This window comes from Methylosinus trichosporium OB3b, from assembly GCF_002752655.1.
Taxonomy (GTDB): domain Bacteria; phylum Pseudomonadota; class Alphaproteobacteria; order Rhizobiales; family Beijerinckiaceae; genus Methylosinus; species Methylosinus trichosporium.
Genome location: NZ_CP023737.1, coordinates 2,511,940 through 2,567,212, shown reverse-complemented (window position 1 = coordinate 2,567,212; position 55,273 = coordinate 2,511,940). Strand labels below are relative to the sequence as shown.

The following is a 55,273-nucleotide window of genomic DNA, read 5'->3' as shown; positions in this document are numbered from 1 at the left end:
GCAGTTGACGGAAAAACCGGCGGGCGGCCGGGAGGCGTCCGCGTCGATCCGGCGCATCGCGGCCGCGAGCGGCGTTCCGTCGAGCGCCACACCCGTCCGTCGGATGACGAAGCTGATGACATAGGGCAGGCCGGTTGCGGCCATGGCGTCGGCGACGCCTTGCGCCTCCTCCACATTCGGCGCCGTCGCCAGATGCAGAAAATCGACGCCGGCGCCGACGAGCGCATCGATCTGCGGCTGATGGAACGCCCGCGCGGCGCGTCGGTCGAGACTATCGTCGGGCTTGTAGGCGTCGCCGGAGGGGCCGATCAGACCGCCGACGAAGATCGAAGGGCCCTCGCCGAAGGATGCGCGAAGCTCGGTCAGAAAGCCGGCGTTGTCCTCGTTCACGGGGCGGCCTCGAAACTGCGAGGCTTCGACGGCTTTGTGGGAGCACCGCCAAGTGTCGGTGAAGGTCAGGATCGGCAGGCCGGCGTCGCGCGCCGATTTGATATAATCGTAATGAATTTCGGTGAGACGCGCGCGGCCCGCCGCTTCGTAGATCAAGCCGCCATGGAGAATTTGCGGGTCGAGGACGAGACGAGGGTCGCGCCGGACGCGTTCGAGAACGGCTCCTTCGGCGATCGCATGCGCGCCGGAGTCGAGGAAGTGGAGAAAGTCCATGCCGTCCTGCCGAGATGGGCGAGTCGGACGCTGATCCGAGCCCACTCGCTCTTCGAGAGTCTTACTCGTCCTCGCCGAACCGGTTCCCGACCAGCGTCGTCAGCGCCTCGATGGCCTCATGCGCCTGCGGGCCGGAGGCGGTCACGGTGATGGTCGCGCCCTTGGCGGCGCCGAGCGTCAGTATGCCCATGATCGAGCTGCCGCCGACCGTGTCCCCGCATTTGGAGACCGTGATCTCGGCCTCGTAGCGCTCGCAGCACTGGACGAATTTGGCGGTCGCGCGGGCGTGCAGCCCCTTGCGGTTGCAGATCACGAGATCCCGGACGATGCGCGCGGCGTCGGAAGCGTCGGCGGATACACTCTCGATGGTCATTTGGCGTTGAGCACTCGGCTGGCGATGTAGACGTATTTACGCCCGGCGTCCTGCGCCTGCAACACCGCCTGCTCAAGCGGCGCCGTGTCGCGCACCGAGGCGAGCTTGATCAACATGGGCAGATTGACCCCGGCCAGCACCTCGACCTTGCCGCCGTTCATCACCGAAATGGCGAGATTGGAGGGGGTGCCGCCGAACATGTCGGTCAAGACGACGACGCCGTCGCCGCTGTCCGCCTCGGCGATGGCGTCGATGATCTCGCGGCGCCGACGCTCCATATCGTCCTCGGGGCCGATGGAGATCGACACGAGCTGTTTTTGCGGACCGACCACATGCTCCAGCGCCGCGCGAAACTCCGTGGCGAGGTGCCCATGGGTCACCAGGACCATTCCGATCATTCGCAGCTACCGCTCATGAACCGTCTCGCGAGAGAACGAGAACGTCGAAACCTGAAGGGGCCGGCAAGGATCGGCAAGGATCGGCATGACGGCTCCCGACATTAGTAACGCGAATGTCGTCCCGACGTTCGCGGCGCCTCGAAGGGCATTTTGTGCGATGCGGCGAAATTGGCAAGCGAAAACCTCCGTCCGATGCTAAAATGCTACAAGATCATGAATAAATGAAAATATCCTGCGCCCCGCCGCGCTTTCGCCGGCGTCCGCCGCGAGCCGCGGGAGGGCGACGCCGCATAATTTCGCGAAGGCGCGCTCGGGTTCGGGCAGGCGCGGGAGCCTGTCCTCGCCCCGCCCGCGCAGGTCGATCACACATCGGATTACTCCGCAGGGCTCATGCGCGACCGGCAGAATGCCGAGGCCGCGCGCCTCGATCGCGCCGGCTATGGCGGGGTGGGGCCGCGCCAGAAGGCGGCCGTTGCAGTTCTCGATCTCGACGCGATCGTCGCCGATGAGGCGCGCGAACAGGCCCGCCCCCTGCGCGAGAGCGATCAGCTCGCGGGTCATGTCGCTCTTGCCGCTGCCGGAGGGGCCGCGCAGCAGCACCCCCGCGGTCCCGACCAGCAGAGCATTGGCGTGGATCATCCTCCGGCTCTCCTCGGCGCCCTCGGCGCGGGAAGGGAGAGCGAGCCCGGTCATTTCGCCGCCGGCAGCCAGATGACGAAGCGCGCGCCGACGGTCTCGTCGCCGGGCCGCGCCGAATCGGTCCCCTCCGGCTCCGCCTTGGTGCGGTTCATCGCCCGGATGCGGCCGTTGTGCGCCTCGACGATCTGGCGCGAGATCGACAGGCCGAGGCCGGAGTTCTGGCCGAAGCCCTGCTCGGGCCGGTCGGTGTAAAAGCGCTCGAAGATGCGCTCGAAGGCGTCGGCCGGAATGCCCGGCCCGTCGTCGTCGACGATGATCTCATAACCGTCGAGCATCTGCCCGCCCGGCCCGATCGCCTGCTCGCCGCGCAACGTCACGCGGACGCCGTTTCCGGGCGCGGAGAAGGAGCGGGCGTTGTCGATCAGATTGTCGAACACCTGGGCGAGCCGCGAATCATGGCCGAGCACGCGCCAGCGCCGGCGCGCGTCGGCGAGGGGGCGGATGTCGAGCGTGACCTCGACGCCGTCGCCGCGGTCGATCTCGCGCGCCATGCCGACCACGGTCTTCAGCACGGCGGAAATATCCACGCTCGCCATATCGGCGCGTGCGAGCTCGGCGTCGAGGCGCGAGGCGTCGGAAATATCGGTGATGAGCCGATCGAGCCGGCCGACGTCATGCTTGATGATGGTCAAGAGCCGCGCGCGCGCGTTGTCGTCGCGCGCGATCGGCAGAGTCTCCACCGCGCTGCGCAGAGAGGTCAGCGGATTCTTGAGCTCATGCGCCACATCGGCGGCGAAATGCTCGATCGCCTCGATGCGATTGTAGAGCGCCGTGGTCATGTCGCGCAGCGCGCCGGACAAATGGCCGATCTCGTCCTGGCGCTGCGAGAAGTCTGGAATCTCCTGCCGGGATTTGACGCCGCGGCGCACGCGCTCGGCGGCCTCGGCGAGACGACGCATCGGCTCGGCGATGGCGCCGGCGAACAGCAGCGACAGCAGCAGCATGACGCCGGCGGAGACGAGGAAGATGCGGATGATGCCCCAGCGCTCCTGCGCGAGAATGGCGTCGATGTCGCCGCCCATCGTCGACAGCAGCAGCGCGCCGCGCACCGAGCGGAAGCGCTGCACTGGCACGGCGACGGAGATGATGGTCTCGCCCTTGAGGTTGGCGCGCACCACCGACAGCGCGCCGCCGGCGAGCGCGCTCGCCACTTCCGGATAGGCTTTGCCATTGCCGGCGCCGATGTCCTCATAGAGCGGCAGCTCGGGGCGGCGCGTCCAGCGCCGCAGGGCGTCGAGCGATTGCTCGAACCAATTCGGCTGTGCGCCGCCGGTGGGGCCGAGGTCGAAGCGCAGAATATTGGAGCGGCCGCTCACCGAGCGCGAATCGAGCAGGAGATAGCCGTCGCGATCATAGATGCGCGCGCGTGTGCGCGTCGGCGACACGAGGCGGCGCAGCAGCGGCCCGATGCGCTCGGGATTGAGCGAGAACTCCAGCGACGGCTGGCTGCCTTCCTCGACGCTGTAGCTCTCGCCCGGCGCGAGACGCAGCAGCTTCTCCGGATCGATGGTGATGGCGTCGGTGTCGACCGTGGCCGAGGCCGCGATCGCCGCGGCGATGATCTCGCCCTGCGTCTGCAGGCTCTGCACACGCGCGTCGATCAGGCCTTCGCGGAACTGATTGAGATAGAGAAAGCCGGCGAGCAGCGCCACGAGGCCGCCCAGATTGAGCACGACGATGCGGCGCGTCAGCGACGAGGACAGGCGCGATTGCGCGGCGCGCGTCAGGCGCAGCAGCTTGATCCAGGCGGCGCGTCCGACGCGATGGCGGCGCCCCGAGCCTTCGGCGGCCACATTCTCGTTGTCGGCGGCAATGGTCATGGATGGCCGAATCGCTGTCATGCTTCCTTGAATCTATAGCCCACGCCGTAGAGAGTCTCGATCATCTCGAACTCCGAATCGGCGACCTTGAATTTTTTGCGCAGGCGCTTGATGTGGCTGTCGATGGTGCGGTCGTCGACATAGACCTGATCGTCATAGGCCGCGTCCATCAGCGCGTTGCGGCTCTTCACCACGCCCGGCCGCTGCGCCAGCGCCTGCAGGATCAGGAACTCCGTGACCGTCAGCACGACCGGATCGCCGCGCCAGGTGCAGGTGTGACGCTCGGGATCCATCACCAGTGCGCCGCGCTCCAGCACCTTGGCTTCCGATTCCTTCTGCGCCGCCGCCTCCTTCGGATTGGCGCGGCGCAGGATCGCCTTCACGCGCTCGACCAGGAGTCGCTGCGAGAAAGGCTTATGAATGAAATCGTCGGCGCCCATCTTGAGGCCGAACAATTCGTCGATCTCCTCGTCCTTGGAGGTGAGGAAGATCACCGGCAGATCGGATTTCTGGCGCAAGCGGCGCAGCAGCTCCATGCCGTCCATGCGCGGCATCTTGATGTCGAAGATGGCGAGATCCGGCGGATTGGCGCGCAGCCCGTCGAGCGCAGCGGCGCCGTCGGTATAGGTCTGCACGCGATAGCCTTCGCCCTCCAAGGCGATCGAGACGGAAGTGAGAATATTGCGATCGTCGTCGACGAGAGCGATGGTCGGCATAATCAACCTTTGCTGTCTGCGCCCGCTCGAAGTCTTCGGGCTCGGTGATGCTTTCGCGACGCCACCGCGACATTTTCGGCGCGTCTCTACCGTCACTGTCCGGCGACCGCCGCATCTGGCCGGCGCCCTCGGGCCGCCACGTTCGCGAATATCGGCGGCCGAAATGTGGCTCGGCTCGTCCGCCATGCGCGCGGCCGCCCCAAAGACGGCTGCTTCACCGTTCGCTCGCCGTTATATACATGTTCGCGTCACAAATCACCAAGTTGCGAAATTGCGGCGAAAGCTGCGCTTAGAGCCGAAAGCGAAGCTGTCCGACAGCGTGCGGGGTCGACCAACATCGTGGCGACGTTTCGTCGAACGGACGCAATTCCTTTTTAGCTTGTCGACGCTTCGCGAATCAATTCCCGGCGCTTTGACGCCGACGCGTTGCGTTACGTGGCGTCTGCGATTTCATCACCGTTTTTTGGGCAGACTCCGGTCCCGGGCTCCATCTCCATCGAGCGCGGCTCGCAGCCTCGGCTGCGCGCTTCCGGGAACGCCGCGAGAAGAGGATTGCGAGAATGAAATTGCTCCGCGGCGGCGCGGCGACGCCGTCCGTGATCGCCTCGATCATCATCGCGACATTCGCGCCGACGCCGACGTTCGCTGCGCCGGCGCTGGCCGAGCGAGACGAGCTGCGCGCTGAAATTCACGCGCTCACCGACAGGCTCCGCAAGTTGGAGAGCAAGCTGGACTCGGTGCAGAAGACGTCCGCCGCCGACAAGAAAAAGGAAAAGCAGGAAAAGCAGAAGGCGAAGGAGGAGAAGGAGGCCGCCGAAAAGATCGGGCCCGCCGGAATTCGCTTCAGGGGCCTCACGATCACGCCCGGCGGCTTCCTCGCGTTGGAGAGCGTCTGGCGCAACCGCTGGATCGGCGCCGATGTGAACACGCCCTGGCAGAATATCCCGTTTCCGTTCTCCGCTACATCGCGCACGCCCGAGTTCCGTTTCAGCGCACGGCAGAGCCGCCTCGCATTGGGCGTCGCCGGCGATATCGATGACGCCACCCATATCAAGGGATATGTCGAGACCGACTTTCTCGGCGCGGCGCAGACCGCCAACCATAATGAGAGCAACTCCTACAACCTGCGCCTGAGGCAGCTCTTCACCAAGATCGATTGGGACGCTTATGGCGCGCATTTCCTCGCCGGCCAGGCATGGTCTCTGGTCACCTTGAACACGAAAGGCATGACGCCGGAGACGGTGGCTTTGCCGCCGACGATCGATTCGCAATATATTCCAGGCTTCGTCTGGGCGCGGCAGCCGCTGATGCGCTTCGTCGCGGATTTCGACAAGAAGCTCTGGCTGGGCTTCTCCGCCGAAGGATCGGCGACGACCTTCGCGAATTGGGGAGTCTTGTCGCCCGGTGTGCCGGGCACGACGGCGCTGCCCCTCATAACGACGCCGCTTCTGCTGGGGGAAGCCGCGAACGGCGGTCTCTACAACGTTCTCAACGCCTATTCCTTCAATCGCTTTCCCGATCTCATCACGAAAGTCGCCGGCGATATCGATCTCGGCGATCGCACGGTGCATGTCGAAGGCTTCGGAATGCTGCGCGAGTTCGCGGATCGCGCCTATTGGGGCAATCATCGCGTGTGGGGCGGCGGCGCCGGCGGCGGCGTGGTCGTTCCGATCGTGCCCAAGCTCATCGATTTCCAATTCTCCGGCATGATCGGCCGCGGCGTCGGCCGCTATGGCGCGGGCCAGATCGCCGACGCCACCTGGTCGGTCACCGGCGCGCCGCTGCCGATCTCCGAACGCATGCTGCTCGCCGGCGTGACGGCGCATCTGACGCCTCGCACCGACGTCTATGTGTTCGCCGGCGGTGAATTCGCAGGCAAGCAGCCGCAGATTGCGAAATATGGCAATACATTGGTGATCGGGGGCTATGGCAATCCCTTCTACAATAATCTCGGCTGCAATCTCGAGAACGAGGCGCTGTCGACCTTGCCCTTCCTGCCTGTCGGAACCGCGGCGAACGCGCCCGTCGGCGGATTGTTCGGCTGCTCGGGACAGACCAAGGACATTCGGCAGATCACCGGCGGCGTGTGGCATACCTTCTACGAAGGCGACTTCGGCAGGGTGAAAGCCGGCGTGCAATATTCCTACACGATCCGCGACGCTTTTCCCGGAATCGGCGGCGCGCCGCGAGGAACCGAGAACACGTTCTACACGAGCTTTCGCTACTATCCCTTCGAAGGTACGGCCGCGCCGAGCGCGCCGCTCGCGGCTAGATTCTGAACGGCGCGTTCCGACGTTCACTCGCTCCAATCGAAGGAGCGCGCCACCGCCTTGCGCCATTTGGCGAGGCGGCGGTCGCGCTCCTCGCGCGGCATCAGCGGGCGCCAGCGCGGGCCGGCGCGCCACATTGCGGCGACTTCTTCCGTATCCTTCCACACGCCGGTTGCGAGGCCGGCCGCATATGCGGCGCCGAGCGCGGTGGTCTCGATGCAATGCGGCCGCACCACCGGCGCGCCCAGCATGTCGGCCTGGAACTGCATCAGCAATGCATTCGCGGACATGCCGCCGTCGACGCGCAGCTCCGCGAGAGCGACGCCGCTGTCGGCCTCCATGGCCTCCAGAATGTCGAAGGTCTGAAAGGCCGCGGCCTCCAGCGCGGCGCGCGCGATATGGGCCTTGGTGGAAAAGCGCGTGAGCCCGGCGATCAGCCCGCGCGCGTCCGCGCGCCAATAGGGCGCATAGAGTCCCGAGAAGGCCGGCACGAAATAGACATCGCCATTGTCGGGAACGCTGCGCGCGAGCGTCTCGATGTCGCGGCTCGATGAGATGATCCCGAGATTGTCGCGCAGCCATTGCGTGAGCGCGCCGGCGATGGCGACCGAGCCTTCGAGCGCGTAAACAGGCTTCGCCTCGCCGAGCTTATAGGCGAGCGTCGACAGCAGGCCCTTGGTCGAGGCGCGCGGCGTCTCGCCGACATTCATCAGCAGAAAGCAGCCGGTGCCATAAGTGTTCTTGGCGTCGCCCGGCGCGAAGCAGGCCTCGCCGATCAGCGCCGCATGTTGATCGCCGAGCGCGGCGGCGAGCGGAACCCCCGCGAGCGCGCCGCGACAGGCGCCGTAGATTTCGCTCGATGACCGAATCTCGGGAAGCAAGGCGCGCGGAATGGCGAACAGTCGCAACAGCTCCTCGTCCCATTGCAGCGTTTCGAGATTCATCAGCTGCGTGCGCGCGGCGTTGGTCGCATCGGTGAAATGGAGCCCGGTGAGATTGAAGGCGATCCACGAGTCCATCGTGCCGAACAAAATCTCGCCCGCCTCCGCGCGCTCGCGCGCGCCGGGAAGAGCTTCGAGCAGCCACACGAGCTTCAGGCTGGAGAAATAAGTGGAGAGCGGAAGGCCGGTCTTCGCGCGCAAGCGATCCTTGCCGCCCTCGGCCGAATAACGCGCGACGAGCGCTTCGGTGCGCGCATCCATCCAGACGATGGCGTTGGCGAGCGGCGCGCCGCTGCGGCGATCCCACAGCAGCGTCGTCTCGCGCTGATTGGTGAGGCCGACGCAGGAAAGATCGCTCGGCGCGAGACGCGCTTTTGCGAGCGCGCCCTCGATGGTCGCCTGCGCATTGCGCCAGATCTCCGCCGCATCATGCTCGACCCAGCCGGGCTGCGGGCAGATTTGGGCGTGCTCGCGCTGATCGAGCGCGACGATCTCGCCACGCCGATCGAAAATGATGAAGCGCGTGCTGGTCGTTCCCTGATCGATCGCGCCGACATAGCCGCTCATCTCGAGCCTCCCTGCCCGGTCGGCGCGCAGGATGGCAGCTCCGAGGCCTTGCGTCATCCCGAGAAGAAGCGAGCCTGAAGGCTCGCGGTCCAAGGGGCGGACCTGGACCGCGAGCCTTCGGGCTCGCTCTTCACTCGGGCCAGTTCACCCCGCGAATTCGGCCAGAGCGGCGGCGAGGATGCGCGTCTGCGTCCAGTCGAGCAGAATATCGGCGCAGCCGGCGGCCCGCAGCGTCACGCCGTCGTCGCGCACCTCGGCTTCGAATTCGTGATCGCTGGCGATCGGGCTCATGAAAATCTGCCGTTCGGCGCTCGCGCCCTCGGCGACGGCGGTCAGCGCGCGGGAGAGGATGCCCGCCTCCTGCCGGGTCAGCCGGCGCGGCGGATGATCGCCGGCGCTGATGGTCGCCAAAGCGCCAAAAGCACGGTGCTCGGTGGCGGCGACTTCGACGATTTGCGACATTTTCCGTCCTCTTTGTCTCGAGCCGTTCCCCGAGCGATACGGGTGAGTCTAGCAACATATTGAAAATTAGGTATTATCATATTTTATTGCGGCGCAGCGAAGCAGGCATGATCCTTGAATCCCCTTCGGCCATGTCAGGGAGTCGGAACATGGCGCATTCGCTGCGGCCGGCAATCAAGAATCATACCCGGGCCTCGAGCGGTCGCGGGGGAGGACGGCCGTGAGCTTCGATCGCGACGCAATTCCGGAAGATATCCGCGGCTATCACCGCCGCACCAAGCACGCGCCCAATCGCTATGCGATGGGGCCGGGCTTTCTGGACTGGGCATCGCAGCCCAATCCGTTCCGCCGTTTCGCCGGGGCGCGGCTCATCCCTCTGCCGCTGCTCGACCATAAGGAGACGGCGGCCTTCCCGGGTCCTGCAGCCGCCGCGGCGCCCGTCGATGCGGCGGCGCTCGGCCTCTTCCTCGAGCTCGCTTTCGGCCTCAGCGCCTGGAAGAGCTATGAGAACTCGACCTGGGCGCTGCGCAACAATCCCTCCTCCGGCAATCTCCACCCGACAGAATGCTATGTGCTGCTCGACTCCTTGGCGGAAGTGAGCGAGACGGCGGGTGTCTATCATTACGCCCCGGCCGAGCATGCGCTCGAGGAGCGCGCCGCCTATGGCGCGGCGCGCGTGTTGCCGCGCGGCGGCTTTCTGCTGGCGCTCTCCTCCATCGCCTGGCGCGAGGCCTGGAAATATGGCGAACGCGCCTATCGCTATTGCCAGCTCGACGCCGGCCATGCGATCGGCGCCGTGGCGCAGGCGGCCTTCGCGCTCGGCTGGCGGGCGAGTGCGCTCACCGAGCCGTCGGACGCCGAGATCGCGGCTCTCATCGGCCTCGATCGCGAGGACGCCGCGCATCGGCGCGAGCCGGAGCATCCCGATCTCGTGATGTGGATCTCGACCGAGGCCGCGCCCGCGGCGCCGGCGCTCGATCTCTTTGCGCTCATCGACGCGCCGCGCGCCTTTCACGGACAGGCGAACCGGCTGAGCGAGGATCATGACGGCTGGCCGGTGATCGATCTCGCCGGGCAGTTCTGCCGCAAGCCGCGGCAGGCGGGCAAGCCGGTTCCGGCGCGCGCGCAATCGCCGGCGCCGGCGATCGAGGGCGTCTCCATCGGCCGCGCGGTGCGCAAACGGCGCAGCGCGCAGCGCATGGATGGCGAGACGTCGATGCCGGCGGAGATTTTCGCCGCAATGCTCGCGGCGACGCTGCCGAGCGAGACCAATCTTCTCTCCGCCTTCCCCTGGCCGACCTCGCTGACGCTCATTGTGTTCGTGCATCGCGTCGATGGCGTCGAGCCGGGCATCTACGCGCTGCAACGCGACAGCGATATCGCGGCGCGGCTGCGCGCCGCCTGCCGCAAGGAATTCGAATGGTCGCTCGTCGACCTCGCCGGCCTGCCGCTCTATCGGCTCTATTCCGGCGCGGCGGAGAAGGCGGCGACCAAGCTGGCCTGCCTGCAGCCGATCTCCGGCAAAGGCTGCTTCAGCCTCGCGATGATCGCCGATTTCGACCAGGCGCTCGGCGAGGACGGGCCCTTCGCCTATCGGCGCCTGCATTTCGAGGCCGGCCTCATCGGCCAGGCCTTCTATCTCTGGGCGACGGCCAGCGGCTTCGCGGGCACCGGCATCGGCTGCTTCTTCGACGACGAGGTGCATGAGCTCCTCGGGCTCTCGCCCGAAGAGACCACGTTCCAGGACGTCTATCACTTCACGGTCGGCGGAGCGATCGACGACGCCCGCATTCTGACGCTTCCCCCCTATCCGGACGAGAGACGAGATCGGCGATGAACATTCAGATCGAACGTCAATATGTCGAAGCGCTGATGCAGCGCTATCCGGCCCATGCCGGCCTCGCGGAACAATTGCGCTTCAGCGACCGCGTCGAGATCGACTTCTCGCATCTTTCCGACGAGGAATTGACCTTCCTCGAGGGGCTCTATCGCGAGGCCGGTCCCGACATGCGCGCCCGCGCCGCGCAGCTCGCGACCTTGCGCGAGGCGCTGAAGGCCGGCGGTCGGCGCTTCGAGGCCTCGGAGCTCGAGCAGGTGCTGCCGGCGATGGTGAAATATCTCACCGCGGGCGCGATACGCGGCTGGCTGTTCACGGCGAGCGTGGCGTCGAAGCCGCTGCCCTATGTCATCACCCGCTTCGATTACGTGCCGTCCTCGAACGACGAAGCCGGCAAGGTGATGATCGAGCTGAAGTCCAACGCCAAGGGCGTGCTGACCACCACCGCCATCCGCATCCTGGCGGGCGACGCCAATGGGCGCACGATCAACGAGATTCTGGCGGCGAAGGGCTATATTCGCGAGACGCCGGAGCTGATCGAGGCCTTCGACTCGGCGACGGAGACCTATTTCGATTGGCGCGGGCGCTATGGCCAGCAGTTCACCGGCCGCGGCACCGGCTTCCATGCCGAGGACCCCAACTCCTCGCATCGCGACACCGACTGGTCGCGCAAGGATGTCGTGGTGCTGTCGACCAGCGGCGGCGACGCGCGTCTCGTCAATGACGAGGCCATTCTGACGGCGCGCAGCCTGACGCTCGATTCGCCCGGCGACGTGCTCGGCCATTTCATCCGCAAGGCGTCGAAGAGCAATAAATATTCGGTCGAGGACGAGCTCGCGGAATTGCAGCAGCAGATTCCCGAAGGGCTGTTCAAACGCATTCCGGTGCATCCCTATATTCTGATGTTCCATCTCGATCTGCACCATCATGTGTGGGTGCATGTCGACGAGATGAAGCTCTATGAATATAAGCCCGCGCTGAAGCAGAAGCTGGTGCTGCCGGCCGAGCAGACCGACCTTATCGACATTCTGACCGCCGAGATGGACGTGCTGATGGACGACATCGTCGCCGGCAAGTCGGGCGGCACCACCGTGCTCTGCGCCGGCCCGCCCGGCGTCGGCAAGACGCTCACCGCCGAGGTCTATTCGGAGATCATCCAGCGCCCGCTCTATCGCGTGCATTCGGGCCAGCTCGGCCTCAATGTCGCGACGATGGAAACCGCGCTGAAGGAGATTCTGACCCGCGCGCAGCGCTGGGGCGCGGTGATGCTGATCGACGAGGCCGATGTCTACATCAAGCGCCGCGACGACAATATCGCCATGAACGCCGTCGTCGGCGTGTTCCTGCGCGTGCTCGAATATTTCAACGGGCTGCTGTTCCTCACCACCAACCGCGTCGACGATATCGACGAGGCGATCGTCTCCCGCTGCATCGCGCTCATCAAATACAATCCGCCGGACGATGACGCCAAGCGCCGCATCTGGAAGGTGATGGCCGAGCAGTTCGCGCTCGCCGTCGACGACGCGCTGATCGACGATCTCGTCGCGGTGTTCCCCCAGGCGACCGGCCGCGACATCAAGGGCCTCGCCAAGCTGACGTCGAAATTCTGTCACCAGAAGCAGGTCCCTCCGGACCTCGGCGTGTTCCAGCGCTGCGCCATCTTCCGCGGGCTGGACGTGATGCGCGTGGAGGAGCTGAAGACGGCGGCGGAGTGACGTGGGCCGCCGGCGAGGGGTCGCTCGCAGCTTCGGCGACCGCCGCCGGCTCCCGAAGGCTTGACGGACGGCTCGTTCCGCCCCACCAAGGGCGCGAGCCCAATGGGGAGCCCGACGATGACCGCGAACGAGACCGCCCTTCCCGAGCCCGTGACCGCCGAGCCGGCGCCGCGCCACAGGACGCGCGCCGTCGTGATCGGCCAGGGCGCCGCTTCCGTCACCGTCGGCGGCGGCGCGCCCATCGTCGTCCAATCCATGACCAACACCGACACGGCCGATGTCGAATCGACCGTGGCCCAGGTGGAGGCGCTGGTCCGCGCCGGCTCGGAGCTGGTGCGCATCACCGTCGACCGCGACGAGGCCGCCGCCGCCGTGCCGCATATCCGCGACCGGCTGGCGCAGAAGGGAATCGAGGTCCCGCTCGTCGGCGATTTTCACTACATCGGCCACAAGCTGCTCGCCGATCATCCGGCCTGCGGCGAGGCGCTCGCCAAATATCGCATCAATCCCGGCAATGTGGGCTTCAAGGAGAAGAAGGACCGGCAGTTCGGCGCCATCGTCGAGCTGGCGATCCAGCATGGCAAGGCAGTGCGCATCGGCGCCAATTGGGGCTCGCTCGATCAGGAACTGCTGACCCATTTGATGGATATCAACGCCAAATCCGCGGCGCCGCTCGACATGCGCGCGGTGACGCGCGAGGCGCTGGCCCGCTCGGCGCTGCTCTCGGCCGAGCGCGCCGAGGAGATCGGCCTGTCGCGTGACAGAATCGTCATCTCCGCCAAGGTCTCGGCGGTGCAGGATCTCATTGCCGTCTATCGCATGCTCGCCGCACGCAGCGATTATGCGCTGCATCTCGGCCTCACCGAGGCCGGCATGGGGTCGAAGGGCGTCGTCGCCTCGGCGGCGGCGCTCGGCGTGCTGCTGCAGGACGGCGTCGGCGACACGATCCGCGTGTCGCTCACGCCCGAGCCTGGCGGCGACCGCGCCAATGAGGTCCGCGTCGCGCAAGAGATTCTTCAAACGATGGGCTTCCGCACCTTCGTGCCTCTGGTCGCGGCCTGCCCCGGCTGCGGGCGCACCACCTCGACCGTGTTTCAGGAGCTGGCGCGTGACATTCAATCGCATATCCGCGATCGCATGGCCGTTTGGCGGGCGCAATATCCGGGCGTCGAGACGCTCAATGTCGCGGTGATGGGCTGCATCGTCAACGGGCCGGGCGAATCGAAGCACGCCGACATCGGCATTTCGCTGCCCGGCACCGGCGAGGCGCCGACGGCTCCGGTGTTCATCGACGGCAAGAAGGCGATGACGCTGCGCGGCGAGGGCATCGCCGAGGAATTCACCCGCATCGTCGATGATTATGTGACCCGCCGCTTCGGCGGCGCGGCGGAGGGCGAAGCCGCGGAGTGAGGCGGGCAGTGCGAGCGTTGTCGAAAAGGGCGCTCCCTTCTCCCGCAGGGCGCACGGCTGTCCGGGGAATGAGTCGATAAGTCGCGGGCGCATGCCTGGTACTTCCGAAGGTTTCGGGGTATTTTCCGGTTGTCGAGACTGGAAAATAAAGGACCAGACATGCGCTTCCAGAATAGCGTTTTTGTCGACTTGCTCAAGCCGATCGATCGTCGCGCGTTCGGCCAAATCGTCGCGCGCCACAAGGGCGACGCCTACGACAAATCCTTCAAGAGCTGGGATCATCTCGTCGTCCTGATCGCCGCTCAGCTCGGCGGCGAAACGAGCCTGCGCAGCCTCGAGGCCGCCTTCAACGCCAACAGCGGCTCCCATTATCACCTCGGCGTCCGCAGGATCGCCCGCTCCACCCTCGCCGAAGCCAACGCACGCCGGCCCGTCGGCGTCTTCGCCGATCTTTTCGCGCGCCTCTCCTGCGAACTCGACCGCAGAACGCGCCGCGACGGCGCCGAGCTGCTGCGCCTCATCGATTCGACGCCTATCCCGTTGAGCAAATTCCACGACTTCGCCCGCTCGAACGGCCGCATCCACGGCATGAAGATGCACGTCGTCTACGATCCCGGGGTCGACCGCCCCTTCTGCGTCGAGGTCACGCCCGCCAATGTCAACGATGTCGAGATCGGCAAGAAGACGCCGATCGAGGCCGGCGCGACCTATGTCTTCGACAAGGGCTATTATGATTTCAAATGGTGGAGGGACATTCACGAGGCCCGAGCCTTGTTCGTCACGCGCCCCAAGAGCAACACCCGCCTCACCGACCTCGCGGATCGGGAGATGCCGCAGACGCGCGGCGAAGGCTACACCGTGCTCAGGGATTGCGAGGTCGAGCTCGCCAGCAAGGGCGACTCGAAACTGCCCATGCCGCTGCGTCGCCTTCATATTCAACGCGATGCGCTGAAGGACGGCAAGCCGCAGCTGATCGTCGTGATCACCAACGACATGACGCGTTCGGCGGTCGAGATCGCCGCGCTCTACAAGGCGCGCTGGGCCATAGAGCTGCTGTTCCGCTGGATCAAGCAGCATCTCAACATCCGCAAGTTTCTCGGCGAAAACGAGAACGCCGTGCGGCTGCAGCTGATCGCGGCGATGATCGCTTTCGTGCTGCTGCGCATCGCCGCCCACCGCCACGATATCGAACTCGCGCATCTGCGGTTCTCGGAGCTCGCCGGCAGGTTTCTGTTCGAGCGGCGACCGATCGACAGACTCGAACGGCCGCCGCCCAAATATCAGGCCGCGCGGCGGCGCATATCGCCGAGGCAGCTGGAGCTCGCCTATGCCTGATTTTCCCCGGACAGCCGTGCGCAGGGCGGGAGAAGGTGGCCCGGCCATAGGGCGTCCGTCAGGACGCCCGTCGCAAGCGACGGGCTACGGCCGGGTCGGATGAGGGCTCTCGCCGATCAACCGTTTCGAACTCGCGGCGCAGCGCTGCACGACTCGGAAAACTGCAGGGGCCCTCATCCGACCCTCGCTGACGCGAGGGCCACCTTCTCCCACAAGTGGGAGAAGGATTGCGCGTCGAGAGTCGGCCCTTATCGGCCGATCGCGATCTCCACCGCCCCCACGCCCTCGATGTCTCCGGCGACATGATCGCCCGGCACGATCGGCCCGACGCCGGCCGGGGTGCCAGTGAAGATCAGATCGCCCGGCTCCAGCCTCACGAATTGCGAGAGAATGGCGATGATCTCGGCGACGCTCCAGATCATCTCGGAAAGATCGGCGTCCTGACGCACCGTCCCATTGACCGCGAGGCGGATGCGTCCAGCGCGCGGATGGCCGATGCGCGCGGCGGGCGCGATGGCGCCGAGCGGCGCCGAATGGTCGAAGCCCTTCGAGAGGTCCCAGGGCCGCCCGGCCTTGCGCGCCTCCGATTGCAGATCGCGGCGCGTGAGATCGATCCCCGCCGCATAGCCGAGCACATGATCGAGCGCCGCCTCTTTCGCTATGTCGGCGCCGCCCTGCGCGAGCGCCGCGACCAGCTCTATCTCATGATGAAGATCGGCCGTGCGCGGCGGATAGGGCAGGGTCGCGCCGCTGGCGACGACCGCATCGGCGGGTTTTGTGAAGAAGCAGGGCTCCTCGCGCGAAGGATCCTTGCCCATCTCGCGCGCATGGGCGGCGTAGTTCTGGCCGACGCAGAAGATGCGCCGCACCGGGAAGCGCCGCGTCTCGCCGGCGATGGCGATCGATGGCTGAGCTTGCGGCGGAAAGACGAATTCACTCATTGCGCGCCTCACAAATAGCCGAGCCACCAGTCGCGCCGGCGCCGTTTCACGCCGGCGAACCAGACGCAGGCCGGATAGAGCGCCGTCATGATCGCGATCCAGGCGACATAGGCGCCGGCGAGGCCGACGCCGAAATTTTCAGGGGGAGCGCCGGAGCCGGATTCGAGCCCCCGCAGATCGACGCCTTTGATCGTCTCGACGACGAAAGCGGCGATCAGGATCACATAGAGATGCAGGACATAGGCGAAGAAGGGCACGCGGCCGAAGGTCATCAGCACGCGCGCCGCCGCCCCTTTGAGCTTCTCGAGCGTCGGCAGCAACAGCAGGCCGACGCCGAGCGTGACCAGAACATAGAGCAGCGACGGCGGATATTTGCTGACGTCGAGAAAGGAGAGCGTCGTGCGCATGGCGTCCGGATAGCTCGTCCATAAACGCGCGTCGCCATAGACGTTCGATGCGCGCAGCAGAGCGTAGAGCGCGAGCGCTGAAACGCCGAGAGCGGTCAGCGCACGGGCGCGGCGCTCGGGCGACCACAGAAATACGGGGCCGAGGCCATAGCCGACGAAGATGACGCCAATCCAGGGGAGGATCGGATAATAGACTTGGCCGCTGAGGCCGAAGGGCAGCGGGCCCTTTTCATGCAGAATGGTCCATAGCGGCGCGAGAGCGCCGAGATCGCGCGCATGCACGCCGTCGAGCAGGTTATGCCCGGCGAGAATGACGGCTCCGGTCGAAAGAGCGGCGCCGCTGGGCAGGAACACGAAAGCGGCGAGCGCGATCATGCCGCAGCCGATCGCCCACAGCGTGCCGAGCTCGATGGCGCCGGAGCCGAGCGTCCATACAGGGCTGATGAGAAAAGCGTCGACGAGGATCAGCCACAGCCCGCGCGTCCACAAGAGACGCGACAGAGCGCGCGGATCATCGAGCGCGAGTCCGTGCAGAAAGGCCGAGACGCCGGCGAGGAAGGTGAAGATCGGCGCGCAGAAATGGGTGACGAAGCGTGTGAGGAACAGCGCCGGATAGGTGCGGTCGAGATCGGTCGGATCGAAACGCAGCGCGTCGCCGTCGAAGAAATCGCGCACATGGTCGAGCGCCATCAGCACGATGACGAGCCCGCGCAGACGGTCGATCGACGGCAGGCGCGCGCCCGCCGCCAGCGCGGCCGCCGGCTCCCGGACGGCGGCGCGCGTCTCGGTTTCGGTCATGACGCGGCTCGCAGCACATTCGTCGTGAATGCGTCGCGGATTGCTTCTTCGTTCAGCTTGCGGCCGATGAAGACGAGACGCGAGACGCGCGGCTCGTCCTCGCGCCATTCGCGCTGCAGATCGCCGTCGAGAATCATATGCACGCCCTGGAAGACGAAGCGGCGTGGTTCGTTCTCGAAAGCGACGATGCCCTTGCAGCGTAGAATATCGGCGCCCTCGGCCTGCACGAAATCGTTGAGCCAGGGCACGAAGAGATTGGGATCGACCTCGCCCTCGTGACGGATCGACACCGAATGCATGTCCTCGTCGTGATAATGCTTCAGCCCATGGCTCTCGCCATGGTGCGCGTGGTCATGGTCATGATGGTCATGGCCGCAGTCCGGCCCGCAGTCGTGATCATGCTCATGATCACCACGACCATGATGTTCATGGTCGTGGTGATCGTGATCCTCGGCCTCGAGGAAACGCGGCTCGATGTCGAGAATGCGCTCGAGATCGAAGGCGTTGCGCCCCAGCACCGCATCGAGCGGAACCGCGGCCTTCACCGTCCGATGCAGCGTCGCATAAGGATTGATCGCGCGGATGCGCGCTTCGACCTCGGCGAGCTCGTCCGGCGTGACGAGATCGGTCTTGTTCAGCACGATCACATCGGCGAAGGCGATCTGATTCTTCGCCTCGGGCGCGTCGGCGAGGCGCTGCAACAGGAACTTCGCGTCGGCGAGCGTCACCACGGCGTCGAGCCGCGCCGCCTCCTTCACATCGGCGTCGACGAAGAAGGTCTGCGCCACCGGCGCGGGATCGGCGACGCCGGTGGTCTCGACGATGATCGCGTCGAATTTTCCGCGCCGCTTCATCAAGCCTTCGATGATGCGGATGAGATCGCCGCGCACGGTGCAGCAGATGCAGCCGTTGTTCATCTCGAAGATTTCCTCGTCGGCGCCGACGACGAGGTCATTGTCGATGCCGATCTCGCCGAATTCATTGACGATGACGGCGTAGCGGCGGCCGTGCTGCTCGGTGAGGATGCGGTTGAGCAGCGTCGTCTTGCCGGCGCCGAGATAGCCGGTGAGGACGGTGACGGGAATTTTATCGGTCAAAGACTTTCTCCTCTGCCTTCGTTCACGCGAGCGCGCAAGACGTCACGGCGAAGGATCGCTCGCTCCGGATCGCTTCTGCTCGGCCCGCTCACGTGCTCGCACGAACGATCGCAGCACGGCGTTGATGCGGGTTTGATAGCCGGGGCCGCGCGCCTTGAACCATTCCAGAACGTCGCTGTCGAGACGGATATGCACGCCCTGCTTACGCTTGGGAAGGCCGATCTCGACCGAGCTTTCCCAGCCGTCGGGCAGAGGACCTTCTTCCTCCTGCGCCAGTCGATCGGCTTCGCTCTGCGACATGGCGCGCACGCGCTCCCAATCAGTGTGGGTTTCGCCGCGCGCCCGCATCGCCCGAACCTCTTCAGCCGTAACGCGCGTGATGCGCTCGCTTTTCTTCATTTCGGGCTCTCCTGAGCGACGAGCGCCACATAGAGATCGGCCAACATGCCGACTGTGACGAAGCGCTCCTCGTCGTTGCGTGACGACCGAAATGTGATCACTGGGCGACCGTCGAACAAATCTGCGCCATCGGCGAGGTCGAAGCCGTGCTTCAGCAAATTCGCCGCGCGTTTGCCTTCGTCCCATTCGAATAGCATGGCTCGGTTATGTCAACACTTGTGGACACGCATCGGCGGAGCTGAGACGGAGCACTCTCCTATTCCGCCGGCGCGCCGCGCTTCTTCATCGCATCGCGCATCTTCATCAGGTCCTGCATGTTCATCTGGCCGCCGCCGAGCTTGCCCGAAAAGCCCGGCATGACGATGTCGCCGGCCTTTTGGCCCGGCTTGCATGGGCCGAGCCATTTCGCGTCCATCACCATATCGGCGGAGCCGACGCCATGCATCGGCGGCGCATAGGAAATATGCATCTCCGAGCGATAGGCCGAATCGAAGCTGCCGGTGAATTTGCCGTCCATCGTCGCCACGCTGTGCTCGAGCTTGCAGACGGAGTGGACGCGAAAAGCGTCGCCTTCGCGCGTGAAACCCGCCTTCTCGCACTTCTGCTCATGCTCCGAGGCGCGCTCGCGCATCAGATCGTCGGTCTTCTCGTCGATGCAGGTCTCGATCACGCCCATCGGCGACGGCTTGCCGCTGATGGTCTGCTCGATCCGCCAGAGCCCGGATTTGCGCCGTGGCGGCTCGTCGGCCGCCAGAGCGGCGGAGCCGGGGATGGACAAAGCGAGAAAAAGGAAGCCGAGATGAAATCTCATGCCGAAGCTCCGAGGACGCGGCGCGCGCCTTCGTCACTATAATCGAATTTCGCCCAAAAAGGGCCGCCGCCTCAGGAGGCGAGCGCCGTGGTCAGCTGCTTCACATTGTAGCGCATCATCTCGATATAGCCCGGGGCGGGACCGCCCCTCGCCGAGAGCGCGTCGGAATAGAGCGTGCCGCCGATCTTGGCGCCCGTCTCGGCGGCGATGCGCTGCGCGAGGCGGGGGTCGATGATATTCTCGAGGAAGATGGCCGCGACCTTATGGGCGCGGGCGGCGTCGATGATGCGGGCGACGTCGCGGGCGCTCGGCTCCGCCTCGGTCGAGACGCCCTCCGGCGCGATGAACTCGAGCCCGTAGCGGGCCGCGAAATAGCCGAAGGCGTCATGGGTGGAGACCACGCGCCGCCGGCTTTTCGGGATCGCCTCGATCGCAGCCTTGATCTCGGCGTCGAGCGCGCCCAGCCGCTCGAGATAGGCCTCGGCGTTGGCGCGGAACACTTCGGCGGCCTCGGGATCGGCGTCGACCAGCGCGTCGCGGATGTTGGCGACATAGATCTTGGCGTTGGCGACGCTCTGCCAGGCGTGCGGGTCGAGCCCTTCGATATCCTTGCGCGGCGTCACGCCGCGGCTCGCGGTGGCGACCGTGGCCTTGGTCCTGGAGGCGGCGATGAGCCGGTCGATCCAACCCTCGAAGCCGAGCCCGTTGACGAAGACGATTCGCGCGCCGGCGAGCCGTTTGCCGTCCTTCGGCGTCGGCTGATAGACATGGGCGTCGCTGTCGGGGCCGACGATGGTCGCAAGATCGAGCCTGCGTCCGCCGACCTCGGCGACGAGATCGCCGAGAATGGAGAAGCTGGCCACGGCCGGCAGATGCGGCGGCGTCTCCGCGCGGACTCGAGGGGCGACGAGCGCGAGCGCTCCGGCGACGAGCAGCCGGCGCCGGCTCGGCGAAACGAGCGACGTCTCACGATTCCTTCGCATCGATCATCCCTCCAAATGGCGGCGCGGCCGGCGCAGGCGCATGACGCCGCCGGTCCGGCCGAAAATCAGCGACAGGAAATAGGCGCTTCCGGCCATGAGAATAATGACCGGCCCGGCCGGCAGGCCGGTGCGAAACGACAAGACGAGTCCAAGATAGGAAGAGCCCGCGCCGATGGCCGCCGCGAGCGCCAGAGCCGCGCCGAGGTCCTGCGTCCACAGCCGCGCCGAGGCCGCCGGCAGCATGATGACGCCGACCGCCATCAGCGTGCCGAGCGCATGGAAGCCGGCGACGAGATTGAGCACCACCAGCGCCAGAAAGGCGAAGGGAATGGCCTCGCCCAGCGGACCGACGCGGCGCGCGAACAGCGGGTCGAGCGTGTCGAGCGCCAGCGCCCGGTAGAAGAGGGCGAGCGCCGCCAGAGTGAAGCTGGCGATGGCGGCGAGGAAGAGCAAGGTTTGGTCGTCTAGAGCGAGCGCCGAGCCGAACAGCACATGCAGAAGATCGACATTGGAGCCCTTGAGCGAGACGAGGGCGACGCCGAGCGCCAGCGAGACGAGATAAAACGCCGCGAGCGAGGCGTCCTCGCGCAGAGCGGTGAAGCGCGCCGCGGCGCTCGAGGCCATGGCGACGGCGAGGCCGGCGGCGAGCCCGCCGATGGTCATGGCCGGCAGCGAGAGACCAAAGGCGAGATAGCCGAGCGCCGCGCCGGGCAGAATGGCGTGGGAGAGGGCGTCGCCGGCGAGCGACATGCGGCGCAGGATCAGGAAGACGCCGAGCGGGCTTCCCGAGATCGCGAGAGCGATCGCCCCGACCAGCGCGCGGCGCATGAACTCATAATCGGCGAAGGGCGCGATGAACAGCTCATGCAGCATGATCGGTCTCGTCGCGCCGGCATTCCTGCGCCTCGCGGTCGAACGCCTCGATCATACGGCTCGCCTCGGCGAGGCGCTCCTCGGACAGGGCCTCGCGCGTCGGTCCCCAGAAGATCGGCTCGCGGGCCAGCAGCAGCGTCTGCGGAAACACTCGACGCGCGAGCTCGAGCTCATGCAGCACGGCGACGACGCTGCGCCGCTCCTCGCGCCAGCGGGCGATGATCTTCACCAGATCGTCGATGGTCGACGCGTCTATGGCGCCGAAGGGTTCGTCGAGCAGGACGACGGGTCGGTCCTCGACGATGAGCCGCGCGAATAGCGCCCGCTGCGTCTGCCCGCCCGAAAGCGCCCCGATCTGGCGATCCTCGAAACCCTCGAGGCCGACGGCGGCGATGGCGGCGATGGCGCGCTCCTCCTCGCGGCGATCGACGCCGCCGAAGAAGCCGATGCGCCGCGTCGCGCCCGAGGCGACGAAGTCGAACACATCGATCGGGAAGGAGAGATCGATCTCCGCCGCCTGCGGCAGGTAGGAGATATCCCGCAGCGTGAGGCCTTCGCGCAGGATGCGTCCGCCAATCGGCTTCAGCAATCCGGCGAGGCCCTTGAGCAACGTGGATTTGCCGGCGCCATTGGGACCGCAGACCGCGAGCGCCCCCGCCGGGCCGATGGCTCCGCTCAGATGATGCACGGCCGGTCGGCGCTCATAGCCGAGCGTCACATTGTCGAGCCGGACCACGCCCGCGCTCATGCGCCGCTCCGCGAGAGAGCCCAATAGACGGCGAGCCAGAGCAGAGCGATGAGTCCGGCGGCGCCGGCCAGCCGCTCGGCGGCCGAGAGGCGCAGAAGCGAGAAGCGCCCGGGATGACGATGCGATTGCGCATCGGCCCGGGCGGTCTTTTCGAGAAGCGCCGAAGGCGAACGTGTCATGTCGTCACGTTATATTATTACGCCGGCCGGCGGCAAGCGCCGATCTACGTCAGCGCGCCGGCTTCGGCACGAGGATGACGCGGAAGTCGTTCACATTGGTGCGTGTCGGGCCGGTGACGACGAGATCGCCGAGCTTCTCGAAGGCGGTATAGGCGTCGTTGTTGGCGAATAGCGCCTTGAGGTCGACGCCTTGCGCCGCCGCGCGGGCGAAGCTGTCGGCGGTCATGATCGCGCCGGCATTGTCCTCGCTGCCGTCGATGCCGTCGGTGTCGCAGGCGATGGCGGAGACGCCGCCGAAGCCCTCGAGCGCCAGCGTCAGCGCCAGCAGAAACTCGGCGTCGCGTCCGCCTCTGCCCTTGCCGCGCACGGTGACCGTGGTCTCGCCGCCGGAGATGATGGCGACGGGCGGCGCGAGCGGCTGCGCATGGCGGGCGATCTGCCGCGTTATGCCGGCATGGACCAGCGCGACGTCGCGCGACTCGCCCTCGAGATCGCCGAGGATCAGCGGCGTGAAGCCGGCCTTGCTCGCCACGGCGGCGGCGGCGTCCAGCGAGCCCTGCGGCGTGGCGATGAGAATGTTCTCGACGCGGTCGAAGATCGCGTCGCCGGGCTTGGGCGTCTCACAGGCGTCCGAAGAAAGATAGGCGAGCACGGCGGCGGGCGCGTCGATCTTATATTTGGCGATGACGGCGAGCGCGTCCTGGCGCGTTGTCGGGTCCGGCACGGTGGGGCCGGAGGCGATGACGGAAAGATCGTCGTTGGGCACGTCGGAGATCAGCAGCGCGACGACCTTGGCCGGCGCCGCGGCGCGAGCGAGGCGGCCGCCCTTGATCGCCGAGAGATGCTTACGCACGCAATTCATCTCGGAAATGGTCGCGCCGCTCTTCAGCAGCGCCTTGTTGACCGCCTGCTTTTCTTCGAGCGACACGCCATCCGCCGGCAGAGCCATCAGCGCCGAGCCGCCGCCGGAAATCAGCGCGAGCACGAGATCGTCTTCCGTGAGGCCCTGCACCTTTGCGAGAATGCGGCCCGCGGCGGCGCGGCCGGCGGCGTCCGGCACCGGATGGGACGCCTCGATCACCTCGATCTTCGAGGTGGGCGCGCCATGCTCGTAACGCGTGACGACGAGGCCCTCGAGCGGATGCGGCCAATGTTTCTCCACCGCCGCGGCCATGGAGGCCGCCGCCTTGCCGGCGCCGACGACGATGGTGCGTCCCTTGGGCGGCGCGATCTTCTCGAGATAGGCCGGCAGGCAGACAGAGGGGTGCGCGGCGCCGACGGCGGCGTCGAACATGGCGCGGAGCAATTGGCGGTGGTCTTCGGACATAGACGAATTCCTGAATCTCGACGTTCTCCCTTCTCCCGCTTGCGGGAGAAGGTGGCCCGATGAAGTCGGGTCGAATGAGGGTCCGCGACGATTTGCGTTCGTCATAACCGCAACGCGGATGATTGCCAATGCAGTGCGCATCGCCTCGCCGGCCCTCATCCGACCCCGCTTCGCGGGGCCACCTTCTCCCGCCCTGCGGGAGAAGGAAGAGCGCCTTACGATCTCGACGTTGTCCCTTCTCCCGCTTGCGGGAGAAGGTGGCCCGACGAAGTCGGGTCGGATGAGGGGCCGCGACGATTTGTGATCGTCTTTATCACCTCCCGAATCCGCTCCAGCGGAATGTTTCCACCGCCGATGACGAGATCGTTGTCGAGGCGGAGGACGTGGTAGCCGTGGTCACGCAGCCATTTGTCGCGGGTCGCGTCATGGCGGCGTTGGTCTTCTTGTTCATGCGGCCGGCCGTCCAGTTCGACGATCAGCCTTTGTTCGACGCAGAGAAAGTCGGCGACATAATTCCCGATCGGAACCTGCCGCCGCCGGAACTTCAGACCGTCCAGCGCCAAACCGCGGAGAGAGCGCCACAGGATGTCCTCGGCGTTCGTCATCTCTCGCCGCAGCCGTCTCGCGAAAGCTTTTTTGGACTTCGAGACTCGCGTCGGCATTGCGAGGACCCTCATCCGACCCGGCTTCGCCGGGCCACCTTCTCCCACGAGTGGGAGAAGGAGCGCGCGCAACGATGCGGCTGCTTACGCAGCGCCGATCTGATCCGCCTTGTCGATCAGCGCCTGGGCCATGCGGATGCTGGCGATGTCGATCAGGCGGCCGTCGAGAGACACGGCGCCGCGGCCTTCCTTGGCCGCCTGCTCCATCGCCTCGAGAATGCGGCGGGCCTTCTTCACTTCCGCCTCGGACGGGGTGAAGACCTGGTTCGCGAGATCGATCTGCGAGGGATGGATCGCCCATTTGCCCTCGAAGCCGAGCACCGCAGCGCGCTTCGCCGCAGCGATATAGCCGTCCGGATCGCCGAAGTCACCGAAGGGCCCGTCGATCGGGCGCAGGCCATAGGCGCGCGCGGCGACGAGGAAGCGCGTCTGCGCCGCATGCCACTGGTCGGCCCAGAAATACTGGCGATTGCCCTCGGCGTCCTTGTCCGAGAGAACGCCGTAGTCCGGGTTCACGCCGCCGATGACGGTGGTGCGGGCGCGGGTCGAGGCGGCGTAATCGGCGACGCCGAAGGACAGCGCCTCATTGCGCTTGCTCGCCTGAGCGATCGCCTCGACATTGGCCATGCCGAGCGCGGTCTCGATCAGCAGCTCGAAGCCGATGCGCTTGGTACGCTTCTTGTAGCTCTCGATCTGCGTGACCAGCATGTCGATGGCGTAGACGTCCTGCGGAACGCCGACCTTCGGAATGAGGATCACGTCGAGACGCGGGCAGGCCTCGACCACGTCGACGACGTCGCGATAGCAAAAATGCGTGTCGAGGCCGTTGATGCGCAGCGTCATCGTCTTATTGCCCCAATCGATGTCGTTGAGGCCCTGGATGATGTTCTTGCGCGCCTGCTCCTTGTCGTCCGGAGCCACGGCGTCCTCGAGGTCGAGAAAGACCTGGTCGGATTTGGAGGCGGCGGCCTTCTCGAACATGCCGGGGGCGGAGCCCGGAACGGCCAGCTCGGAGCGATGGAGACGCGGCGTCGCCTGCTCGATCAAAGTGAAGCTCATCTTCTTTTCCTTTCCCTGGTGTCAGTGTCTAGTGCGTGAGCCGGTTCGAAGCTCTGGAGGGCGACTGCATCAGCCGGTGGCGCCGAGGCCCGCGGCGATGCAGCTGATCGACAGCAGCAGCGCCGATTTGTATTCCTCCTTCAGCGCTTCCTCTTCCGTGGTGCGGAACAGGCGCAGCAACTCCACCTGCTCGCGGTTGACCTCGTTGATGGTGGCGAGGCGATGCGCCAGACGCGCCTGATAGTCGGCGAAACGCTCGCCGATCTCGCCGCCGCCGGTGATGCGCAGCACGGTCTCGCAGGTGAGGTGATATTCCGCCTCGATCGCCGAGAAAATCTTGTTGCGCGCCTCTTGGTCCGCGACCAGCCCGGCATATTGCCGCGCGATCGAGAGATCGACGAGCGCCAGCGTCTTCTCCACCTCGTCGAGAATGAGCCGAAAGAGGCGCGAATCCTCGAACATGCGATGCAAGAGCTGCAGGCCGCGCTCGCCGCGCACCTCGATGAAGCTCGAGAGGCCCGAGCCGACGCCATACCAGCCGGTGATGGCGTGACGATTCTGCGCCCAGGCGAACACCCAGGGAATGGCGCGCAGATCGGCGAGGCTGCGCGCGCCGAACCGCCGCGCCGGACGCGAGCCGATGTTGAGCAGCGAGATTTCCTCGAGCGGGCTCGCCGCCTGGAAATAAGCGACGAGATCGGGATCGGCGACGAGCTTGCCATAAGCGGCGAGCGAGGCGCCGGACAGAGCCTCGAGAGCGTCTTCGAATTCCGCGCGCGGCGCCAGCGCGTCCTCGCGCTCGGACTTCAGCGCATGGGCGAAGACGCTGCTCGCCAGCAGCTCCATCTGATAGGCGGCGGTGCCGCGATTGGCGTATTTGAACGAGACCACCTCGCCCTGCTCGGTGACGCGGAAGCGGCCGCGAATCGAGCCCGCCGGCTGCGCGGCGATGGCGTGTCCGGTCGGCGCGCCGCCGCGGCTCACCGATCCGCCGCGGCCGTGGAAGAAGGCGATGGCGACGCCCAATTCCTCGCCGAGGCGCGTCAACTTCGATTGCGCCTTCGCCAGCTCCCAGTTCGACGCCATGAAGCCGCCGTCCTTGTTGGAGTCGGAATAGCCGATCATCACCTCTTGCACATTGCCCTGCCAGCGCGTGCTGCGGCGCACGACCGGCACACGCAGCAATTCGCGCATGATCACCGGAGCCGCGCGCAGATCGGGGATCGTCTCGAACAGCGGAACGATGGGCAGAGTGCAGAGCTCGAGGCCGGCCTCGTCGAGGAAGAGCCCGCCTTCCTTCGCCAGCACATAGGCGCCGAGCACATCGGCGACCGAATGCGTCATGGAGAGGATGAAGCTACCGAAAGCTTCACGATCGAGCCGCGAGCGCATGTCGGCGACCAGCGCGAACATGTCGAGCGTGTCCTGCGACTCGGGCGCGAGACCGGCGAGCGGGACGCCATTGCGCGGCTGCGCCAGCTCGGCGATGAGCCAGGCCTGCCATTCGGGCGATTCGAGATCCGGCGCGTCCCTGCCGGTCTTGACGCGATGAATGTCGCGCAGCGCATTATTGGTGCGAGTCGTGTTCTCGCGCAGATCGAGACGCACGGTGCTGAAGCGGAAGATCTCGACGGCGCGGCGCACCGGCCGCACGAGATCGGCGGCGAGCGTCTCGCTGCGGCTGTCGGCGAGCCCCTGCTCGAGCACGCGAAGATCGTGAATCAGCTGATCGGCGTTGGCGTAGCGCGGCTTGCCGCTCGCTTCGCCCCGCGTCGCGAGAATGGTTTCGTCGAGCTTGCGCAGCACGCAGGTGAGATATTGGCGGAAGGCCTCGCCCTGATTGCGCGTTCTGATCCTGTCGGCGTCCTCGACCTGCGCCAGCTCGGCCTCCAGCGCCGCGCGAAAGCTCGCCGGAATGGCGACCGAGCGCTCGCTGATCGACAGCACGCGGACGAGATCGAGAGCGCGCTGCCGGTAATAATCGAGGCTCGCGAGCGCGTTGACGATCATCGTCTCGCGCGTCACGGCGTTGGTGACGAAGGGATTGCCGTCGCGATCGCCGCCGATCCAGGAGCCGAACTGGAAGAACGGCGTCACATCGAAGCGCTCGTTCGGATAATGGCTGGCGAGCGCGCTCTCGAAGGCGGCGAGCATCTCCGGCGCGAGATCGAAGAGGTTCTCGCCGAAGAAATGCAGGCCCCAGGCGACCTCGTGCTCGACGGTCGGCTTCTCGAGATGCAATTCGCCGGTGAGCCAGAGCAGCTCGATCTGATCGCTCACTCCGGCCATGCGCGCGGCGCGCTCGCGGTCGGTCCAGCGCGAGGATTCCAATTCCTTGAGCAGAAGATAGATCTTGCGGTTCTTCTCGAGGACGGTGACGCGCTTGGCCTCGGTCGGATGGGCGGTGATGACCGGGCGAATGCGCAGCGAGCGCAGCTGCGCGCGAATGTCGTCGGCGCTGACGCCCGACGCGGCGGCGTCGGCGAGCACATGGGCGAAGGAGCCCAGCAGCTCATCGCGGCCCTTGGCGCGCTCGATGGTGCGTCTCCGGCGCATGGCCGAGGCCTGCTCGGCGATCGACAGCAGCTGAAACCAGATGCCCTGCGCCTGCAGCGCGCGGCCGAGCAGCGCCGGCGGCAGGCCGGATGAGGAAACGAAGCCGCGCAGCACCGGCTCGACCTCCGGCTGATGGCGCTTCACCACGCCGGCCAGCTGGTCGAACAGGAAGGCCGCCGCCTCCTTGACCGATCGCGTCGCGAGCGCCGAAGGGGCGGCGGGCGAAGTCGAGGGCGTGACCTTCGGTTCTGCGGGCATGCGGGCTCCTGGCTCTCGTTTGGCTGGTCGTCTCCTCTCCCCGCTTGCGGGGAGAGGCCGGGTGAGGGGCCGGGCGATTGTCCCGAATTTCGGTGACGAGACGAATGCGCCGAGCTACTGACGGCCGCCGACGCTCCCGAGCGCCTCACCCTCGCTTGGCTCGACCTCTCCCCGCGAGCGGGGAGAGGAGTCATGTCACGCGCGCTTCAGCACCGAGGCGACGGCCGAGCCGAACTCCGCCGGGCTCGGCGCGACGGTGAGGCCGTAGGACTTCATGATTTCGGTCTTCTCGGCGGCGCTGTCGCCGGTCGCCGAGATGATCGCGCCGGCATGGCCCATGCGGCGGCCCTTCGGCGCCGTGAGGCCGGCGACGAAGCCCACGACCGGCTTGGAGAAGTTCTCCTTGATCCAGGCCGCGGCCTCGGCCTCCTGCGGTCCGCCGATCTCGCCGATGATCAGCACCGCTTCCGTCTCCGGATCCTGATCGAACAATACGAGATGATCGAGGAAGGACGAGCCGTTGATCGGATCGCCGCCGATGCCGACCGAGGTCGAGATGCCGATCCCGAGCTCCTTCAATTGCGAGGCCGCCTCATAGCCGAGCGTGCCCGAGCGCGAGATGAGGCCGACATTGCCCTGCTTGTAGATGTGGCCGGGCATGATGCCGAGCATGGCCTTGCCGGGGCTGATGATGCCGGCGCAGTTCGGCCCGACCATGGTGGGCCGGCGCTCGCGCGGATAGCGCAGGAAATAGCGCTTCACGCGCATCATGTCCTGCGCCGGAATGCCGTCGGTGATGGAGCAGATGAGGCGAATGCCGGCGTCCGCCGCCTCCATGATGGCGTCGGCCGCGAAGGGCGGCGCCACGAAGGTGATGCTGGTGGTGGCGCCGGTCTGCTTCACCGCCTCGCGCACCGTGTCGAAAATCGGCACGCCATGCACGGTCTTGCCGCCCTTGCCGGGAGTGACGCCGGCGACGACATTGGTGCCGTAGTCGATCATCTCCTTGGCGTGGAAGCTGCCCTTGTCGCCGGTGATGCCCTGGACGAGGATCGGAGTCTTTTCGTCGATCAGAATGCTCATTGTTTCCTCCCGGCCTCGCCGCTCACTTCACGGAGCGGTATGCGGCGACGGCCTTCTGGGCGGCGTCGGCCAGCGAATCGGCGGTGATGACATTGATGCCGCTCTCGTCGAGCAGCTTGCGGCCGGCCTCGACATTGGTGCCGGCGAGACGCACGACCAGCGGCGCCGTGATGTTGGTCGCCTTCACCGCGTCGATGACGCCCTGCGCGACCCAGTCGCAGCGATTGATGCCGGCGAAGATGTTGACCAGCACCACCTTCACATTGGCGTCCGAGAGCACGAGGCGGAAGGCCGTCGCGACGCGCTCGGCCGAGGCGCCGCCGCCGACATCGAGGAAGTTCGCCGGATTGCCGCCGGCGTGCTTGATCATGTCCATCGTCGCCATCGCGAGGCCGGCGCCATTGACGATGCAGCCGATCTCGCCGTCGAGGCCGATATAGTTGAGCGAATGCTCGAGCGCCTGCGCCTCGCGCGGGTCCGACTGCGAGGGATCGTTCATGTCGACGATGTTGCGGCGACGGAACAAAGCGTTGTCGTCGAAGGACATCTTGGCGTCGAGCGCCAGCACCTTGTCGTCCTTGGTGACGACCAGCGGATTGATCTCCAGCATGGTCGCGTCATTGTCGCGGAAGGCGCGATAGGCGCCGAGGATCGACTGCACCGCGCGCGAGACCTGCTTCAAGTTCAAGCCGAGCTGGAAGGCGAGCTCGCGCGCCTGGAACGGCAGCAGGCCGACGGCCGGCTCGACGATGACCTGGAGAATGGCGTCCGGATCGGTCTTGGCGATCTCCTCGATCTCCATTCCGCCATGTTTCGATGCGATCACGCGAACGCGCTCGAGCTTGCGGTCGAGCACGAAGCCCAGATACAGCTCGCGCTCATAGGGGTCGGCGAGCTCGACATAGACACGCTGCACCGGCTTGCCTTCCGGTCCGGTCTGCGTGGTGACGAGACGCTTGCCGAGGAGGTCGCGCGCCGCCTGCTGCACTTCATGATAGGTGCGGCACAGCTTGATGCCGCCCGCCTTGCCGCGCGCGCCGGCGTGAATCTGCGCCTTCACCACCCAATGCGAGCCGCCGAGCTCGGTCGCCGCATAGACGGCCTGGTCGGGGCTGAAGGCGACGGTGCCGGGGGGCACGGCGACGCCGCAGCTCGCCAATAATTCCTTGGCTTGATACTCATGGACGTCCATGTTCCCTCTCCCGCTTGCGTTCGTTCTCGCCGGTCGCCGGCGTTGAATTTTTTAAGAGCCGATCTTGCCTCTCACGGTCGCATAGACGGCTTCGGTCTTCTCGGCGGCTTGCGCCAGCAGCGCCTCGACCGCAGCGATCTGCTCTTCGGCGAAGGCGCGATCCTTGATCGATTTGGCGTTGATATAGACGTTGAGCGCGGCGCTCCGCAGGCCGGCATTGGCGGCGAGCACGGCGACGCCGGCGTCGCTGATGACGTTGAGATTGCCCTTTTCGGCGGCCGCCTCCGAGAGCAGGATCACCTCGAAGCAGGCCTTCACGGCGCGCAGCGGCGCGAGCGTCGCCTCCTTCAGCGCCGCCTGGATCGCCGCCGTGCGCGCGGCTTTGTCCTCGTCGGTGGCGCGCGGCAGGCCATAGGCGCCCATCACACTGTTGAAGGCGACGACGTCTTCCTCGATCGCCGCGGTCAATTCGCCGCGCAGGCGCTCGGCCTCGGCGCGCGCGGCTTTCAGATCGTCCTCGACCGCTTCGTAATTCTTCTTGCCGATGGTGAGATTGGCGACCATCGACACCAGCGCCGCGCCGATCGCGCCCATCACCGCCGCCGCGCCGCCGCCGCCCGGAGTCGGCCGCTCGCTGGCGAGATCGTCGAGAAATTTCGTGATCGATTCGTCCTTGGTCATCTCGTCGATCCTCGCAATATCAAGCGTTCGCCTTGGCCTGGGCGTAGATTTCCTCGGCGTCGAGCACCTTGTCGGAACTCTCGAACAGCTGGCCGATGCAGGCGCGATGCAGCTTCAGCTTCAATCCGCCGACGCCGAGCGCGCCGATGACGATCTTGCCGTGACGCTCCTTGGCCTTGTCGGTCGCCTCGACGCCGCCGATTCCGAGCGGCGGCTGCGCGTTGACGTCGGCGATCAACTCGATGGTCGGATCGTTCTGCCAATCCTTCTCTTCCAGCAGCTGCACGCCGATGGCGCCGGCCGCGAAGACGATGTTCGTTCCCTTCACCGCCGCGGCGCGCGCGGCGTTGTCCACGGCCTCGATCGCCGTCGGCGTGAAGCCGAAGCGGTCCTGCAAGGCCTGGGCGGCGGCGTCGGCGCGCGCCTTCGTGCGCGAGGTGATGGCGACCTCGGCGCCTTCCGAATGCAGGAAGGCGGCGGCGCGCAGGCCGACCGGGCCGGTGCCGGCGAGCACGATCGCCTTCTTGCCGGCGAGCGGCTTGGCCTTGGCGAGCAGAGCGACGCCCGCGGCGGCGGTGGTGTTGGAGCCGTTGGAGTCGAGCATCACCGAGACGCGGAAATTCGAGAAGAAGCGCTTGCGCACCGCTTTGAACAACGCCTCGCCCGCGACCATGTCGCCGCCGCCGACGAACAGAGCGGTGAACTGCTTTTCCTTCGGTCCGCGCGTGTAGATCGCGCCGTCGACCAGCGCGCCGACATTCTGCGGCGTCACATTGGCGTAGCCGATGACATGATCGGCGCCGCCGTCATAGGCGACCACCGTGTCGAACACGCTCGGAACCGCATCGGTGTCGAGAAGGAAGAGGAGCTTCTGGGTCATTCATTGTCATCCGTTGTGACGGCGCGCGTCATTGCGAGCAGCGTAGCGACGAAGCAACCTCGGGAGTCGCCCTGTGGCTGAAGGATTGCTTCGCTCCGCTCGCTATGACGATCGGGCATTCGAACTGTTCCGGGCGATGCGCCGTCACGCGGTCACGAGATTACGCGGCGCGCCGGCGACGAAAGCATCGATATTGTCGACGAGCTGATCTGCGAGCACCTGCATCGCCTCCTTGCTCGCCCAGGCCACATGCGGCGTGACGATGAGATTGGGAATGGTCGGATCGAGCAGAATATTGCCCTGCTTGGGCGGCTCGACCGTCAGCACGTCGAAGCCCGCGCCGGCGATCACGCCGCCCCGCAGAGCATCCGCGAGCGCCTGCTCGTCGACGATGCCGCCGCGCGCGGTGTTGATGAGGATCGCCGTCTTCTTCATCGAGGCGAGCTCTTTCGCGCCGATCAGATTCTTGGTCTGCGGCGTCAGCGGCAGATTGAGCGTGACGACATCCGCCTCGCGCAGGATCGTCGGAATATCGACGATGTTCGGCCCCGGCACGACGTCGTTGATCAGCATCTTCATGCCGAGCGCCTCGGCGCGCGTCGCGATCGATTTGCCGAGCGCGCCATAGCCGATGATGCCGAGCGTCGAGCCGGAGATGTCATAGATCGGATAGTCGAAATAGCAGAATTGATTCGCCTCCTGCCAACGGCCGCGGCGCACGGAGTCCACATAGTTCACGAGATTGCGGCGCAGCGCGAAAATGAGCGCGATCACATGCTCGGGAAGCGTGTTGAAGGCGTAGTTGCGAATGTTGGAGACGGTGATTCCATTGGCCGTCGTATAGGCCTTGTCGATCACATCGGTGCCGGTGGCGGCGACGGCGATCAGCTTCAGATCGGGAAGCTGCTTCAGCGTCTCCTCGCGCAGCGGCACCTTGTTGGTGATGGCGATGGTCGCGCCCTTCAGGCGCTCGACGACATCGGTCGGAGCGCTCTGGGCGTATTCGACATAGTCGTGCGGGAAATTCGGCTTGCGCAAATTGGCGTCGAGCGTCTCGCGATCGAGAAAGACGATTTTGTGCGACATGACTGCTTCTTCCCCTGGAGTCGCTCTGCCATTCGGCTCAGATTGCTTGGCGAAGTTTTTTTTTAGAAGACGGCCTCGCCCCTCCCGTGAGGGGCGAGGCCGAAAAATCATCAGGCCTGCAGGATCGGATTGGCGCGATAGACGGCCTGGGCCGCCGCGACGCCGCTGCCGGGGGTGACCGGAATGCCGACGTCGAGCATCGCCATCTCCGCGCCGGCGATGGCGCCGAGCAGCATCAGCTCGTTGAGATCGCCGAGATGGCCGATGCGGAACACCTTGCCGGCGACCTTGGAGAGGCCGGCGCCGAGCGCGAGATTGTAGCGCTTATAGGCGATCTCGATGACCTTGGCGGCGTCGAAGCCTTCCGGCACCAGGATCGCCGTCACCGTGTCGGAGTTCCACTTGGACTCCTTGGCGCAGGGCTTGAGGCCCCAGGCCGCGACCGCGGCGCGCACGCCCTCGGCGAGATGGTGATGGCGCGCATAGACCTGATCGAGGCCTTCCTCGAACAGAACATTGAGCGACTCGCGCAGGCCGTAGAGCAGCGGCAGCGCCGGCGTATAGGGGAAATAGCCGGTGGCGTTGGCCTTCACATGGTCCTGGAAGTCGAAATAGGCGCGATGCAGCTTGGCCGTCTCGCCGGCCTTCAGCGCCTTCTGGCTGACGCTGAGGAGCGCGAGGCCGGCCGGCAGCATGAAGCCCTTCTGCGAGCCGGACACGGCGACGTCGACGCCCCACTCGTCCTGCTTGAAGTCGAGCGAGCCGACCGAGCTCACGCCGTCGACGAACAGCATCGCCGGATGCTTGGCGTTGTCGATCGCCTTGCGCACCGCGCCGATGTCGGAGGTGACGCCGGTCGCCGTCTCGTTATGCGTGGCGAAGACGGCCTTGATCTCGTGGTTCTTGTCGGCCTTCAGCGTCTCTTCGATGCGTTCCGGGTTGTTGCCCGTGCCCCATTCCTCGTCCTGCTCGATCACATCGAGGCCGATGCGCTTGGCGAGGTCGATCCACAGATGGGTGAACTGGCCGAAACGCTGCGCGATGACCTTGTCGCCGGGCGACAGCGTGTTGGTGATCGCCGCTTCCCAGCCGCCGGTGCCCGAGGCCGGGAAGATGAAGGCCTGGCCGCTCTCGGTCTTGAACACCTTCTTCAGCTGCGTGAACAGCGGCAGCGTCAGCTCGGGGAACTTCGGCGAACGATGGTCCTCGGAGACGACGTTCATCGCGCGCAGAATGCGGTCCGGAATATTGGTCGGGCCCGGAACGAACAGAAAATTGCGGCCCGGAATTCTGGAATTCGACATGTCTAGGGCTCCCTTCGAGCTCATCGGTTCGAGTTGTCTTCGCCGGACGCGCGCGCGCCCGAAGCTTCCTTGCGCGTCGGCCGCGTTCAGAACAGGCCGGCGATGCGCCCGTCCGCGCCCACCTCGATATTATTGGCGGCGGGGACCTTCGGCAGGCCGGGCATGGTCATGATGTCGCCGCAGATCACGACGACGAATTCGGCGCCCGCCGACAGACGCAGCTCGCGCACCGGGATCACATGGCCGGAGGGCGCGCCCTTGGCGTTGGCGTCGGTCGAGAAGCTGTACTGCGTCTTGGCGATGCACACCGGCAGATGGCTGAAGCCTTCCTTCTCGAGCTCGGCGAAGCGCGTCTTCACCGAAGGATCGAGCGCGATGTCGGAGGCGCCATAGAGCTCGCGGGCGATGGTCCGCACCTTCTCGACCAGCGGCAGATCATCGGCGTAGAGCGGCTTGAACTGCGAGGGCTTGGCCTCGATCGTCGCGACGACCTTCTCGGCGAGCTCCGCCGCGCCCGGCCCGCCCGAGCCCCAATGATCGGCGAGCACGCAATCGACGCCCTCGGCCTGCGTGAGCTTCTGCAAGAGCTCCATCTCCGCAGCCGTGTCGGTGCTGAAACGGTTGACCGAGACGATCACCGGCACGCCGAACTTCTGCACATTGGCGATATGGCGCTGCAAATTGGCGAAGCCCTTCTCCAGCGCGGCGACATTCTCGAGCTTGAGATCGTCCTTGGCGACGCCGCCATGCATCTTCAGCGCGCGAATTGTCGCGACGATGACGGTGACGTCGGGCTTCAGCCCCGCCTTGCGGCATTTGATGTCGAAGAACTTCTCCGCGCCGAGATCGGCGCCGAAGCCGGCTTCCGTCACCACATAGTCGGCGAGCTTCAGCGCCGCCTTGGTGGCGATGGCCGAATTGCAGCCATGGGCGATGTTGGCGAAGGGGCCGCCATGGATGAAGGCCGGATTATTCTCGAGCGTCTGCACGAGGTTCGGCGCGATCGCGTCCTTCAGCAGCGCGGCCATGGAGCCGGCCGCCTTCAGATCAGAGGCGCGGATGTTCTTCTTGTCGCGGGTCTGCGCGACGATGATGTCCCCGAGGCGGCGCTGCAGATCGGCGAAATCGGTGGCGAGGCAGAAGATCGCCATCACCTCCGAGGCGACGGTGATGTCGAAGCCGTCCTCGCGCGGAAAGCCGTTGGCGACGCCGCCGAGCGACGAGACGATCGAGCGCAGCGAGCGGTCGTTCATGTCGACAGCGCGGCGCCAGGAGATGCGGCGCGGATCGATCCCGAGCGAATTGCCCCAATAGACGTGATTGTCGATGAGCGCGGAGAGCAGATTATTGGCCGCGCCGATGGCGTGGAAGTCGCCGGTGAAATGGAGGTTGATGTCCTCCATCGGCACGACTTGTGCATAGCCGCCACCGGCGGCGCCGCCCTTCACGCCGAAGCAGGGGCCGAGGCTCGGCTCGCGAAGGCACATGATGGCCTTCTTGCCGATGTGGTTGAGCGCGTCGCCGAGGCCGACGGTCGTCGTCGTCTTGCCTTCGCCGGCGGGCGTGGGCGTGATGGCGGTGACGAGGACGAGCTTGCCGTCCGGTCGGTCCTTCAGCGAGGAGAGATAATCGAGGGAGAGTTTCGCCTTGTAATGTCCGTAAGGCAACACATGTTCAGCGGGGATGCCGAGCTTCTCTCGCGCGACATCGACGATCGGCCGCATATCCGCGGCCTGAGAGATCTCGATGTCGGATTTGGGAGACAGATGCTGATTGCCTTTCCCGCTCGCGGCGGGGGTGGACGTTTCGGACATTTGAATTTTTTCTCCCTCGCTCGAAGCGTTTCGCCCGCCCTTGAATTTTTTTCACCGCGCCGCGCAGGACGCCGCCGACGGCGCGCAAATGGCTGCGGGGCGAAGACCACGGGTCCCCCGCTCTCCGCCGTCATCGACCGGCGAAGGTAGAACCTTCCGATTGCTTCATCAAGTTGTCCCCGGACGCGTTTCCGCGCCTTCGGCGCGTTCTCGCCCCTCACCGCGCCCGGTCGAAAACTCACCCGCGCCGCCCCTATGACGGAAAGGGAATTTCTTCGTCAAGGGAAAACATTGCCGCGGCGCACGCGTCTATCGGCCCGAAAACAGGGAAAGTCATGCGTTCCCTCTTCACTCGGAGACGGGTGCGAGACCGGCGGCACATTCGATCAGCCGGGCCGATGGACCTACCCTATACCTGCCTATTATGGCGGGGTTAAGGAAAGGTAATGAGATGATCGTCTTCGGTGAAAGCATGCTTTGAGCTGAAGGGAGTTTCTCCGAGTCGGAAACGTCGCTCCCATGAAGACAGGTAGTCTCGCGCGAAACGAGGCGCTGGCGCCTGCCTACCCTCGCCCCTACGAGCGGGGGAAGGCAGGGTCGCTCGATGTATGGGTCGAGGCCTATCCGAACGTCACTCCGGAAAAAAATTCAGCGCGACGCCATTGATGCAATAGCGCAGGCCGGTCGGCGGCGGGCCGTCGGGGAAGACATGGCCCAGGTGCGAGCCGCAACGACCGCAATGCACCTCGGTCCGCACCATGCCGTGGGTGCGGTCGACGGTGGTCGCGATCGCGCCATCGATCGGATCGAAGAAGCTCGGCCAGCCGGTGCCGCTGTCGAATTTCTGGCGCGCGGCGAACAAGGGCTGATCGCAGCCGGCGCAGGTGAAGAGGCCCGGGCGCTTCTCCTCGTTGAGCGCGCAGCTTCCGGGCGGCTCGGTCCCGTGCTTGCGCATCACCACATATTGATCCGGCGTCAGCCGGGCGCGCCATTCCGCTTCGGTGCGCGTCACCTCGAATTGCTCATCCGTCATCTCTCGTCTCCTCGACCCTGTCTCGGGCCTGCGTCTGCCCGGCAGTCTAGAGCGCTTTCCGATCGAACGGAATCGTTCGATCGACCAGAATTCGCTCCGTCACGGTCGCCGCGCGCTCGCGCGGAGAGGCGACGCTCGAGACGGGCCTCTTGTTTCCATTCCGCAGCGCAACCATAATCCCGCGCCGATCTCGGTCCATGTTCCCGTCCGGGAGCTTTTCTCGAGGGGAAGGGGTCTTTTGTGGTTCACGACACGACGACCGGCGCAAGGACGCCGACGCGCCAGCTCTTTGCCCGTAAATCGGTCGAGCAGATTCTCGCCGAGCATGAGCAGGGCGAGGGCGTGCGGCTCGCGCGGGCGCTCGGCCCCGTGTCGCTCACCGCGCTCGGCATAGGCGGGATCATCGGCGCCGGCATTTTCGTGCTGACCGGGACGGTGGCCGCCAATTCCGCTGGGCCCGGCGTCGTTCTCTCCTTCGCGCTCGCGGGCCTCGCCTGCGCCTTCGTCGCGCTCTGCTATGCGGAGCTGGCGGCGCTCATTCCGGTGGCGGGCAGCGCCTACACCTACACTTATGCGACGCTGGGCGAGTTGTTCGCCTGGATCATCGGCTGGGATCTCGTGCTCGAATATGGGCTCGGCGCCGCCACTGTGGCGGTCGGATGGGCCGGCTATTTCAACCGCGTGCTGAGCGGATTGGGCGTGGCTCTGCCGCCGCAATGGACGACGGCGATGTTCGCCGCGCCGGGCCACGCCGGCGGTTATTTCAACATACCGGCGGCGCTGGTGGTGCTGGCGCTCTCGGCGCTGCTGGCGCGCGGCACGCGCGAATCCTCCATGTTCAATAATTTCATCGTGCTGGTGAAATTGGCCGTGGTGCTGATCGTCATCGTGTTCGGCGCATCCTATGTCGACACGGCGCATTGGACGCCATTGGTGCCGGAGAACACCGGAGAATTCGGCCATTTCGGCTGGAGCGGCGTGATGCGCGGCGCCTCGATCGTGTTCTTCTCCTATATCGGCTTCGACGCCGTCTCGACGGCGGCGCAGGAGGCCGAGCTGCCGCAGCGCGACGTGCCGATCGGCATCATCGCCTCGCTCTTCATCTGCACGATCCTGTTTATCGGCGTCGCCGCCGTCGCGACCGGCGTCGTTTCTTATACGGAGCTGAATGTTCCGGACCCGATCGCCGTGGCGATGGACGCGACCGGCGCCTCCTGGATGGCCTGGGTCGTCAAGATCGGCGCGCTCGCCGGGCTCACCACGGTCATTCTGGCGCTGCTGTTCGGCCAGACCCGCGTCTTCTATTCGATGGCGCATGATCGCCTGCTGCCACCGGTGTTCGCCAGGCTGCACAAGAGCTGGGGCACGCCGGCGATCAGCCAGATGGTCGTCGGCGTCCTCGTGGCCATCGCCGCTGGCTTGTTCCCGATCGCCATCCTCGGTGAGATGGTGTCGATCGGCACGCTCTCGGCCTTCGCTCTCGTCTGCGGCGCCGTGATCTATCTGCGCCGCAAGAGCCCGGAGCTGCATCGCCCATTCCGCGCCCCGGGCATTCCGCTGGTGCCGATCATCGGCATTCTGTCCTGTTTCGCGCTGATGGCGGCGCTGCCGATCGAGACTTGGATTCGCCTCTTCGTCTGGATGGCCGTCGGCCTCGCCTTCTATTATTTCTATGGCAGCCTGCGCACGCGGCGCCGCTGACGCCTTGCGGGTCGAAACATGCTCGTTCTTCCTTTTCCAGTCGTCGATCCGGTGCTGATCGAGATCGGTCCGATGCCCATCCGCTGGTATGCGCTCGCCTATATCGCCGGGCTCGCGCTCGGCTGGGCCTATGCGCGCCGCCTCGTCGCCGCCGATGCGCTGTGGGGCGGAACGCCGCGGCCCTCGCCCGCGAGCCTCGACGATCTCCTCGCCTTCGTCGCGATCGGCGTCATCATCGGCGGGCGGCTCGGCCATGTGTTCTTCTACGAGCGCGCTTTCTACCTCGCCCATCCGGAGGAGATCGTGAAAACCTGGAAGGGCGGCATGGCCTTCCATGGCGGGCTCATCGGCGCGATGCTCGGCATGACCGCCTTCGCATTGCGCGAGAAGCTGTCGGCGCTGACGGTGAGCGATATTTGCGCGACCGTGGCGCCGCTCGGCATTTTCTTCGGCCGCCTCGCCAATTTCATCAAGCCCGAGATGTGGGGCCGGCCGAGCGACGTTCCCTGGGCGATGGTGTTTCCCGGCGCCGGCGACGTCGCGCGCCATCCGAGCCAGCTCTATGAGGCGGGCCTCGAGGGCCTCGCTCTGCTGCTCCTTCTCGCTTTCGCCGCGCGTCGTGGCGCGCTGAAGCGGCCCGGCCTCGCGACCGGCCTGTTCGGCGTCGGCTATGGTCTCGCGCGCATCGTCAGCGAGTTCTTCCGCGAGCCCGATCCGGTCTCCGAGGCGCTCGGCGACGGGCTCACAATGGGCATGGCGCTGTCGGCGCCCATGGTTCTCGTCGGCGCGGCGCTCGTCGCCTTCGCGCTGCGCGCGCGGCGGGTCCCGGCATGAGCGCGCTGCGCGACGAGATCATCGCGATGATCGAGCAAGAGGGGCCGATCACGCTCGAGCGCTATATGTCGATCGCGCTCGCGCATCCGACGCTCGGCTATTACATGACGCGCGATCCGTTCGGCGCTGGCGGCGATTTCATCACCGCGCCGGAGATCAGCCAGATGTTCGGCGAGCTCTTAGGGCTGTGGGCGCAGGAGGCGTGGCGCGCCGCCGGCTCGCCGTCGCCGGTGCAGCTGATCGAGCTCGGCCCCGGGCGCGGGACGTTGATGTCGGATGTGCTGCGCGTCGCGCGCATCGCCCCGAGCTTCCTGTTCTCGAGCGAGGTTCATCTCGTCGAGACGAGCCCGGTGCTGGAGGCGGCGCAGCGCCGCACGCTGGCCGAGGCGACGAATGTCTCCTGGAGCGCCGATATCGCCGCGATCCCGCCAGGGCCGGCGATCATCCTCGCAAACGAGTTCTTCGACGCGCTGCCGGTGCGCCATTATGTGCGGACGGCGCGCGGATGGAGCGAGCGCCTGCTCGGCCTCGACGACGCCGGCGCGCTCGCCTTCGGCGTCGGCGAGGCGATCGAGCCCGGCCTCACCGTCGATGCGCCAGAGGGCTCGATCATCGAGATCGGCGCCGTCGGCGCGCGGCTGATGAGCGAGATCGCGGCGCGGCTCGTGGCGCATGGCGGCGCCATGCTCGTCATCGACTATGGCTACACGCAGACGGCGCTCGGCGAGTCGCTGCAGGCGGTGGCGCGTCACGCCTATGTCGATCCGCTGGAGGCGCCGGGCGAGGCCGATCTCACCGCCCATGTGGATTTCGCCGCGCTCGCCCGCGCCGCGACCGCCGCCGGCGCGCGCGTGCAGGGGCCGGTCACGCAGGGCGCCTTTCTCACCAACCTCGGCGTGGTCCAACGCGCCGAGGCCTTGCAGAAGCGCGCGACGCCGGAGCAGGCCGCGGACATCGCCGCCGCGCTGCAACGTTTGACCGGCGCCGATGATCACAAGCGCGACATGGGCGAATTGTTCAAGGTGATGGCGGTGACGCATCCCGCCATGCCCGAGCTTCCCGGATTCGTCCAATGACCGACCCTGCCGCGCTGACGGCCGAAAATCTCGCTCTGCCCGGCGTAGCCCACGCCTTCTTCACCCGCGCGGGCGGCGTGTCGGACGGCGTCTACGCCTCGCTCAACGGCGGGGTCGGCTCGCGCGACGATCCGGCGCGCGTCGGCGAGAATCGCGCGCGCATGGCGCGCCGCGTCGGCGTCGCGGCGGAGCGCCTGCTCGTACCCTATCAGATCCATTCGAGCGAGGCGCTCTATGTCGCCGCGCCCTGGGATAGCGAGGCGCGCCCGCGCTGCGACGGGCTCGTCACCGATGTCGCCGGCCTCGCGCTCGGCGTGACCGGCGCCGATTGCGGCATGCTGCTGTTCGCCGACGCCCGCGCCGGCGTCGTCGGCGCCTGTCACGCGGGCTGGAAGGGCGCGTTCGGCGGCATGATCGAGGCGACGCTCGCCGTCATGGAGCGGCGCGGCGCGCGGCGCGGCGACATTCATGTCGCGCTCGGTCCCGCCATCGCGCGCGAGAGCTATGAGGTCGGGCCGGAATTCGTCGAGCGCTTCCTCGCCGAAGAGTCCGCGAATGCGCGCTTCTTCGCGCCCTCGCCGCGCGAAGGCCATTCGCTGTTCGATCTGCCGGGCTTCGTCGCGGCCCGCGTCGCTCGCGCGGAGGTGGCGTCCTTCTTCGATCTGCGCTTGGACACTTACGCCGATGAGACGCGCTGCTTCAGCTATCGGCGCAGCGTCCATCGCGCCGAGCCGGATTACGGACGCCTCGTCTCGGCGATCGCGCTGGTTTGAGGCGTCGGGCCGGCGTCATTGCGACGAGCGCAGCGACGAACAATCCAGAGCCCGCCCCTGCAACTGAAGAATTGCTTCGCTTCGCTCGCAATGACGAACGCGTTCAAAGGACACCTCAATAAATCTCGAAATCGAAATATTTCGCGCTGATCGCCCGAAGCGTCCCGTCGGCGATGATCGCGGCGAGCGCCGCGTCGACGCTGCTCTTCAGCGCGGAATCTTCCTGGCGCAGGCCGACGCCGAGGCCGGCGCCGAAATAATCGGCGTCCTGCGGCAGATCGGCGGCGATGCGGCAGCAACGGCCTTCCCTGCGGTTCTTCAAGAACTCCACGGCGGCGAGCTTGTCGTCGGCCACAACGTCGATGCGGTCCTCGGAGAGATCGAGCATCGCCGCCTCGAGCGTCGCATAGCGGCGCAGTTCGACGTTCGGCAGCTTGTCCTCGAAATAGGCCTGCTGCGCGCTCTCCGCCTCGACGCCGACGCGCAATTCTTTCAGCGCTCCGGCGTCCACGCCAGCGAGCGTCCTCTCCCGATCCACGACGAGGCTCGAGGGCGTGTGCGCATAAGGCGCGGAGAAGGCGATTCGGCGGCGGCGCTCCTCCGTGATCTCCATCGCGGCGACGACGAGGTCGTATTGCTTGGCGACGAGGCCGGGGACGAGGTTCTCCCACTCCTGGGTGACGAACTCGCACTCGGCGTCGATGCGCTTGCAGATTTCGCGCATCAGATCGATCTCGAAGCCGGCGAGCCGATTGTCGGCGTCGAGATAGTTGAAGGGCGGCCGCGCGCCTTCGCTGGCGACACGCAGCATCCGCCCGGCGCGCGCGCCGCAGGGCGCGAGAACCAGCAGGGCCAGAACGAGCGCGAGAAGGGGCCTCATCCGCCGGTCGTGCTCATATGGCGGGCGACCGCCGGCGCGCGGCTCTCGCGGTCGATGACGAAATCATGGCCCTTGGGCTTGCGCGCGATGGCCGCGTCGATGGCGGCGTGCAGCGAGGCGTCGCTCGGATCATCGCGCAGCGGCGCGCGCAGATCGGCGGCGTCCTCCTGGCCGAGGCACATGAACAGAGTGCCGGTGCAGGTGACGCGCACGCGATTGCAGGATTCGCAGAAATTATGCGAGAGCGGCGTGATGAAGCCGACGCGCCCGCCGGTCTCGGCGACGCGCATGTAGCGCGCCGGCCCGCCGCTGCGATAGTCGATCTCGGTGAGCGTGAAGCATTCGGCGAGGCGCTCGCGCACGTTCGAGAGCGGGAGATATTGGTCGATCCGCTCCGCCCCGTCGATCTCGCCGAGCGGCATCACCTCGATGAAGGTCATGTCCATGCCGCGCTCATGCGCGAAGCGCGTCAGCTCCACGACTTCCGTCTCGTTCACGCCCTTGAGCGCGACGGCGTTGAGCTTCACCTGAAGGCCCGCGGCGAGCGCCGCCTCTATCCCCGCCAGCACGCGGGCATGGTCGCCGGTGCGCGTCAGCGCGCGGAAACGCTCGGGGTCGAGGGTGTCGAGCGAGACATTGACGCGCTTGACGCCGCAATCGGCGAGCGCCGGCGCATGACGCTCGAGCTGCGAGCCATTGGTCGTCAGCGTCAGCTCGTCGAGGAGCCCGCTCGCGAGGTGGCGAGAGAGGCGGCGGAACAGGCTCGAGATGTCGCGCCGCATCAGCGGCTCTCCGCCGGTGATGCGCAGCTTGCGGGTTCCGCGCTCGATGAAGGCCGTGCAGAGCCGGTCGAGCTCTTCCAGCGTCAGCAGATCGCGGCGCGGGAGGAACTCCATATGCTCGGACATGCAATAGACGCAGCGGAAGTCGCAGCGGTCTGTCACCGAGACGCGCAAATAGGAGATCGCCCGACCGAAAGGATCGACGAGCGCGGCTGGCCGGGCCGGATCATAGGCGATTATCGGACGCGGATTCATCGACTGACCGTTGAGCGGCGCCTGTTGGCGCGCAGCCTGCATCTTCCGCCTATATATTTGGCGAAACGCGCCGCGTGAAGCCCCTCGGGGGCGGGCCGGCGAGGATGGAGGGGACGATGGCGGACGCGGATATCTGGCCGAGCGAGATACGCCTGCTCGAGGCGGGGAGGCTGCTGAGGGTGAGCTTCGAGAGCGGCGAGGTCTATGATCTCTCGGCCGAGCATCTGCGCGTGCGCAGCCCTTCGGCGGAGGTGCAGGGCCACACGCCGCAGGAGCGCAAGACCGTGGGCGGCAAGCGCAATGTGGCGATCCTGTCGGTCGAGCCGGTCGGCAGTTACGCGGTGCGGCTCGGTTTCGACGATCTGCACGACACGGGGCTGTACACTTGGCCTTATCTGCGCGAGCTGGGCGTGGGCGCCGAGGCGGATTTTTCGGCCTATCTCGGCGAGCTGGCGGAAAAGGGCCTCGATCGCGACCGGCCCGGGGAGCGCTGAGCGTTTCCCACGGGCCGCGCGCCGATCAGCGCTGGACCACCACCCGCGTGCCGACGCGCACGCGCTGGTAGAGGTCGACGACATCGTCATTGGTCATGCGGATGCAGCCGGAGGACACCGCCTGGCCGATGGTCTCGGGCTCGTTGGAGCCGTGGATGCGATAGAGCGAGCCGCCGAGATACATGGCTCTCGCGCCGAGCGGATTGTCCACGCCGCCGGCCATGTGGCGCGGCAGGTCGGGGCGGCGGCGCAGCATTTGGCTCGGCGGCGTCCAATCCGGCCATTCGCGCTTGTTGGAAATATAACGGGTGCCGGACCATTCGAAGCCGGGACGGCCGACGCCGACGCCATAGCGGATCGCCTGGCTGTTGCCGAGGACGTAATAGAGCCTGCGCTCATTGGTCGAGACGATCACGGTTCCCGGGGCGTAGCGGCCGGTGAAGGCCACGGTTTCGCGGGGAATGGCCGTCGCCTGCGGCCGTCCGTCGGCCGTCTGGCCGCGGGTAGGTCCGAGCTCGAACAAGCCGCCCAGCGGCTCCCCGTCATAGGCGGAGGCGGTCGAGCACACAGAACCAAAAGCAATCAGAGCCAATGCGAAACGCCGCATGTTTCCACCCCGTTCGGCTGTTGAAAAATTTCGGCGAGCGCTGCGCGCGCGGACGGCGTCGGGCCGAACCGCCATATGTTTCCCGCACGCGCGCAAGAGAGGCAAGCGCGCGCGGGGTGATTCTTGTGATTTCGGAGCGTCCTGTCGCCGCCGCGCGGCAATCGCGGGAGCCGCGCGTCGCGGTCGGCTCAGCGGGCGCGGCGACGGCGCTGCTGGCCGAGGCCCATCTGCTTGGCGAGATTGGAGCGCGCCTTGGCGTAATTGGGAGCGACCATCGGATAGTCGGCCGCAAGACCCCATTTCTCGCGATACTCTTCCGGCGAGAGGCCGTACTGCGTGCGCAAATGACGCTTCAACGACTTGAATTTCTTGCCATCCTCGAGGCAGACGATAAAGTCGTTGGTGACCGATTTGCGGACCGACACGGCGGGCTTGGGCGCCTCGGCGGGCTCGGGGACGACGCCCGTGCCGACGCGCATCAGCGCTCCATAGACTTCGTTGATGAGACCCGGAAGATCAGCCGCGGGAACGGAATTGTTGCTCACATAGGCGGACACGATATCGGCGGCGAGCTCTATGTTGTTGGTCGAGGTCATTGCTTCACTCTTCACTTTCTTCGGTTTTGGGTAAGCCGGTTTACCCTGGCGCGACCGAGCAGCCGACGGGGCGGCGTCTCGAGCAAGACTCGCGCGGGCAGATCAGCGCCGTTCGGTCCGCAAAGACTCCGACTGTATACATCAGTGCATTGGGCGCCGCAACTATTTCGTAACGATCATGGACTAAATCTGGGTATAAATATTTAGTGCGACTGCTAAGTAGTACTACGGGTCCGGGCGGGCCGGCCGAACACTGCCCGGTTGTTCTTTGCCCTCGGTTCGCGCCGCGGGCAGGCGTCGCAGCGCCCGCAAACGATGAAGCAGAAGCGCCCCGCCCGCGTGATTCGGGCGCCCGTTCCGCCTGATCTAAACCCCGGGAGACTTTGCGATGTCGACTATTGGCGGCATCGACTATCGCGCTCATGATCTCGATGCGCAGCGCGCAGCGATGTCGAATGTCTTGGGCCGTATCCGGCGTCGTATCCGGAGCCTTGGGCCGTATCCGACGCGAACATGACCGGCGCGAAACATGACCAGCGCGCTCATCTGCGTCCGCCGGGATGTCGTTTGCTGCGTCTCCTCTATATGAGAGGTCGACCGCCGTGTTCTTCGCCGGGCATGCGAGGAGGCGCGCCGCCATGGACGCAGTTCTCGTCATAAAGCTCTCGTTGCTGCTTTTCATCGCCAATGGCGCGCCGGTTCTCGCCAAGCGATTCTCGCGATTCTCGGGCGCGCGGCCCGTCGACGGCGGCGCGCGCTTCTTCGACGGACGCCCCCTGTTCGGCGCCTCGAAGACTTGGCGCGGGTTGCTCGCGTCCCTCGTCGCGACGACGCTCTGCGCGCAGGCGCTCGGCCTCGGCGCCGCGATCGGCGCGACCATCGGCGCCGGCGCCATGGTCGGCGATCTGTTCTCGAGCTTCGTCAAGCGGCGCCTCGCGCGTCCCGTGAGCAGCCGCGCGCTCGGGCTCGACCAATTGCCGGAGGCGCTGGCGCCGCTTTTGGCGACGGCGCGGCTCATGCCGCTCGCTCCGCTCGAAATATTCGCGGCGACCGCGGCCTTCTGCTTCGGATCGCTAGCGCTGTCGCGGCTGATGTTCGATTTGCGCGTGCGTGAGCAGCCCTTCTGAGCGAGCGCTCTCGCTCGTTCATGCTTTCGAAGCCGTCGCTGGCGCGGCGGACTGATCCGTCGGCTCTCCCGGCAGCACGGCCTCCTGCCCGAGCGCGTCGCGAACATATAGCTTGCTCACCAGGACGAAAATGATGACCGTGAGCGGCGCGGCGAACATGGCGCCGACGACGCCGAACGCATAGCCGATCGCCACTATGCTCAGCAGCATCACCGCGGGCGGGATGAACACCATGCGCCGCTGAATGAGCGGCATCACCAGCTGACCTTCCAGCTGGTGAATGGCGACATAGGCGAAGAATGTCCACAGCGCCGTCGCCGGACTGAGCGTCACCGCGACGAGGATCGCGGGCACGGCGGCGACGATCGGTCCGAGATAAGGCACGAACTCCGCCACGCCGGCGACGACCCCGAGCGCGAGCGCCGAGGGCAGTCCGATGAGCCAGACGGCCACACCCGACATCGCGCCGATGATGACCATCTCGATCAGCTGTCCGAACAGCCACAGGCGCAGCGCGCGCGCGACAGTGTCGATCGTCTCCTCGACCTCGCCCCGCCATTCGCGGGGAAACAACCTGCTCAGACCCTCGCGATAGAGCGCCGGCTGCGCCGCCAGATAAATGCCGCCGAAGATCATGACGACGAGCCCGACGACGACATTGGCGCTCACGCTGAACAGCCGGCTGAATATGTCGGTGAGCGGAACATCGACGCCGCGCACATTTTTCAGCGCCATGCGGCCGATGTCCGAGGAGTTCAGCAAGCGTGTCAGACCGGACTGCGCCTCCTGCACGCGGTCGATGACTTCCTCGAGCTGCGCCGCGATCGCCGTTCCGAACAGATAGCCGACGCCGACCAGCACGCAGAAAATGAGGACGCCCGCGAGAAACAGGGAGAGGCCGCGCGGCAGACGCACCCAGCGAAACGGCTCCGAGACGACCTGGAGCAGCACGGCGACGAGCAGGGCGCCGACGGAGATGAGGACGACGTCGGACGCGAGCCATAAAATCGCCGCGACCAGCAAAAGGCCAGCGATCCAGAGGGCGCGCTGAAGCAATTGCTGCGTGGTCGCCGCCATGATTGCGCTTTCGCCCGAGACCACGCGGAACAAGTCCTGCGGTCGGAGCCTGCCTCGGCGAAGAATATCGGCGCCCGGGCGCGCGACGTCCAGCCGCGCGGGCTCCGCATCTGTGGCTTCCCGCCGCGGCTTTTCCGCATTAGCTTCGCCCTCCGAGCCGCGAGTCGGCGTCCCTCGCTCGAGCCGGGCCGAAGACGCGCGGGAGCGTCGCCGAGCTCGAAGAGGAGCGCCTTCGACATGACGACCGAAACCATTCTCGAGACGATCGACGCCAATCTCCCCGCCGCCACCGAGCGGCTGTTCGATTTTCTGCGCATCAAATCGATTTCCACCGATCCCCGTCACGCCGAGGATTGCCGCCACGCCGCGCAATGGCTCTGCGGGCAATTGCGCGATCTCGGCTGCGACGCGAGCCTGCGCGAAACGCCCGGCCATCCGGTCGTCGTCGGCCATGCCAAGGCGAAGCGCCCGGACGCGCCGCATGTGCTGTTCTACGGCCATTACGACGTGCAGCCGGCGGACCCGGAGGAGTTGTGGACCGTCGACGCGTTTCAGCCGCGCCTCGTCACGGGCGAGCATGGCGAGGAGATCGTCGCCCGCGGCGCCTCCGACGACAAAGGCCAGCTGATGACCTTCCTCGAGGCTTGCCGCGCCTTTCAGGCCAATGGCGGGCTTCCCTGCCATATCGTGTTCTTATTCGAGGGCGAGGAGGAGACGGGCTCGCCGTCGCTGCCCGGCTTCTTCGCCGCCAATCGCGAGGAGCTGCGCGCAGCCGATCTCGCGCTCGTCTGCGACACCAGCATGTGGAATTACGAGACGCCGGCGATCACCACCATGCTGCGCGGGCTCGCGCAGGAGGAGATGGCGATCAGCGTCGCCGACAGGGATTTGCATTCGGGCATGTTCGGCGGGCCGGTGCGCAATCCGATCCATGTCGTGGCGAAGATCGTCGCCGATCTGCACGACGCCGAAGGCCGCGTGACGCTGCCCGGGGCTTTTATGACGGCGTCGCCGAGCTGCCGGAGGAGATCGCCGCGCAATGGCGCGCGCTCGAATTCGACGAGACGGCCTTTCTCAAAGGGGTCGGCGTTTCGCGCGCCGCGGGCGAGGCCGGCCGCAGCGTCATGGAGAAGATCTGGTCGCGTCCGACCTGCGACGTGAACGGGATTTATGGCGGCTATATGGGGCCGGGGGCGAAGACCGTGCTGCCGGCCAAAGCCGGCGCCAAATTCTCCTTCCGCCTCGTCGGGCGGCAGGACCCGAACAAGATTCTCGAGAGCTTCCGCGCCTTCGTGCGCGAGCGCCTGCCCGCCGAGGCGCAGGTGGAGTTCGTCACCCATGGCGCTTCGCCGGCGCTGCAGCTGCCCTTCGAGTCGGAGGCGCTGACGCGGGCGCGGCGGGCGCTCGGCGAGGAATGGGGCAAGGAGGCGGCGCTCGTCGGATGCGGCGGCTCGATTCCGATCGTCGGCGCCTTCAAGGAGCAGCTCGGCCTCGACGCGCTGATGATCGGCTTCGCGCTGGAGGACGACCGCATTCATTCGCCGAACGAGAAATACGCCTACGGCTCATTCCACAAGGGAACGCGCTCCTGGGCGCGCGTGCTGGCCGCGCTGGCGGCGTGAGCGCCCGCGGGAGAAGCGGGCCGGTCGTCGCGGCTCGCCCCCGGCCAGCCGGGCCTGTATACTCCCGACATGCTCTCGCCCGACTCCCCCTTCGCCGCCGAGCTGCGCCTCTCGCCCAATCAGGGCGAGCGGCTGCGCCCCGTCTCGTCGCTGATCCTCCATTACACCGGCATGCCGAGCGCTGCCGGCGCGCTGCGGCTGCTGACGAGCGAGGAAGCCCAGGTCTCCTCTCATTATTTCGTCGATGAGGACGGGACCATATTGCAGCTCGTGCCCGAGGCGCGGCGCGCCTGGCATGCGGGCCGCAGCTTCTGGGCCGGCGAGGAGGATATGAACTCCGCCTCGATCGGGATCGAGATCGTCCATCCCGGCCATGTCGATCCGCATCCCTTCCCGGATCGCCAGATCGAGGCGGTGGCGCAGCTCTGCCGCGATATCTGCGCGCGCAACGCCATCGCCCCGCGGCGCGTGCTCGGCCATTCCGACATCGCCATCGGCCGCAAGATCGATCCGGGCGAGTTCTTCCCCTGGCGCGCTTTGGCCGAATGCGGCGTCGGCCATTTCGTCGAGCCGGCGCCGATCGTCGGCGGCGCGGCGCTGGAGCCGGGCGCCGAGGGCGGCGAGGTTTCGGCGCTGCAGCAGGCGCTCGCCGATTACGGCTACAAATCCCCCGTCTCCGGCTGTTACGACGAGGGCGCCGCCGCCGTGGTCGCCGCCTTCCAGCGGCATTTTCGGCCGCGGCTCGTCGATGGCCGCGCCGACCGTTCCACCCTCGACACGCTTCGCGCGCTCAGCGATGCGATCGGCGCGGCGGCATGAGCGAGAAGCGCGCCATCGTCGTCACCGGCGTCTCCACCGGCATCGGCCTCGCTTTGCTGGAGACGCTGACGCGCGAAGGCTACCACGTGTTCGGCAGCGTCCGCAGCGCCGCCGACCGCGACCGTCTCGCCGCGGCCTTCGGCGCCGGCAGCTTCACGCCGCTCGTCTTCGACGTGACCGACGTCGACGCCATCGCGCTCGCGGCGCAGGAAGTCGAGCGGCGGCTCGACGGCGCGACGCTCGCCGGCCTCGTCAACAACGCCGGCGCCGCCTTCCCGGGCCCGCTGCTGCACCAGCCCCTCGAGGAGTTCCGGCGGCAGATCGAGGTCAATCTGATCGGCCAGCTCGCCGTGACCCAAGCTTTCGCTCCGCTGCTCGGCGCCGGCGAGGCGCGTCTCGGCGCGCCGGGACGGATCGTCAATATGAGCTCGGTGGCGGGCAGCGTCGCCGCGCCCTTCCTCGGCGCCTACGCCGCGTCGAAACACGCGCTCGAGGGATGTTCCGACGCGCTGCGGCGCGAGCTGATGATCTATGGCGTCGATGTTGTCGTGATCGAGCCCGGCGTCGTCGCGACGCCGATCTGGGACAAGGCGGAGCAGACCGATTTCGCCGCCTATGATCGCACGGTCTATGGTCCCGCGGCGCGGCGGCTGAAGAAGTGGGCGGTCGAGAACGGCCGTCTCGGCCCGCCGCCGGAACGCGTCGCCGCGGCCGTGCTGCGCGCGCTGCGTGATCCGCGCCCGCCAGCGCGCATCCGGGTGGTGCCCAATTACCTCCTCGACTGGGTGCTGCCGCGCATGCTGCCGACGCGCCTCCTCGATCGCATCATCGCCCGGCGGATCGGCCTGAGGCCGCAGGATCGCCGGCCGGCCGGGTCTTGAGGAGCGTTTTTTCAATCTGGCGCGGCGCGAAAGAAAAATCTCGGGCGCGGCCGCAGGATACGGATAAGCTCTTTCATGATAAGCCTTGCGCCGTTCGACCGCAGCGCGAAGGGGACCCGATATGTCATATGATCTCATCGTCATCGGCACAGGACCCGGCGGCTATGTGTGCGCGATCAGAGCCGCACAGCTCGGTCTCAAGACGGCGGTGGTCGAGAAGCGCGCGACTCATGGCGGCACCTGCGGCAATGTCGGCTGCATTCCCTCCAAGGCGCTGTTGCACGCCTCGCATATGTTCGACGAGGTCGCGCATGGGCTCGCCCCGCTCGGCGTCATCGTCGAGCCGCCGCGCCTCGATCTTCCGGCGATGATGAAGCACAAGGACGACACGGTCGCCGCCAATGTCGGCGGCGTCGCCTTTCTGTTCAAGAAGAACAAGATCGACAGCTTTCACGGAACCGGCCGCATTCTCGGCCCCGGCCGCGTCGAGGTGACGCCGGAGGAGGGGCCGGCCGAGACGCTCGAGGCGAAGAACATCGTCATCGCCACCGGCTCGGCGGTGGCGCCGCTGCGCGACGTCGACGGCAAGGAGATCGTCTTCGACGAGACGGCGATCCTCTCCTCGACCGGCGCGCTGGCGCTGGACCGCGTGCCCGAGCATCTCGTCGTCGTCGGCGCCGGCGTCATCGGCCTCGAGCTCGGCTCGGTCTGGCGCCGTCTCGGGGCGAAGGTGACGGTGATCGAATATCTCGACCGCATTCTGCCCGGCGCCGATTCCGAGATCGCGACGCGCTTCCAGAAGATTCTCGAAAAGGAGGGCGTCGCCTTCCACCTCGCCTCCAAGGTGACGAAGATCGAGAAGACCGGCGAGGGGCTCTCCGTCGCCTACGCCTCGACCAAGGGCGGCGGCGGCACGCCGATCAAATGCGACGCGGCGCTGATCGCGACCGGGCGCATTCCTTATACGGCGGGCCTCGGCCTCGAGGAGGCGGGGATCGCCACCGAGCGCGGCCGCGTCGTCATCGACGACCATTTCCGCACCAATGCGCCCGGCGTTTATGCGATCGGCGATGTCGTGCGGGGCGCCATGCTCGCCCATAAGGCCGAGGAGGAGGGCGTCGCCGTCGCCGAGATCATCGCCGGTCAGGCGGGGCATGTGAATTACGGCGTCATCCCCTCGGTCGTCTACACCATGCCGGAGGTCGCCTGGGTGGGCGTCACCGAGGACGAGGCCAAGGCCGCCGGCCGCGCCTATAATGTCGGCAAGTTCCCCTTCTCAGCCAATGGCCGCGCGCGCGCCAATCGGCAGACGGAGGGTTTCGTCAAAGTGCTCGCCGACGCCGCCACCGATCGCGTCATCGGCGTGCATATTCTGGGCGCCGCCGCCGGCGAGATGATCGCGGAAGGCTGCGCGCTGATGGAGTTTTCCGGCTCGGCGGAAGATCTGGCGCGCACCTGCCATGCGCATCCGACGCTCTCGGAGGCGGTGAAGGAAGCGGCGCTCGGCGTCGCCAAGCGCGCGATTCATCTTTGACTCAAATTCAAAGACTCGTTGAAGCTACGACCTGGGATTGGTAGGGTTCTGTTGCACCCGTCGCTATTTTTGGGAGCGTTCCATGTCCTCAGCCAACGTATTTGGACAAGCTGCCTGCCAAGCTGCAACCGAACTGCGTCTCGGGTCTCAACTAACACCCCGCAAAGTTTGGCAACAGGTTATTTCTCGACTATCGGAGAAAAAATCGATCCAGGATAAGGGGTGTCCTCGCGGAGCATTTCTTGGACTTTGCGAGGAAGGGCAAATTCAGGGTATTCCTGCCCGAGCGACCGGATCATATACAAAGTCAAAACTAAATAAGAACTATGCAATCCGAGCTATCAAAATACTACGAGATAATCCGCGGCTCGTAAATGATCCGGCGATTCTTTGGAGCAAGGTTTGTGGAATCAAAAAAGCTCATAATAATCAGATGGATGTAGTGATTTCGTTGTGGAATAGGGGGTTAATTACAAAATAGAGGCGTTTTTATTGTACTAGATGTTTTAGGTATAGCGAGGGCTCCCGCGCTCTTGTGTAGAGTGCGGGGTTTTGACCAACTGCATGGACGCACAGCCGAGTCTATGCACGACACCTCAATGCAGATGAAACTCCTTGTCGACGAGTGAAAACTCCGCCGGCTTGATCAGCCCGCTATGCGCGACATGAACGGAGTGTAGCCGTCCGTCGAGGCTCTTCTCCCAAAAGGCCAGAAATTTGCGCAGCTGCGGGAAGCTCGGCTGCAGATCATATTCCTGCCAGATGTAGGACTGCACGATCGCCGGGTGATCCGGCAGGCGATAATAGATATTCGCCGTCGTCAAACCATATCCTTCGAGCATCTTCCGAAAATCGCGTGAGGCCATGGCGTCGTCTCCTTTCCGGCCGGGGTCGATGATAGTCGCCCGCGGTTCGGCCATGCAAGGCGAATGCCTAAATAGGCTAAAGAAAACAATATACTAGCAGCATTGTTGGGTGAGTGCTGATCGCCCCTGACGGCGCTGCCGCCGGAGGGTGCGGAGGTCTACAAGGTCGCGCCGGGCGATACGCCGAAGAGCATCGCCGCCCGGCTCTATGGCGACGCCGATCGCTGGCGCGACATTCTGCGCGCCAATCCCGGACTCGACCGCTCCGCCGTCTGCGCCCGGGCAGATTCTGCGGCTGCCGCCGATGCTGCGGCCGTGAGCGACGCGCTACTGCGCCTTCGGGCGAGCGCCCAGGAGGCGCAAGAACGCCTCCGGCTCTGTTATCTCGGCGTCGGCGCCGAACGGCGCCTCGCCGAGGCTGCGTGGCCGCGTCGCCGCCATCTGCCGCAGCTGCGCGTCAGAGGCGATGCGATGCGGCGGCAGGCGGCGGCGGCGCGCGATGTCGCGCCTGAGGCTCCGCAGGGCGCGCAGCAGCGCTTCGTCGGCGACGCGTAGCGGCGTTTCCTCGCCCCAGCTCGGGAGCGCCAGCCCGACCGAAACCGGCTCCCCGGCGGTCTCCGGCTCCGCGCGCTCGGCGGAAGCGAAACGGGCGAGCGCGGCGACGCGCAGACCGAGAAGGACGAGGCCGGCGCGTCGTGGCAGCGACAGCGGCCCGCCGCGGCAATTGTCGCACAGCCCGCAGCGTCCGCTCTCCTCGCCGAAGGCGCGCAGCAACGTCTGAAAGCGGCAGGCCGGCGTGAGGCAGAGCCGCGTCATGGCGCGGCGACGCAGCGCGGCGGCCGCGGCGAAGCCGTCGGGCGCCGTCCGAACGAGGCGCGCGGCGAGATCGCGCGGCTCGAACAGAGCCAGCGCCTCGGCCGGCAATCCGTCGCGGCCGGCGCGGCCGATCTCCTGATAATAGCCCTCGATCGAGCCGGGCAGATCGGCGTGGACGACATAGCGCACGTCCTTCTTGTCGACCCCCATGCCGAAGGCGATGGTCGCGACCATGGCGACGCCCGGCCGCTCGAAGAAAGCGTCCTGATGCGCGGCGCGCGCGCCGGCGTCGAGGCCGGCGTGATAGGGCAGAGCGTCGAAGCCGAGGCGGCGCAGACATTCGGCCGTCTCCTCGGTCTTGCGGCGCGAGGCGCAATAGACGATCCCGCTCCGTCCCTCGTGCCGGCGGAGCACGCCGACAATCCGCCGCAGCGGATCGCGCCGCCGCTCGAAGGCGAGGCGAAGATTGGGCCGCGCGAAGGAGGAGACGAAAACCTCCGGCTGGCGTGAAAACAGCCTTTCCACTATCTCGGCGCGCGTCGCCGGTCCCGCGGTCGCGGTGACGGCGAGGATGGGCGGCGCACCGAGCCGCGCGGCGATCTCGCCGAGCCGCGCATAGTCGGGGCGGAATTCATGGCCCCAATGCGCGACGCAATGGGCTTCGTCGATCGCGATGAGCTTCACCCGCGCCGCGCGCAGCAGCGCGATCGTCGAGTCTTGCGCGAGCCGCTCGGGCGCGGCGTAGATGATCCGGGCGCGCCCCTCGGCGATGGCGGCGATCGCCCGGGCCTGCTCCGCCTCGGTTTGGCCGGTATGCAGCGCCGTCGCCGCCGTGGCCGGGCCGAGCGCGCGCAATTGGTCGCGCATCAGCGAGATCAACGGCGAGACGACGACGACCGGCGCGCGGCCCATCGCCGCGGGCAGCTGATAGAGAAGGGATTTGCCGGCGCCGGTGGGCATCACGGCGAGCGCGTCGCGGCCGGCGAGCACACAGGCGAGGACGCGCTCCTGGCCGGGGCGGAACTCCGCATGGCCGAAGACGCTGGTGAGGACGCGACGCGCCTCGCCGAGATCGGGCGATGCGTTCAGCACGGCTCGGAGCGCTGGGCGAGCAGCGACATGCGGACGAGATCGGAGAGATTGGCGGCGCGCATCT

Annotated in this window: 53 protein-coding genes and 1 pseudogene (2 of these 54 running past the window's edge); 16 read left to right on the top strand and 38 right to left on the bottom strand. The window is 66.4% G+C overall.

The window, feature by feature from the left end; genetic code table 11:
* The 6 genes from CQW49_RS12395 to CQW49_RS12370 all read right to left on the bottom strand — a co-directional run.
* Positions 1–663, bottom strand: the 5' portion of a protein-coding gene (locus CQW49_RS12395) for a homocysteine S-methyltransferase family protein (RefSeq protein ID WP_003609387.1). The gene continues 285 nt to the left of window position 1, outside the view; the window shows 663 of its 948 coding nt (coding positions 1–663); the start codon lies at positions 661–663; its stop codon lies beyond the left edge, outside the window.
* A gap of 61 nt (positions 664–724) precedes the next feature.
* A complete protein-coding gene (locus tag CQW49_RS12390; protein ID WP_003609390.1) occupies positions 725–1,036 on the bottom strand; it encodes an HPr family phosphocarrier protein in 312 nt (103 codons plus the stop codon).
* Complete coding sequence (locus CQW49_RS12385) at positions 1,033–1,434, bottom strand: PTS sugar transporter subunit IIA (RefSeq protein ID WP_003609394.1); 402 nt, start codon at positions 1,432–1,434, stop codon at positions 1,033–1,035. Before CQW49_RS12385 ends, CQW49_RS12390 begins: the two co-directional genes overlap by 4 nt.
* A 195-nt stretch (positions 1,435–1,629) precedes the next feature.
* The gene (locus CQW49_RS12380; RefSeq protein ID WP_003609396.1) at positions 1,630–2,073 is read right to left on the bottom strand and encodes an HPr kinase/phosphorylase; all 444 of its coding nucleotides are present in this window, start codon (positions 2,071–2,073) and stop codon (positions 1,630–1,632) included.
* Between the two features lie 50 nt (positions 2,074–2,123).
* Positions 2,124–3,953 carry a sensor histidine kinase gene (locus CQW49_RS12375; protein WP_024749734.1) on the bottom strand — a complete coding sequence of 610 codons (1,830 nt, stop codon included), beginning with the start codon at positions 3,951–3,953 and terminating at the stop codon, positions 2,124–2,126.
* Between the two features lie 17 nt (positions 3,954–3,970).
* Complete coding sequence (locus tag CQW49_RS12370) at positions 3,971–4,669, bottom strand: response regulator transcription factor (protein WP_003609400.1); 699 nt, start codon at positions 4,667–4,669, stop codon at positions 3,971–3,973.
* Positions 4,670–5,229: 560 nt separating this feature from the next.
* Between CQW49_RS12370 and CQW49_RS12365 the strand changes: the two genes are divergently transcribed.
* On the top strand, positions 5,230–6,948 hold the full coding sequence (locus CQW49_RS12365; protein WP_003609402.1) for a DUF4140 domain-containing protein: 1,719 nt from the start codon (positions 5,230–5,232) through the stop codon (positions 6,946–6,948).
* A gap of 17 nt (positions 6,949–6,965) precedes the next feature.
* Here CQW49_RS12365 and glpK read toward each other — a convergent pair whose 3' ends face one another.
* Together glpK and CQW49_RS12355 are read right to left on the bottom strand one after the other, a co-directional pair.
* Positions 6,966–8,447, bottom strand: coding sequence for a glycerol kinase GlpK (gene glpK / locus CQW49_RS12360; RefSeq protein WP_003609404.1), 1,482 nt, complete (start codon positions 8,445–8,447; stop codon positions 6,966–6,968).
* Positions 8,448–8,591: 144 nt separating this feature from the next.
* Positions 8,592–8,909, bottom strand: coding sequence for a hypothetical protein (locus CQW49_RS12355; RefSeq protein ID WP_003609406.1), 318 nt, complete (start codon positions 8,907–8,909; stop codon positions 8,592–8,594).
* 220 nt (positions 8,910–9,129) lie between these two features.
* Here CQW49_RS12355 and CQW49_RS12350 point away from each other — a divergent pair, with 220 nt between their 5' ends.
* The 4 genes from CQW49_RS12350 to CQW49_RS12335 all read left to right on the top strand — a co-directional run bounded on the left by CQW49_RS12350 (position 9,130) and on the right by CQW49_RS12335 (position 15,206).
* Positions 9,130–10,746, top strand: coding sequence for a SagB/ThcOx family dehydrogenase (locus tag CQW49_RS12350; protein WP_003609407.1), 1,617 nt, complete (start codon positions 9,130–9,132; stop codon positions 10,744–10,746).
* Entirely contained in the window at positions 10,743–12,461 is a 1,719-nt protein-coding gene (locus CQW49_RS12345; protein WP_003609409.1) for an AAA family ATPase, read from the top strand. The genes CQW49_RS12350 and CQW49_RS12345 overlap by 4 nt, the downstream gene beginning before the upstream one ends.
* Before the next feature lie 117 nt (positions 12,462–12,578).
* A complete protein-coding gene (ispG, locus tag CQW49_RS12340) occupies positions 12,579–13,871 on the top strand; it encodes a flavodoxin-dependent (E)-4-hydroxy-3-methylbut-2-enyl-diphosphate synthase (RefSeq protein WP_003609410.1) in 1,293 nt (430 codons plus the stop codon).
* A gap of 159 nt (positions 13,872–14,030) precedes the next feature.
* Entirely contained in the window at positions 14,031–15,206 is a 1,176-nt protein-coding gene (locus CQW49_RS12335; RefSeq protein WP_024749735.1) for an IS4 family transposase, read from the top strand.
* Between the two features lie 248 nt (positions 15,207–15,454).
* Here CQW49_RS12335 and CQW49_RS12330 read toward each other — a convergent pair whose 3' ends face one another.
* The 22 genes from CQW49_RS12330 to msrB form a co-directional block, all read right to left on the bottom strand.
* Positions 15,455–16,147 carry a fumarylacetoacetate hydrolase family protein gene (locus CQW49_RS12330; RefSeq protein WP_003613239.1) on the bottom strand — a complete coding sequence of 231 codons (693 nt, stop codon included), beginning with the start codon at positions 16,145–16,147 and terminating at the stop codon, positions 15,455–15,457.
* Between the two features lie 8 nt (positions 16,148–16,155).
* Entirely contained in the window at positions 16,156–17,352 is a 1,197-nt protein-coding gene (locus tag CQW49_RS12325; RefSeq protein ID WP_003613241.1) for an acetyltransferase domain-containing protein, read from the bottom strand.
* Positions 17,349–18,449, bottom strand: coding sequence for a CobW family GTP-binding protein (locus CQW49_RS12320; protein ID WP_003613244.1), 1,101 nt, complete (start codon positions 18,447–18,449; stop codon positions 17,349–17,351). Before CQW49_RS12320 ends, CQW49_RS12325 begins: the two co-directional genes overlap by 4 nt.
* A gap of 42 nt (positions 18,450–18,491) precedes the next feature.
* Positions 18,492–18,848 carry a BrnA antitoxin family protein gene (locus tag CQW49_RS12315; RefSeq protein WP_003613246.1) on the bottom strand — a complete coding sequence of 119 codons (357 nt, stop codon included), beginning with the start codon at positions 18,846–18,848 and terminating at the stop codon, positions 18,492–18,494.
* Entirely contained in the window at positions 18,845–19,045 is a 201-nt protein-coding gene (locus tag CQW49_RS12310; RefSeq protein WP_003613248.1) for a BrnT family toxin, read from the bottom strand. Before CQW49_RS12310 ends, CQW49_RS12315 begins: the two co-directional genes overlap by 4 nt.
* 59 nt (positions 19,046–19,104) lie before the next feature.
* Positions 19,105–19,659, bottom strand: a complete 555-nt coding sequence (locus CQW49_RS12305) for a DUF3617 domain-containing protein (protein WP_003613250.1) — start codon at positions 19,657–19,659, stop codon at positions 19,105–19,107.
* A 71-nt stretch (positions 19,660–19,730) separates the two neighbouring features.
* Positions 19,731–20,642, bottom strand: a complete 912-nt coding sequence (locus CQW49_RS12300) for a metal ABC transporter substrate-binding protein (protein WP_003613251.1) — start codon at positions 20,640–20,642, stop codon at positions 19,731–19,733.
* A 3-nt stretch (positions 20,643–20,645) separates the two neighbouring features.
* Positions 20,646–21,515 (bottom strand): metal ABC transporter permease, encoded by an 870-nt coding sequence (locus CQW49_RS12295; protein ID WP_003613253.1) that lies wholly within the window; start codon positions 21,513–21,515, stop codon positions 20,646–20,648.
* On the bottom strand, positions 21,505–22,263 hold the full coding sequence (locus CQW49_RS12290; RefSeq protein WP_003613255.1) for a metal ABC transporter ATP-binding protein: 759 nt from the start codon (positions 22,261–22,263) through the stop codon (positions 21,505–21,507). The genes CQW49_RS12295 and CQW49_RS12290 overlap by 11 nt, the downstream gene beginning before the upstream one ends.
* A complete protein-coding gene (locus tag CQW49_RS24195; protein WP_024749736.1) occupies positions 22,260–22,442 on the bottom strand; it encodes a hypothetical protein in 183 nt (60 codons plus the stop codon). The genes CQW49_RS12290 and CQW49_RS24195 overlap by 4 nt, the downstream gene beginning before the upstream one ends.
* A 49-nt stretch (positions 22,443–22,491) precedes the next feature.
* Positions 22,492–23,769: a glycerate kinase type-2 family protein gene (locus CQW49_RS12280; protein ID WP_003613257.1), complete on the bottom strand. Its 1,278-nt coding sequence runs from the start codon at positions 23,767–23,769 to the stop codon at positions 22,492–22,494.
* A gap of 215 nt (positions 23,770–23,984) precedes the next feature.
* Entirely contained in the window at positions 23,985–24,374 is a 390-nt protein-coding gene (locus CQW49_RS12275; protein WP_244441312.1) for an endonuclease domain-containing protein, read from the bottom strand.
* Positions 24,375–24,515: 141 nt separating this feature from the next.
* The gene (locus CQW49_RS12270) at positions 24,516–25,490 is read right to left on the bottom strand and encodes an HpcH/HpaI aldolase/citrate lyase family protein (protein ID WP_003613261.1); all 975 of its coding nucleotides are present in this window, start codon (positions 25,488–25,490) and stop codon (positions 24,516–24,518) included.
* A gap of 69 nt (positions 25,491–25,559) precedes the next feature.
* Positions 25,560–28,304, bottom strand: a complete 2,745-nt coding sequence (locus CQW49_RS12265) for a phosphoenolpyruvate carboxylase (RefSeq protein WP_003613263.1) — start codon at positions 28,302–28,304, stop codon at positions 25,560–25,562.
* 195 nt (positions 28,305–28,499) lie between these two features.
* Entirely contained in the window at positions 28,500–29,387 is an 888-nt protein-coding gene (gene sucD, locus CQW49_RS12260; protein ID WP_003613264.1) for a succinate--CoA ligase subunit alpha, read from the bottom strand.
* A 22-nt stretch (positions 29,388–29,409) separates the two neighbouring features.
* The gene (locus CQW49_RS12255) at positions 29,410–30,579 is read right to left on the bottom strand and encodes a malate--CoA ligase subunit beta (RefSeq protein ID WP_003613266.1); all 1,170 of its coding nucleotides are present in this window, start codon (positions 30,577–30,579) and stop codon (positions 29,410–29,412) included.
* Positions 30,580–30,630: 51 nt separating this feature from the next.
* Entirely contained in the window at positions 30,631–31,260 is a 630-nt protein-coding gene (gene fchA / locus CQW49_RS12250) for a methenyltetrahydrofolate cyclohydrolase (protein ID WP_003613268.1), read from the bottom strand.
* 19 nt (positions 31,261–31,279) lie between these two features.
* Positions 31,280–32,140, bottom strand: a complete 861-nt coding sequence (locus CQW49_RS12245; RefSeq protein ID WP_003613270.1) for an NADP-dependent methylenetetrahydromethanopterin/methylenetetrahydrofolate dehydrogenase — start codon at positions 32,138–32,140, stop codon at positions 31,280–31,282.
* A gap of 144 nt (positions 32,141–32,284) precedes the next feature.
* Complete coding sequence (locus CQW49_RS12240) at positions 32,285–33,226, bottom strand: D-2-hydroxyacid dehydrogenase (RefSeq protein WP_003613271.1); 942 nt, start codon at positions 33,224–33,226, stop codon at positions 32,285–32,287.
* 110 nt (positions 33,227–33,336) lie between these two features.
* Positions 33,337–34,530 carry an aminotransferase class V-fold PLP-dependent enzyme gene (locus CQW49_RS12235; RefSeq protein ID WP_003613273.1) on the bottom strand — a complete coding sequence of 398 codons (1,194 nt, stop codon included), beginning with the start codon at positions 34,528–34,530 and terminating at the stop codon, positions 33,337–33,339.
* 86 nt (positions 34,531–34,616) lie between these two features.
* Positions 34,617–36,344 (bottom strand): formate--tetrahydrofolate ligase, encoded by a 1,728-nt coding sequence (locus tag CQW49_RS12230; RefSeq protein ID WP_003613275.1) that lies wholly within the window; start codon positions 36,342–36,344, stop codon positions 34,617–34,619.
* A 631-nt stretch (positions 36,345–36,975) separates the two neighbouring features.
* Positions 36,976–37,377 carry a peptide-methionine (R)-S-oxide reductase MsrB gene (gene msrB / locus CQW49_RS12225; protein ID WP_003613277.1) on the bottom strand — a complete coding sequence of 134 codons (402 nt, stop codon included), beginning with the start codon at positions 37,375–37,377 and terminating at the stop codon, positions 36,976–36,978.
* 240 nt (positions 37,378–37,617) lie between these two features.
* On the opposite strand from msrB, the gene CQW49_RS12220 reads away from it, so the two are divergent.
* Genes CQW49_RS12220 through CQW49_RS12205 form a run of 4 tightly spaced genes read left to right on the top strand, consistent with a single transcriptional unit; the run spans position 37,618 to position 41,761 of the window.
* Positions 37,618–39,078 carry an amino acid permease gene (locus CQW49_RS12220; protein WP_003613280.1) on the top strand — a complete coding sequence of 487 codons (1,461 nt, stop codon included), beginning with the start codon at positions 37,618–37,620 and terminating at the stop codon, positions 39,076–39,078.
* An 18-nt stretch (positions 39,079–39,096) separates the two neighbouring features.
* Entirely contained in the window at positions 39,097–39,912 is an 816-nt protein-coding gene (gene lgt / locus CQW49_RS12215) for a prolipoprotein diacylglyceryl transferase (RefSeq protein WP_003613283.1), read from the top strand.
* Positions 39,909–40,988 carry a class I SAM-dependent methyltransferase gene (locus CQW49_RS12210; protein WP_003613285.1) on the top strand — a complete coding sequence of 360 codons (1,080 nt, stop codon included), beginning with the start codon at positions 39,909–39,911 and terminating at the stop codon, positions 40,986–40,988. Before lgt ends, CQW49_RS12210 begins: the two co-directional genes overlap by 4 nt.
* Complete coding sequence (locus tag CQW49_RS12205; protein ID WP_003613286.1) at positions 40,985–41,761, top strand: purine nucleoside phosphorylase YfiH/LACC1 family protein; 777 nt, start codon at positions 40,985–40,987, stop codon at positions 41,759–41,761. The genes CQW49_RS12210 and CQW49_RS12205 overlap by 4 nt, the downstream gene beginning before the upstream one ends.
* Before the next feature lie 115 nt (positions 41,762–41,876).
* Here CQW49_RS12205 and CQW49_RS12200 read toward each other — a convergent pair whose 3' ends face one another.
* Positions 41,877–42,641 carry a transporter substrate-binding domain-containing protein gene (locus CQW49_RS12200; RefSeq protein ID WP_003613288.1) on the bottom strand — a complete coding sequence of 255 codons (765 nt, stop codon included), beginning with the start codon at positions 42,639–42,641 and terminating at the stop codon, positions 41,877–41,879.
* On the bottom strand, positions 42,638–43,678 hold the full coding sequence (gene moaA, locus CQW49_RS12195) for a GTP 3',8-cyclase MoaA (protein ID WP_024749737.1): 1,041 nt from the start codon (positions 43,676–43,678) through the stop codon (positions 42,638–42,640). The genes CQW49_RS12200 and moaA overlap by 4 nt, the downstream gene beginning before the upstream one ends.
* Positions 43,679–43,794: 116 nt before the next feature.
* On the opposite strand from moaA, the gene CQW49_RS12190 reads away from it, so the two are divergent.
* Entirely contained in the window at positions 43,795–44,172 is a 378-nt protein-coding gene (locus CQW49_RS12190; RefSeq protein ID WP_003613292.1) for a gamma-butyrobetaine hydroxylase family protein, read from the top strand.
* A 25-nt stretch (positions 44,173–44,197) separates the two neighbouring features.
* On the opposite strand, the gene CQW49_RS12185 is transcribed toward CQW49_RS12190, so the two are convergent.
* Both CQW49_RS12185 and CQW49_RS12180 read right to left on the bottom strand, forming a co-directional pair.
* On the bottom strand, positions 44,198–44,779 hold the full coding sequence (locus tag CQW49_RS12185; protein ID WP_003613293.1) for a L,D-transpeptidase: 582 nt from the start codon (positions 44,777–44,779) through the stop codon (positions 44,198–44,200).
* A gap of 188 nt (positions 44,780–44,967) precedes the next feature.
* Positions 44,968–45,375, bottom strand: coding sequence for a Ros/MucR family transcriptional regulator (locus tag CQW49_RS12180; RefSeq protein WP_003613294.1), 408 nt, complete (start codon positions 45,373–45,375; stop codon positions 44,968–44,970).
* 638 nt (positions 45,376–46,013) lie between these two features.
* On the opposite strand from CQW49_RS12180, the gene CQW49_RS12175 reads away from it, so the two are divergent.
* Positions 46,014–46,502, top strand: a complete 489-nt coding sequence (locus CQW49_RS12175; RefSeq protein WP_003613295.1) for a CDP-archaeol synthase — start codon at positions 46,014–46,016, stop codon at positions 46,500–46,502.
* Positions 46,503–46,520: 18 nt separating this feature from the next.
* Here CQW49_RS12175 and CQW49_RS12170 read toward each other — a convergent pair whose 3' ends face one another.
* Positions 46,521–47,579 (bottom strand): AI-2E family transporter, encoded by a 1,059-nt coding sequence (locus CQW49_RS12170; RefSeq protein ID WP_065083598.1) that lies wholly within the window; start codon positions 47,577–47,579, stop codon positions 46,521–46,523.
* Between the two features lie 237 nt (positions 47,580–47,816).
* On the opposite strand from CQW49_RS12170, the pseudogene CQW49_RS12165 reads away from it, so the two are divergent.
* The 5 genes and pseudogenes from CQW49_RS12165 to CQW49_RS24590 all read left to right on the top strand — a co-directional run bounded on the left by CQW49_RS12165 (position 47,817) and on the right by CQW49_RS24590 (position 52,916).
* A pseudogene (locus CQW49_RS12165) lies at positions 47,817–49,201 on the top strand (M20/M25/M40 family metallo-hydrolase).
* Positions 49,202–49,270: 69 nt separating this feature from the next.
* Positions 49,271–50,020 (top strand): N-acetylmuramoyl-L-alanine amidase, encoded by a 750-nt coding sequence (locus CQW49_RS12160; RefSeq protein ID WP_003613299.1) that lies wholly within the window; start codon positions 49,271–49,273, stop codon positions 50,018–50,020.
* A complete protein-coding gene (locus CQW49_RS12155) occupies positions 50,017–50,901 on the top strand; it encodes an SDR family oxidoreductase (RefSeq protein WP_003613300.1) in 885 nt (294 codons plus the stop codon). Before CQW49_RS12160 ends, CQW49_RS12155 begins: the two co-directional genes overlap by 4 nt.
* A gap of 121 nt (positions 50,902–51,022) precedes the next feature.
* Entirely contained in the window at positions 51,023–52,435 is a 1,413-nt protein-coding gene (lpdA, locus tag CQW49_RS12150) for a dihydrolipoyl dehydrogenase (RefSeq protein ID WP_003613301.1), read from the top strand.
* 82 nt (positions 52,436–52,517) lie between these two features.
* A complete protein-coding gene (locus CQW49_RS24590; RefSeq protein ID WP_155931272.1) occupies positions 52,518–52,916 on the top strand; it encodes a DUF6979 family protein in 399 nt (132 codons plus the stop codon).
* 115 nt (positions 52,917–53,031) lie between these two features.
* On the opposite strand, the gene CQW49_RS12145 is transcribed toward CQW49_RS24590, so the two are convergent.
* The 3 genes from CQW49_RS12145 to CQW49_RS12135 form a co-directional block, all read right to left on the bottom strand.
* Entirely contained in the window at positions 53,032–53,301 is a 270-nt protein-coding gene (locus tag CQW49_RS12145; RefSeq protein ID WP_003613302.1) for an usg protein, read from the bottom strand.
* A gap of 327 nt (positions 53,302–53,628) precedes the next feature.
* The gene (locus CQW49_RS12140; RefSeq protein ID WP_003613303.1) at positions 53,629–55,209 is read right to left on the bottom strand and encodes a RecQ family ATP-dependent DNA helicase; all 1,581 of its coding nucleotides are present in this window, start codon (positions 55,207–55,209) and stop codon (positions 53,629–53,631) included.
* Positions 55,203–55,273, bottom strand: partial view of a response regulator transcription factor gene (locus tag CQW49_RS12135; RefSeq protein WP_003613305.1) — the 3' end only. The gene runs 541 nt beyond the window's last position; only the last 71 of its 612 coding nucleotides appear in the window; the start codon falls outside the window, past its right edge — the gene reads right to left on this strand; it ends in the stop codon at positions 55,203–55,205. The genes CQW49_RS12140 and CQW49_RS12135 overlap by 7 nt, the downstream gene beginning before the upstream one ends.

Excerpts from the sequence above, each read along its gene's own strand:
- ispG (WP_003609410.1), top strand. The coding sequence starts at position 12,579 with ATGACCGCGAACGAGACCGCCCTTCCCGAGCCCGTGACCGCCGAGCCG.
- CQW49_RS12265 (WP_003613263.1), bottom strand. The coding sequence starts at position 28,304 with ATGCCCGCAGAACCGAAGGTCACGCCCTCGACTTCGCCCGCCGCCCCT.
- CQW49_RS12380 (WP_003609396.1), bottom strand. The coding sequence starts at position 2,073 with ATGATCCACGCCAATGCTCTGCTGGTCGGGACCGCGGGGGTGCTGCTG.
- CQW49_RS12305 (WP_003613250.1), bottom strand. The coding sequence starts at position 19,659 with ATGAGATTTCATCTCGGCTTCCTTTTTCTCGCTTTGTCCATCCCCGGC.
- CQW49_RS12270 (WP_003613261.1), bottom strand. The coding sequence starts at position 25,490 with ATGAGCTTCACTTTGATCGAGCAGGCGACGCCGCGTCTCCATCGCTCC.
- CQW49_RS12365 (WP_003609402.1), top strand. The coding sequence starts at position 5,230 with ATGAAATTGCTCCGCGGCGGCGCGGCGACGCCGTCCGTGATCGCCTCG.
- CQW49_RS12180 (WP_003613294.1), bottom strand. The coding sequence starts at position 45,375 with ATGACCTCGACCAACAACATAGAGCTCGCCGCCGATATCGTGTCCGCC.
- CQW49_RS24590 (WP_155931272.1), top strand. The coding sequence starts at position 52,518 with ATGTCCTCAGCCAACGTATTTGGACAAGCTGCCTGCCAAGCTGCAACC.
- CQW49_RS12335 (WP_024749735.1), top strand. The coding sequence starts at position 14,031 with ATGCGCTTCCAGAATAGCGTTTTTGTCGACTTGCTCAAGCCGATCGAT.
- lgt (WP_003613283.1), top strand. The coding sequence starts at position 39,097 with ATGCTCGTTCTTCCTTTTCCAGTCGTCGATCCGGTGCTGATCGAGATC.
- CQW49_RS12300 (WP_003613251.1), bottom strand. The coding sequence starts at position 20,642 with ATGCGAAGGAATCGTGAGACGTCGCTCGTTTCGCCGAGCCGGCGCCGG.
- CQW49_RS12390 (WP_003609390.1), bottom strand. The coding sequence starts at position 1,036 with ATGACCATCGAGAGTGTATCCGCCGACGCTTCCGACGCCGCGCGCATC.
- CQW49_RS12315 (WP_003613246.1), bottom strand. The coding sequence starts at position 18,848 with ATGAAGAAAAGCGAGCGCATCACGCGCGTTACGGCTGAAGAGGTTCGG.
- CQW49_RS12170 (WP_065083598.1), bottom strand. The coding sequence starts at position 47,579 with ATGGCGGCGACCACGCAGCAATTGCTTCAGCGCGCCCTCTGGATCGCT.
- moaA (WP_024749737.1), bottom strand. The coding sequence starts at position 43,678 with ATGAATCCGCGTCCGATAATCGCCTATGATCCGGCCCGGCCAGCCGCG.
- msrB (WP_003613277.1), bottom strand. The coding sequence starts at position 37,377 with ATGACGGATGAGCAATTCGAGGTGACGCGCACCGAAGCGGAATGGCGC.
- CQW49_RS12205 (WP_003613286.1), top strand. The coding sequence starts at position 40,985 with ATGACCGACCCTGCCGCGCTGACGGCCGAAAATCTCGCTCTGCCCGGC.
- CQW49_RS12330 (WP_003613239.1), bottom strand. The coding sequence starts at position 16,147 with ATGAGTGAATTCGTCTTTCCGCCGCAAGCTCAGCCATCGATCGCCATC.
- CQW49_RS12230 (WP_003613275.1), bottom strand. The coding sequence starts at position 36,344 with ATGTCCGAAACGTCCACCCCCGCCGCGAGCGGGAAAGGCAATCAGCAT.
- CQW49_RS12290 (WP_003613255.1), bottom strand. The coding sequence starts at position 22,263 with ATGAGCGCGGGCGTGGTCCGGCTCGACAATGTGACGCTCGGCTATGAG.
- CQW49_RS24195 (WP_024749736.1), bottom strand. The coding sequence starts at position 22,442 with ATGACACGTTCGCCTTCGGCGCTTCTCGAAAAGACCGCCCGGGCCGAT.
- lpdA (WP_003613301.1), top strand. The coding sequence starts at position 51,023 with ATGTCATATGATCTCATCGTCATCGGCACAGGACCCGGCGGCTATGTG.
- CQW49_RS12155 (WP_003613300.1), top strand. The coding sequence starts at position 50,017 with ATGAGCGAGAAGCGCGCCATCGTCGTCACCGGCGTCTCCACCGGCATC.
- CQW49_RS12255 (WP_003613266.1), bottom strand. The coding sequence starts at position 30,579 with ATGGACGTCCATGAGTATCAAGCCAAGGAATTATTGGCGAGCTGCGGC.
- CQW49_RS12375 (WP_024749734.1), bottom strand. The coding sequence starts at position 3,953 with ATGACCATTGCCGCCGACAACGAGAATGTGGCCGCCGAAGGCTCGGGG.
- CQW49_RS12295 (WP_003613253.1), bottom strand. The coding sequence starts at position 21,515 with ATGCTGCATGAGCTGTTCATCGCGCCCTTCGCCGATTATGAGTTCATG.
- CQW49_RS12280 (WP_003613257.1), bottom strand. The coding sequence starts at position 23,769 with ATGTCCGAAGACCACCGCCAATTGCTCCGCGCCATGTTCGACGCCGCC.
- glpK (WP_003609404.1), bottom strand. The coding sequence starts at position 8,447 with ATGAGCGGCTATGTCGGCGCGATCGATCAGGGAACGACCAGCACGCGC.
- CQW49_RS12325 (WP_003613241.1), bottom strand. The coding sequence starts at position 17,352 with ATGACCGAAACCGAGACGCGCGCCGCCGTCCGGGAGCCGGCGGCCGCG.
- CQW49_RS12145 (WP_003613302.1), bottom strand. The coding sequence starts at position 53,301 with ATGGCCTCACGCGATTTTCGGAAGATGCTCGAAGGATATGGTTTGACG.
- CQW49_RS12370 (WP_003609400.1), bottom strand. The coding sequence starts at position 4,669 with ATGCCGACCATCGCTCTCGTCGACGACGATCGCAATATTCTCACTTCC.
- fchA (WP_003613268.1), bottom strand. The coding sequence starts at position 31,260 with ATGACCAAGGACGAATCGATCACGAAATTTCTCGACGATCTCGCCAGC.
- CQW49_RS12275 (WP_244441312.1), bottom strand. The coding sequence starts at position 24,374 with ATGACGAACGCCGAGGACATCCTGTGGCGCTCTCTCCGCGGTTTGGCG.
- CQW49_RS12240 (WP_003613271.1), bottom strand. The coding sequence starts at position 33,226 with ATGTCGCACAAAATCGTCTTTCTCGATCGCGAGACGCTCGACGCCAAT.
- CQW49_RS12210 (WP_003613285.1), top strand. The coding sequence starts at position 39,909 with ATGAGCGCGCTGCGCGACGAGATCATCGCGATGATCGAGCAAGAGGGG.
- CQW49_RS12345 (WP_003609409.1), top strand. The coding sequence starts at position 10,743 with ATGAACATTCAGATCGAACGTCAATATGTCGAAGCGCTGATGCAGCGC.
- CQW49_RS12190 (WP_003613292.1), top strand. The coding sequence starts at position 43,795 with ATGGCGGACGCGGATATCTGGCCGAGCGAGATACGCCTGCTCGAGGCG.
- CQW49_RS12160 (WP_003613299.1), top strand. The coding sequence starts at position 49,271 with ATGCTCTCGCCCGACTCCCCCTTCGCCGCCGAGCTGCGCCTCTCGCCC.
- CQW49_RS12185 (WP_003613293.1), bottom strand. The coding sequence starts at position 44,779 with ATGCGGCGTTTCGCATTGGCTCTGATTGCTTTTGGTTCTGTGTGCTCG.
- CQW49_RS12310 (WP_003613248.1), bottom strand. The coding sequence starts at position 19,045 with ATGCTATTCGAATGGGACGAAGGCAAACGCGCGGCGAATTTGCTGAAG.
- CQW49_RS12235 (WP_003613273.1), bottom strand. The coding sequence starts at position 34,530 with ATGTCGAATTCCAGAATTCCGGGCCGCAATTTTCTGTTCGTTCCGGGC.
- CQW49_RS12175 (WP_003613295.1), top strand. The coding sequence starts at position 46,014 with ATGGACGCAGTTCTCGTCATAAAGCTCTCGTTGCTGCTTTTCATCGCC.
- CQW49_RS12245 (WP_003613270.1), bottom strand. The coding sequence starts at position 32,140 with ATGACCCAGAAGCTCCTCTTCCTTCTCGACACCGATGCGGTTCCGAGC.
- sucD (WP_003613264.1), bottom strand. The coding sequence starts at position 29,387 with ATGAGCATTCTGATCGACGAAAAGACTCCGATCCTCGTCCAGGGCATC.
- CQW49_RS12355 (WP_003609406.1), bottom strand. The coding sequence starts at position 8,909 with ATGTCGCAAATCGTCGAAGTCGCCGCCACCGAGCACCGTGCTTTTGGC.
- CQW49_RS12385 (WP_003609394.1), bottom strand. The coding sequence starts at position 1,434 with ATGATCGGAATGGTCCTGGTGACCCATGGGCACCTCGCCACGGAGTTT.
- CQW49_RS12200 (WP_003613288.1), bottom strand. The coding sequence starts at position 42,641 with ATGAGGCCCCTTCTCGCGCTCGTTCTGGCCCTGCTGGTTCTCGCGCCC.